This is a genomic window from Noviherbaspirillum sp. (assembly GCF_035627455.1).
GTDB lineage: Bacteria > Pseudomonadota > Gammaproteobacteria > Burkholderiales > Burkholderiaceae_D > Noviherbaspirillum.
Window position 1 is genome coordinate 1 of sequence record NZ_DASPLS010000080.1, and the last position, 56,425, is coordinate 56,425.

Here is a 56,425-nt window from a genome sequence, read left to right on the forward strand (position 1 = left end):
GGAACTGAAGCGGCTGGAATGCGCGTAAGCCGGGTCGCGGCCGCGTGCGGCAAAACCGCGCGCGCCGGATGCGGCTACAATCGTATTCCCTTCCCGGCAAATACTACGAGGGCCAATTGACCTATCCGCCATCCCTGCAGGTGCCCGCCGACGACGAACGCTTCTGGGCCGCGGTCCGGGCGGAATTCGACGCCAGCGAAGACTTCATCAATCTCGAGAACGGCTTCTTCGGCATGCCGAGCCGGCCTGTGCAGGAAGCTTTCGAAGCATACAGCCGCATGGTCAACCGTGAAGCCGCCTGCTTCATGCGCAACCGCTTTCCGCAGCGGCTGGCGCAGGTGGTGGAGACGCTTGCCGGATTTTCCGGCGTGGCGCCGGAAGAACTCGTCATCGTGCGCAACCCGACCGAGGGGATGAACATCCTGATCCAGGGCTATCCGTTCCGCGCCGGCGATGAAGTGGTGATCGGCAACCAGGACTACGACAGCGTCGACGAAGCGCTGGCGATGATGCAGCAGCGCGGCCGCTTCAGCATCGTGCGGGTCGCCCTGCCGTTCCACCCGCGCGATGACGACGAGATTGTAGACGCCTACGAATGCGCGATCACGCCGAAGACCCGCGTGATGGTGCTGACGCACATGCTGCACCGGACCGGTCAGATCCTGCCGGTGGCGAAGATCGCGCGCATGGCGCGCTCGCGCGGCATCGATGTCTTCGTCGACGCCGCGCACTCCTTTGCACACCTGGACTACCGGCTGCCCGAGCTGGAAAGCGATTTCGTCGTCGCCCATCTGCACAAGTGGCTGGGCGCGCCGCTCGGCGTCGGCCTGCTGCACGTGCGCAAGGAGAGGATTGCGGAAATCGCGCCGCTGTTCGGCGATACCCGATATCCCGCCGGCGACATCCGCAAGCTGGCGCATTTCGGCACGCGGCCGCCGGCGGCGATCCTCGCGATCGAGGATGCGATCGCCTTTCACAACCGGATCGGCGGCAGGAGCAAGGAAGCGCGCCTGCGCTATCTGAAGGATTACTGGGTCAGTCGCGTGAAGGATTTCGAGCGCATCGTGATGATGACGCCGCAAGCGCCGGAACGCGCCTGCGCGATTGCCGCTTTCAAGGTGCAAGGCATGGAGCCGGCCAGGGTTGCCGATTACCTCTTCGAGGAGCACCGCATCTTCACGGTCGCCACCGGGGCCGCCGGTGAGAGCTTCGTGCGCGTCACCCCCCACCTGTACAACACAACCGGGCAGCTCGACCGCCTGGCAAAGGCGATCGGCAGCCTGCTCCAAGGGGTTGGCGGCGCTAAGAGGTGAACAATTGCGCGAAGCTGCGCGCGGCTTGTTCCGGTTGCTCCACCATATAGACGCTGCTGATCACCGCCACCATGTCGGCGCCCTGCCGCACCAGGGGCGGGGAATTTTCCTGCGTCATGCCGCCGATCACGACATTCGGCAACGGGATTTCCCGCTTCGCCTGCGCGACGATTTCCGGCGGCGTCGTCACTTCGTATTTCTTGACCCGGGACGGATAGAAACCGCCGAACGCGACATAGCTGGCACCGGCCGCATGCGCATCCCGCGCCAGTTGCAGGCTGCCGTAGCAGGAAGAACCGACAATCTTCGACGGCCCGACTGCAGCGCGTACCTGCGCCACTGCGGCATCGGTGCCGCCGACATGGATGCCGTCGGCATCGAGCTCCAGGCACAGGTCGACGAAGTCGTTGATGATGAATGGACGGCCGTAGCGGCGGCACAGCGCCTGCAGCTGCGCCGCCTGCTCGCGGCGCAGCGCCGGGGATGCGGTCTTGTGCCGGTACTGCACCAGCGCCGCGCCGCCGCGCAGCCCGGCCTCGGTGATTTCCAGCAGTTTTTTCGTATCGTCCCAGTCGGGAGTGACGAGATACAGGCCTTTCATGGATTTTCCTCCGGGAAGGCGCAACGGTTCGGGATGCGCTGGCCATCGGTGATGGCATACGCGGACTGCAGCGCCTGATGACAATAGGCTTGCGCCTCTTCGACCGCGTCGACCATCGCCTTGCCGTGCGCCAGCAGGGCGGCGGTCGCGGACGCCAGCGTGCAGCCGGTGCCGTGAAAGCTGCCGGCCAGGCGCGGCCAGGTCCAGGTGCATTTGTTGTCGCGGGTATAAAGCCGGTTGACCACATCCGGGCCGGCGCCGTGGCCGCCCTTGATCAGCACGTTCGGGCAATACTGCAGCAGGTTCTCGACCTGCGCGTCGACGTCCTGGTTGCCGCCGCACAGCGCCGCCGCTTCCGGCAGGTTGGGCGTAACGAGCGTCGCGAACGGCAGCAGTGTCATCACCGCGAAGGCCGGGTTGTCTTCCGACAGCCGGTCGCCGTGACCACTCGCCAGCACCGTGTCCAGCACTACGTGCAGGTCCGGGCGGCGCTGCTTCATCGCGCGCAGGGTGTCGGCGATCGCTTCCGCGTTCGCGCGGTTGCCGACGATGCCGATCTTCACCGCGGCGATGTCGATCTTGTCGATCAGCGCCTGTGCCTGCTGCTGCACCAGCAGCGCCGGCACCGGATGCACGTTGAATACGCGGTCATTGTCCTGAACCGTCAGCGCGGTGACCGATGTCAGCGGGTGGGCGCCGAGCGCGGCAATGGCCGTGATGTCGGCCTGCAGCCCGGCCCCGCCGCTCGGGTCGGAGCCGGCGAAGACCAGAACGGCCGGGCGCATCATGTTGCGCGCCCCTCCATCGGTGAGGACGGCGAGGCGGCGAACTTCTTCGGGATGCGGCCCGCCAGGTACGCCTCGCGCCCCGCTTCCACCGCGAGCTTCATCGCGCGCGCCATGCGGATCGGATCCTTTGCGCCGGCGATCGCGGTATTCATCAGCACGCCGTCGCAGCCCAGTTCCATCGCGATCGCCGCGTCGGATGCGGTGCCGACGCCGGCATCGACCAGCACCGGCACCTTGGCCTGCTGGATGATCAACGACAGGTTCCAGGGATTGAGGATGCCCATGCCGGAACCGATCAGCGACGCCAGCGGCATCACCGCGACGCAGCCGATCTCTTCCAGCATCTTCGCCTGGATCGGATCGTCGCTGCAGTAGACCATCACGTCGAAGCCGTCCTTGACCAGCGTTTCGGCGGCCTTCAGCGTTTCCGGCATATTGGGGAACAGCGTCTTCTCGTCGCCCAGCACTTCCAGCTTGACCAGCTTGTGGCCGCCCAGCAGTTCGCGCGCGAGCTGCAGCGTGTAAACCGCATCCTTGGCGTTGTAACAGCCGGCGGTATTGGGCAGGATGGTGTATCTGGTCGGCGGCACCGCGTCGAGCAGGCTCGGCGCGTTCGGGTCCTGGCCGATGTTCACGCGGCGGATCGCCACCGTGATGATGTCGGCGCCGCTTGCTTCCGTCGCCAGGCGGGTCTGCTCGAGGTCCTTGTACTTGCCGCTGCCCACCAGCAGGCGGGAGCGGTAGGTCTTGCCGGCGATGGTGAGGCCGGCGTCCGGGTTGATTTGTTCACTCATGCGATTCCCTCAGTTGGGCTTTGTTGCGTAGTGTCGAATAAGTCACAGGGTTTGCGTCTGCCACGTCGCGGCTTGCAAGCCGCTCCGGTTGCGCTTGACACAGGTAGCCGATGTGCGGCCTCCACGTCGCGGCTTGCAAGCCGCTCCGATTCGCGCGGCGCGAAGCAGTGCTTCGCGAAACCCCGCGCTCATCCACCGCCGATCGCCTTGACGATGTCCACGCGATCACTCGGCTGCAGCACACGCTCGGCCCATTTGCTTCGCGGCACCACTTCGCGGTTGATCGCGACCGCCAGCGACTTGTTCGCCAAATCCAGCGAGGCGATCAAGTCCTGTACGTTCAGGTTTTCGGCAACCGGGTGCGGCGCACCGTTCAGTTCGATTTCCATGGCGCTTCCCGTTACGCTCACTGCTTGCGATACAGTTCCGCGCCGGACTTCACGAACTCGACCGCCTTCACTTCCATGCCCTTCTTCAGCGCCTCGTCATCCGAGAGGCCTTGCGCGGCCGCGAAGTCGCGTACATCCTGCGTGATCTTCATCGAGCAGAAGTGCGGGCCGCACATCGAGCAGAAGTGCGCCACCTTGGCCGAATCCTTGGGCAGCGTCTCGTCATGGAATTCGCGTGCCTTGTCCGGATCGAGACCGAGGTTGAACTGGTCTTCCCAGCGGAACTCGAAGCGCGCCTTCGACAGCGCGTTGTCGCGGATCTGCGCGCCGGGGTGCCCCTTGGCGAGGTCGGCGGCGTGCGCGGCCAGCTTGTAGGTGATGATGCCTTCCTTGACGTCGTCCTTGTTCGGCAGGCCGAGGTGTTCCTTCGGCGTCACGTAGCACAGCATCGCAGTGCCGTACCAGCCGATCATCGCCGCGCCGATACCCGAGGTGATGTGATCGTAACCCGGCGCGATGTCGGTGGTCAGCGGCCCGAGCGTATAGAACGGCGCTTCCGCGCAATCCCGCAACTGCAGGTCCATGTTTTCCTTGATCAGGTGCATCGGCACATGGCCGGGACCTTCGATCATCACCTGCACATCATGCTTCCAGGCGATCTGCGTCAGTTCGCCCAGCGTCTTCAGTTCGCCCAGCTGCGCTTCGTCGTTGGCGTCGTAGATGGAGCCGGGACGCAGGCCGTCGCCGAGCGAGAACGCAACGTCGTAGGCCTTCATGATTTCGCAGATCTCTTCGAAATGCTCGTACAGGAAGGATTCCTTGTGATGCGCGAGGCACCACTTGGCCATGATCGAGCCACCGCGCGACACGATGCCGGTCATGCGCTTGGCCGTCAGCGGCACATACTGCAAACGAACACCCGCATGGATGGTGAAGTAGTCGACGCCCTGTTCCGCCTGCTCGATCAGCGTGTCGCGGAAGATTTCCCAGGTCAGCTCCTCGGCCTTGCCGTTGACCTTTTCCAGCGCCTGGTAGATCGGCACCGTGCCGATCGGCACCGGCGAATTGCGGATGATCCATTCGCGCGTTTCATGAATGTGCTTGCCGGTGGACAGGTCCATCACGGTGTCGCCGCCCCAGCGGATCGCCCAGGTCATCTTCTCGACTTCCTCGCCGATCGAAGAAGTCACCGCAGAGTTGCCGATGTTGGCATTGATCTTCACCAGGAAGTTGCGGCCGATGATCATCGGCTCGGATTCCGGATGGTTGATGTTGGCGGGAATGATCGCACGGCCGCAGGCGACTTCGGAGCGCACGAATTCCGGCGTGATCTCGGCCGGAATCGCGGCGCCGAAGGACTGGCCGGGATGCTGGCGGCCCATCAGGTCGGCCAGCTTCTGGCCCATCGGGCCGGATGCCTTCAGGCTTTCCAGGTATTCCTTGCGGCGCAGGTTTTCGCGGATCGCGATGTATTCCATTTCCGGCGTGATGATGCCGGCGCGCGCATAATGCATCTGGGTGACGTTCTTGCCCGCCAGCGCGCGGCGCGGCTTGCGGTGCAGGTTGAAGCGCAGCTCGGCCAGCTTCGGGTCGTTCAGGCGCTCGACGCCGTACTGCGACGACGGTCCGGGCAGCTCCTCGGTATCGCCGCGCTCGGCGATCCAGCCGGCGCGCAGCGCCGCCAGGCCGGAACGGATGTCGATCTTCACGTCCGGGTCGGTGTACGGGCCGGAGGTATCGTAGACATAGATCGGCGGATTCTTTTCGGCGCCGAAGGAAGCCGGCGTGTCGGCCTGCGAGATTTCGCGCATCGGAACGCGGATATCGGGACGCGAGCCTTCGACGTAAATCTTGCGGGAATTCGGCAGCGGCTGGATCGCGGCGTCGTCCACCTTGGCGGTGGCGGCGAGGAATTGCGGATTGGCGTTCATGGTGCTCCTTTGCTAAGACGGGTAAGCGAAGGAGCGGCGGGAAAAGGTGGGACTGGTTTTCCGGATGCTTCCCTTCGCTGGCATTACCCAGATCAGGTTCGAGGGTGTTTCTCACCCGGCCGGACAGCAGCCAGGACCCCTAGCGTCGTGCCGCGCGCAGTCCCAAACAGAGGACGGCCACTAAAGCGGCGATCCGCGAATTATACGCTCCTGACCGCCAAAGTCAGCATCCTCCTCCCTTATAATGCATGGTTTCGCAAAAACACCTTTAAATCATGGAATTAGCCAAGTCTTTCGAGCCCGCCGAGATTGAGAAACACTGGCGCACCGAATGGGAACAGCGCGGTTACTACACCGCCAGCACCGATCCGGCCAAGCCCTCCTTCTGCATCCAGTTGCCGCCGCCCAACGTGACCGGCACGCTGCATATGGGTCATGCGTTCAACCAGACAGTGATGGATGGCCTTACGCGCTACTATCGCATGCGCGGCCACAACACCGCCTGGATACCCGGCACCGACCATGCCGGCATCGCCACCCAGATCGTGGTCGAACGCCAGCTCGACGCGCAAAAGGTTTCCCGTCACGACCTCGGCCGCGAGAAATTCCTGGAAAAGGTCTGGGAATGGAAGGAGCATTCCGGCTCCACCATCACCGGCCAGATGCGCCGCCTCGCTGCCTCTACCGACTGGAAGCGCGAATACTTCACGATGGACGAGAAAATGTCCAAGGCCGTGACCGAAGTGTTCGTGCGCCTGTATGAGCAGGGCCTGATCTACCGCGGCAAGCGGCTGGTGAACTGGGACCCGAAGCTGCACACCGCGGTGTCCGACCTGGAAGTGGTGTCCGAGGAAGAAGACGGTCACATGTGGCACATCCGCTATCCGCTGGCGGATGGCTCCGGTCACATTACGGTTGCGACTACGCGTCCGGAAACGATGCTGGGCGACGTCGCCGTTGCAGTCGACCCGACGGACGAGCGCTACATGCATTTGCACGGCAAGCTGCTTAAGTTGCCGCTGACCGACCGCGAAATCCCGATCATCGCCGACGACTACGTGGACAAGGAATTCGGCACCGGCTGCGTGAAGATCACGCCGGCTCACGACTTCAACGACTACGCCGTGGGCCAGCGCCACAACCTGCCGCAGATCAGCATCATGACGCTGGATGCAAAGATCAACGAGAACGCGCCGACGCAGTACCAGGGCATGGACCGTTACGATGCGCGCAAGCAGATCGTCGCCGACCTCGAGGCGCTGGGCCTGCTCGAATCCGTCAAGCCGCACAAGCTGATGGTGCCGCGCGGCGACCGTACCGGCGTGGTGATCGAACCGATGCTGACCGACCAGTGGTTCGTGGCGATGAGCAAGCCGGCGCCGGAAGGCACGCATTTCCCCGGCAAGTCGATCGCTGAAGTCGCGCTGGAAAAAGTCGCCGACGGCTCGATCAAGTTCATCCCCGAGAACTGGACCACCACCTACAACCAGTGGCTCAACAACATCCAGGACTGGTGCATTTCACGCCAGCTGTGGTGGGGCCATCAGATCCCGGCCTGGTACGACGACGAAGGCAACATCTACGTCGCGCGCAATGCGGAAGAAGCCGCGGCAAAGGCCGGCGGCAAGGCGCTGCACCGCGACGAGGACGTGCTCGACACCTGGTTCTCGTCGGCGCTGGTGCCCTTCTCCTCGCTCGGCTGGCCGGAAGAAACGCCGGACTACAAGCTGTTCCTGCCGTCGTCGGTGCTGGTCACCGGCTTCGACATCATCTTCTTCTGGGTGGCGCGTATGGTGATGATGACCACGCACTTCACCGGCAAGGTGCCGTTCGAGACGGTGTACGTGCACGGCCTGGTGCGCGACGCATCCGGCCAGAAGATGTCCAAGTCCAAGGGCAACACGCTTGACCCGATCGACCTGATCGATGGCATCGACGTCGAATCGCTGGTCACCAAGCGCACCACCGGGCTGATGAACCCGAAGCAGGCGGAAAGCATCGCGAAGGCGACGCGCAAGGAATTTCCGAACGGCATTCCGGCCTTTGGCACCGACGCGCTGCGCTTCACGATGGCCAGCTATGCCTCGCTCGGCCGCAACATCAACTTCGACCTGAACCGCTGCGAAGGCTACCGCAACTTCTGCAATAAGCTGTGGAATGCGACCCGCTTTGTGCTGATGAACACCGAAGGCAAGGACTGCGGCTTCGACCCGGCCACCTGCGGACCGGAAATGCGCGACTTCTCGCCGGCCGACCGCTGGATCGTGTCGCTGCTGCAGCGGACCGAGGCGGAAGTGGAGAAAGGTTTTGCCGACTACCGCTTCGACAACATCGCCTCCGCGATCTACAAGTTCGTCTGGGACGAGTACTGCGACTGGTACCTCGAAGTGGCGAAGGTGCAGATCCAGAACGGCAGCGAGGCGCAACAGCGCGCCACCCGCCGCACCCTGTTGCGCGTGCTGGAGACGGTGCTGCGCCTGGCGCACCCGGTAATCCCGTTCATCACCGAACAGCTGTGGCAAAAGATCGCGCCGATGACCGGCCGCGAGCTGAACCCGGCCGGCGATTCGATCATGCTGCAGGCCTACCCGAAGCCCGACCTCGGGAAGATCGACGAGCACGCCGAGGGCTGGATGACCCAGCTGAAGGCGATGACCGACGCCTGCCGCAATCTGCGCGGCGAGATGCAGTTGTCGCCGGCGCAGCGCGTGCCGCTGTTCATCGAGGCAAGCGCGGCGGACCGCGCGCAGGTCGAGTCCTTCGTGCGCTACCTGCAGGCGCTGGCCAAGCTGTCCGATGTGCAGATCGTCGACGCCCTGCCGGCTTCGCCGGCGCCGGTATCGATCGTCGGCACGGTCAAGCTGATGCTGAAGGTGGAAATCGACGTCGCCGCCGAACGCGAGCGCCTGTCCAAGGAAATCGCGCGCCTGGAGGGAGAAATTGCCAAGGCGAATGCCAAGCTCGGCAATGAAAGCTTCGTTGCCCGTGCCCCGGCGCAAGTTGTCGCCCAGGAGAAAGAGCGTCTGTTGACCTTTGGAGCCACCCTGGAAAAACTGCGCGAGCAGTTTGAGAAATTGCAAAAATTATAACTCCTTCAAGATTGAAGATTCTGGTCTGGCTGCGCGTAGCGCAGCCGGACCACCCAATCCAGGAGACGACAAAATGATCAGACGATTGACCACTCTCACTCTGGCGGCGAGTGCATTTGCCGCCACCGCCGCATGGGCGCAGGACGCGTCGCCTGTCGGCGTCTGGCGCACCATCGATGAATCCGGCAAGGCGAAGTCGCTGGTACGCATCAGCGAAAGCAACGGCGAACTGCGCGGCAAGATCGAAAAGCTGTTCCGCGAACCCGGCGAAGATCCGAATCCGAAGTGCGAAAAGTGCGAAGGCTCGCTGAAGGACCAGCCGGTGATCGGCATGACCATCATCACCGGCATGAAGAAGGACGGCAGCGAATACAACGGCGGCCAGATCCTCGACCCGAACAACGGCAAGATCTACAAGAGCAAGATGTCGGTGACCGAAGGCGGCAAGAAGCTCGACGTGCGCGGCTACATCGGCGTGCCGATGCTGGGTCGTACCCAGACCTGGGTGCGCGAGGATTAAGCGCTTCGACGTCGAAAAAAAAAGGCGCCGCCGGCGCCTTTTTGTCTTTCAGACGAAGGAAATGGTCAGTCCCGGCAGGCTGATGCCGGAAAAAGCCGATGTCCAGGTCTCGCCCGGCTTGATCGGGCACACGTCGGTCCAGGTGCCGGTCGTGATGATCTCGCCCGCAGTCAGCGGCGTGAACTGCGCCTGCATCTTCAGCAGCTGATGCAAGTGCCACAATGCATGCAGCGGGCTGCCCAGCACATCGCTGCCGAAACCGGCGGAACGCAGCTCGTCGCCGCAGGACAGCGACAGCGTCGCATAGGGCAGCACTTCCCCGAGATTGCGCCGGCTTGCCGCCGACAGCATTTTCGGCTCGCCCACGATCAGCGAACCGTGCAGCCCGAATGCGGCGATCGAGTCCGCCATCTCGAACTTCCAGTCGGGAAAGGGGCAGACCACGATTTCGAACGCATGCGCCATCCACTCGATGCATTCGGCCAGGTCTTCGATCGTGGCATCCGGCGCCGGGGTGTGACCAAGCTTGAACACGAGTTCCGGACCGATGCGCGGCTGCAGCGCGCCATCCAGGCTCTGGATACCGCGATTGTCTTCGGTAAAGCGAACGGTTTCATCGAAGATCGGCGTCCAGATCGGCGTGCTGATCGGCTCGGCGACGCCATATTTCGACCAGATCTTGCGGTTCGTAAAGCCGATCTTGCGCCCGACCACCGTTTCACCTTGCGCAATCCGGACGTCCAGGATGCTCTTGACGATGTCATAGCTGTCTGCAACTGACAGCGGTGCAGTCGAGGACAGGGGCGGGATCATCTGGGCCTGCGCACGCGCATCGAGCAGCTGGTGCGCATAGCGGTTGGCTTGCGTGGACATGAGCATGGCGGGAAACTCGAAGTGGTATGGGTGGCGCCGCAGTGCCGGGCCAGCCCTGTACTTTACGCAGGTGCGGAACGGCAGGATTGCGGCCGGTCAAACAAAAAAAGTGCGACCGTGCTTAAAAAAGCATTATAGAGGCATCTTTGCCGAATTTTTAACGGGAAAGCAAAAATACCGTATTTCTACGGAGGGCAAGCGCGCAGCTTTCCTTCCTGGGATTCCAAAGAGGAAGAACGCGGCGCGACAAGGGTGCAACGCCCCTTGCTGCGCCATGGCTTTATCCTGCCGGCTGGTCCCACAGGTCGCCGACGGCGCCGGTGCGCGGGGCGGTGATGCCGAAATGCGCGTAGGCAGTCGGCGTGGCAATGCGCCCGCGCGGGGTGCGCTGCAGGAAGCCTTGCTGGATCAGGTAAGGTTCGAGCACATCCTCGATGGTGTCGCGCTCCTCGCCGATCGCCGCCGCCAGGTTGTCGAGGCCGACCGGGCCGCCGTTGAACTTGAACAGCACCGCTTCCAGCAGCTTGCGGTCCATCACATCGAAACCGACGGGATCGACATCCAGCATCTTCAGCGCGGCATCGGCCATCGCCTTGGTGATCTCGCCGGTGCCCTTTACCTCCGCATAGTCGCGCACGCGGCGCAGCAGCCGGTTGGCGATGCGCGGCGTGCCGCGGCTGCGCTTGGCGATTTCCAGCGCGCCTTCGTCGACGATCTTCGCGTTCAGCAGCGACGCGCTGCGGGTGACGATCTTCGCCAGTTCCGCCGGCGTATAGAATTCGAGCCGGGCGACGATGCCGAAGCGGTCGCGCAGCGGATTGGTCAGCATGCCGGCACGGGTGGTCGCGCCGACCAGCGTAAACGGCTGCAGGTCCAGCCGCACCGAGCGCGCCGCCGGGCCTTCGCCGATCATGATGTCGATCTGGTAGTCCTCGAGCGCCGGGTACAGGATTTCCTCGACCACCGGCGACAGGCGATGGATCTCGTCGATGAACAGCACATCGTTCGGTTCCAGGTTCGTCAGCAGCGCCGCGAGGTCGCCGGCGCGCTCCAGCACCGGGCCGGACGTCTGGCGCAGGTTCACCCCCATCTCGCGCGCGATGATATGCGCCAGCGTCGTCTTGCCCAGCCCGGGCGGACCGAACAGCAGCGTATGATCGAGCGCCTCGCGCCGCTGGCGCGCCGCGGTAATGAAGATTTCCAGCTGGCTGTGGATTTTCTCCTGCCCGACGTATTCGTCGAGCTGCTTGGGGCGCAACGCCCGCTCGATCGCTTCCTCGTTCGGCGACGCCGGGGTGGCGGCAATAATCCGCTGTTCGGTGAAATTGTCGGTCTGAATACTCATCACTTATCCCTTCGACAACGCCTTCAGCGCCAGCTTGATGCCATCGGACACGCTGCTGCCGGCCGGCACCTGCTTCAGCGCCAGCGCGGCCTCCTTGTCGGAGTAACCCAGTGCGAGCAAGGCATTGAGGATGTCGGAGGTCGCGTCATTATGCGCCGCCCCGGGAACGCTGCCCAGATCCGCGCCCAGCTTGCCCTTCAGCTCCAGCAACAGGCGTTCCGCGGTTTTCTTGCCGATGCCCGGGATCTTCGTCAGCCGCCCCGCCTCCTGCAGCGTGACCGCCTGCGACAGGTCTGCCACCGACATGCCCGACAGGACGGAGAGCGCGGTTCGCGCGCCGATGCCGGAAATCTTGATCAGTTGCTTGAAGACATTACGCTCTTCAGAGCTGCCGAAGCCGTACAGCAGGTGGGCGTCTTCGCGCACGGCAAGATGGGTCAGAAGCACTACTTTTTCACCGGTTCCCGGCAGGTTATAGAAGGTACTCATCGGCACATCGACTTCATAGGCGACGCCATTGCAGTCGACCAGCAGCTGGGGCGGGTTTTTTTCGATCAGTATTCCGGAAAGACGGCCTATCATGGGGTGGAATCGGAGGTAAAAGTTAGGTGCATGATACAGGACATTGCCTGCAAGCCGCGCGAGGATTTGGGCAAGGATTTTTCCCTGCAACAGACGTTCTAACTGGCTGTTTCAGCTTCTCCACATCATCCGGCGTGCGCCGACGCGCCGGGCAAGAAAAATGATTCGCCGCCTTCTATTGCTCCTGCGCCAGCCGCGCGTCGCGCGCGCAATGTTCTGGCCGCGCACCCTTCTCGGCGTGGTGTGGGCTGCGCCGGTAACTGCATTCGGTCTGCTGCTCGCATTACCTGTCGTGCTGTTCCGCGGCAATGTCCAGATGGTGCGCGGCTCCGCCTTCGCCCTCCTGGCGCGCGGCCCGGTTGCCGATGCCATGCTGTCCCACCATCCATTCGGCGCGATGAATGCGATGGCGATCGGCCATGTGGTGATCGCGATGCACGGCGGGCTGTCGGCACGCGTGCTGGTGCATGAGCTGGCGCATGTGCGCCAGGCCGAGCGCTGGGGCATCCTGTTCCCGTTCGCCTATCTCGCCTCCAGCGCGTGGGCCGCGTTGCGCGGCAAGGATGCCTACTGGCACAACCGCTTCGAAATTGCCGCGCGCAAGGCGGAAAAGCGTTCCTAACCGACCAGCCGGCCGCGGCGCACCCGCACGCCCTTCTTGGTCAGCGCCGGCGCGAGATCGCCCAGCACCGACAGCGCCTCGCCGCTGTGCGCATGGCAGATCGCCACGCCCAACGCATCCGCAGCGTCGGTCCCGGGCATCCCGGACAGCAGCAGCAGGCGTTGCACCATGTCCTGCATCTGCTGCTTCTGTGCGCGGCCGTGTCCCACCACTGCCTGCTTGATCTGCAGCGCGGTGTATTCGGCGACCGCGAGATCGGCGCCGACCAGCGCGCAGATCGCCGCGCCGCGCGCCTGCCCCAGCAGCAGCGTCGATTGCGGATTGACGTTGACGAACACCTTTTCGATTGCCGCGCAATCGGGCGCATAGGTGCGGATGATTTCTGAGACGCCGCACAGGATGACTTTCAGGCGCTGCGGCAGGTCCGCATCCGGCGTCTTGATGGTGCCGGATGCGATATAGGCAAGCTTGTTTCCCTGCTTGCTGATGACCCCGAAGCCGGTGGTGCGCAGGCCGGGGTCGATACCGAGGATTTTCATGGCTCTACGATACGGCATTCGCGCTGCTGCGGAAATGCCGTTTCCACATCAATGCCGGAAATGACGCGTGCCGGTAAACAGCATCACGACGCCGCGCTCGTCCGCCGCATCGATCACCTCCTGGTCGCGCATCGATCCGCCCGGATGGATCACGCAAGTCGCGCCCGCATCGACGACGACATCCAGGCCATCGCGGAACGGGAAGAACGCATCGGACGCCACGGCGGAGCCGGCCAGCGACAGGCCGGCGTTCTGCGCCTTGATCGATGCAATGCGCGCCGAATCCACGCGGCTCATCTGCCCGGCGCCGACGCCGAGCGTCATGCCGCTGCCGCAAAAGACGATCGCATTCGACTTCACGAACTTCGCCACGCGCCACGCAAACATCATGTCCTGCATCTGTTGCGGCGTCGGCTGCTGCTTGGTCACGACCTTCAGTTCGGCCAGCGCGACGTTCTTCGCATCCGGCGACTGCACCAGCAAGCCGCCGCCCACGCGCTTGAAATCATGGGCATTGATCGCATCGCCCAGCGGGATTTCCAGCAGCCGGACATTCTGCTTGGCGGCGAACACCTGCTTCGCTTCGGCGGTGAACGACGGCGCGATCAGCACTTCCACGAACTGCTTCGCCACCGCTTCCGCCGCCTTGCCATCCAGCTCGCGATTGAAAGCGATGATGCCGCCGAAGGCGGAAGTCGGGTCGGTCTGGAATGCCTTGCCGTACGCTTCCAACGGATCCTTGCCGACCGCAACGCCGCAGGGATTCGCATGCTTGATGATCACGCAGGCGACGCTGTTGCCAGATGCGTCGAAGCTCTTCACGCATTCCCACGCGGCGTCGGCGTCGGCGATATTGTTGTACGACAGTTCCTTGCCCTGCAGCTGACGGTAGTTCGCCAGCGCGCCGGCGAACGGCGCGAGGTCGCGGTAGAACGCGGCCGACTGGTGCGGGTTTTCGCCGTAGCGCATTTCCTGCACCTTTTCGAAATGCAGGTTCAGCGTCTGCGGATAGGCGCTGCGCGTCGCATGCTGCTTGTCGTCGCCGAGCGCGGTGAGGTAGTTGGTGATGGCGCCGTCATACTGCGCGGTATGCGCGAACACCTTCTTGGCCAGCGCGAACTTGGTGTCGTAGCCGACCTCGCCGCTGTTCGCCTTCATCTCGTCCAGCACACGGCTGTAGTCGGCCGGATCACAGATCACCACCACATCCTTGTGGTTCTTCGCGGACGAACGCAGCATGGTCGGGCCGCCGATATCGATGTTCTCGATCGCGTCTTCCAGCGAGCACTGCTCCTTGGCCACCGTCTGCTGGAACGGGTACAGGTTCACCACCACCATGTCGATGGTCGGGATGCCGTGCTGCTGCAGCGCTGCCACATGCTCGGGCAGGTCGCGGCGCGCGAGAATGCCGCCATGCACCTTCGGATGCAAGGTCTTCACGCGGCCATCCAGCATTTCCGGAAAGCCGGTGTAGTCCGCAACCTCGGTCACCTTCACGCCATTGTCGGCAAGCAGCTTGGCCGTACCGCCGGTGGAAAGGATGTTGACGCCCATCGCCGCAAGGGCTTTGGCGAAGTCGAGTACGCCCGTCTTGTCCGAGACGGAAATCAGCGCTTGTTTGATCATGATGGTGGATTTGCAGAAAGTGATGGATAACGAAAAAACAGTGCGGACCTGCCGGTGCGCACTGTTCTTTGGTTATGCATCATGCCGGGTAAACGCTCAGAGCAGCCCGTGCTGCTGCAGCTTCTTGCGCAAGGTGTTGCGGTTAATACCGAGCATCTCGGCGGCCAGCGACTGGTTGCCGTCGGCGCGCGCCATCACGGCTTCGAGTATCGGCTTTTCAACGGTAAAGACCACCATTTCATAGACGTTCGAAGGCTGCTGCTCGCCGAGATCCCTGAAGTACTTCTCAAGGCTCTTCTTGACGACGTCCTGGATATTGTCTTTGCTCATTGCGGTAAATTTTCTTGTAGGTGTTTCAGGCGGCCAGCTTTTGCGCGGCAAGGCCGTATTGTAACCGTTCGCCGAGCGCAATTTGCGATTCGAAGAACGCGTCCACCGCAGCCAACTGCTCTTCGCAGCTTTCCAGGCGGTTCATGCGCTGGCGGAATTCCTCCCCGCCGGGCAGTTCACGCACATACCAGCCGATATGCTTGCGCGCGGTACGCAGTCCCATGTACTCGCCATAGAACGCATAGTGGGCTTGTAAGTGCTCGCTCATCAGGGCGCGCACCTCTTCCACCAGCGGCGCCGGCAGCAGTTCGCCGGTACGCAGGTAATGGTCGATCTCGCGGAAGATCCACGGCCGTCCCTGCGCCGCGCGGCCGATCATCACCGCGTCGGCAGCGGTCGCCTGCAGTACGAACTTCGCTTTTTCGGGAGAGGTGATGTCGCCGTTGGCGACCACCGGAAGGGAGACCGCGGCCTTCACCGCCGCAATCGTTTCATATTCGGCCTCGCCGCTGTAGCCATCGGCCCGGGTGCGTCCATGCAGCGTCAGCATCGCGATGCCGGCCTGCTCGGCCATGCGCGCGATCGTCAATGCATTCTTGTTCTGCCGGTTCCATCCGGTACGGAACTTCAGCGTGACGGGCACATCGACGGCGGCGACCACCGCGTCGAGGATCTCGCCGACCAGTTTCTCGTTCTGCAACAGTGCGGAGCCACACCAGCTGTTGCAGACTTTCTTCACCGGGCATCCCATGTTGATGTCGATGATCTGCGCGCCCCGGTCGACATTGAACTTGGCGCAGGCCGCGAGGATGGCGGGGTCGGCGCCGGCGATCTGCACCGCCTTCGGCTCCATTTCGCCGTCGTGGTTGGTGCGCCGCGCGGTTTTCTCGGTCGCCCATAACCGCGGGTCGGAAGCTGCCATTTCCGATACTGCATAGCCGGCGCCGAGCTGCTTGCACAACTGCCGGAAAGGACGATCGGTCACCCCGGCCATCGGCGCGACGAAGACGTTGTTGCGTAGGAGATGCGGGCCGATTTTCACGGGAACGGGCTGGCTGCGGACAAACCGCTATTTTATCCCGTCCGGGCCCGGCGATGAACTTCCGGGATGGCCGGCGACAAGTTTCTATTGCCGATCGATCTCGTCGAGCGCGGCGGCTTCCAGGTCTTCAAGATGGGCGACATCGCCCCAGCGCAGCAACTGCAGCCCGTTTCCATCCCAGGCAAAGCGATTGACGCTGGCATTGAAGATGTCGAAATCCCGCGCATGCGCGAATCCGAGTCCCTGCGCCGCGCGGTACGCGCATTCCAGCACGCCGCCGTGCGATACCAAAGCGATCCGGCGATATCTGCGTTCGGACACGATGCGGGTGATCGTCGCGACGACGCGCCCGGAAAATTCGCGCAGCGTCTCCGCCTCGTGCACGCCTGCCGGAAACCGCGCATCGATCTCGCGCGCCTGCCACGCGGCGTAGGCTTGCGGGTAGCGAGCGCCGATCTCCGCATACAACATGCCCTCGAACGCGCCATAGCAGCGTTCGCGCAAGCCGCGGTCGATCTGCACCGTCATGCCGCGCGGCGCGGCGATCGCCTGTGCCGTCTGGCGGGCGCGCTGCAGGTCGCTGGAAAAGATCGCATCCAGCGATTCATCCTGCAGCGCACGGCCAAGCGCTGCCGCCTGGCGCTGCCCCTCCTCGCTCAGCGGGATATCAAGATGGCCCTGCAGCCGCTTGATCGCGTTCCACGCGGTTACCCCGTGGCGTATCAACAGAATTTCCGTCACAAATACTCCGGTGCTGCTTACCCGGCCAGAGCGGGGTTGAGCGTATAGGTTCCGACGATTTTCGCCTCGCCGAGAATATGGCCGCGCATCGCCTCGCGCACCTGCTGCCCGGTGAATTTGCCTTCGACCGGCAAGCCCGCGACATCCAGCGCATACAGCGTGAACACATAGTGGTGCACGATGGAATCGTTCCACGGCGGGCACGGGCCGTCGTAGCCGAAATAAGCGCCGGCCATGTCCTGGTCGCCCGCGAACCATCCGGTGTAATCATTGATGCCGTGACGCCCGGGCAGGCCGCCGCTGATCGCAGGGCCCGGCTTGCCGCGCGCCGTCACTTCCTTGCTGTACTGGCCGGCCGCGATCTCCGTCAGGTTCGGCGGCAGGTCGACCATCACCCAGTGGAAGAAATCCACGCGCGGCAGGTCGGACGGCACCGTCTTGCCTTCCTGGTTGACGTCGTCGCCGCGTGAGGGAACATCATAGTCGTGGCAGATCAGCGCGAAGGACCTGGTACCGGTCGGCGCCTCGCTCCACGCGAGATGCGGATTGCGGTTGGAAGACAAGGCGACGTGCGAGTTCGGATCAATGACACCAAATGCAAATTCGCCGGGAATGGCGCTGCCATCCTTGAAGGAATCGCTCCAGAGTTTCATCGTGACCTCCTTGTGGGTTGGGTGGTGATGCGAGACGTATTGTGATTCATGCCGGGTTCTGCGGCTTGATCTGCAACCAGAAGGTGACCGGACCATCGTTCGTCAACGAGACCTGCATGTGCGCGCCGAACTCGCCGGTTTCGACCACGGCATGCTTCGCGCGCGCCTGGCCGACGAAGTAATCGAACAGCCTTTTCCCTTCCGCCGGCACCGCGGCCGGCGTAAACGAGGGGCGCGTGCCGGACTGCGTATCCGCGGCGAGCGTGAACTGCGGCACCAGCAGCAGTCCGCCTTGCGTATCTGCGATGCTGCGGTTCATCTTGCCCGCGACGTCGGCGAACACGCGATAGGACAGCAGCTTGGCCAGCAGCGCATCGGCTTCCTTCTCCGAATCGTAGCGCTCGGCGCACAGAAGCACCATCAGGCCGGCCCCGATTGCACCGACGGTAGCGCCATCAACCACGACCTTCGCCTCCGAAACGCGCTGCAGCAATCCGATCATGCGAGCGTCACGCGCGCGAACTTGCGCTTGCCGACCTGCAGCACGAAAGTGCCGGCTTCCACCTTCAGCGCCTTGTCGCTGATCGTGGCGCCGTCGATCCGCACGCCGCCCTGGTCGACCATGCGCAGCGCTTCCGAGGTGGACGCGCACAGGTTCGCCTGCTTCAGCAGCTGCCCGATACCCAGCGGCGCCCCCGTCAGGCTCACCGCCGGAATGTCGTCCGGAATGCCGCCCTTGGCACGGTTGTTGAAGTCCGCGAGCGCCTCTTCCGCAGCCTGCTGCGAATGGAAGCGCGTCACGATTTCCTGCGCGAACAATACCTTGATGTCGCGCGGATTGCGGCCGCCCTCGACCTCCTTCTTGAACTGCTCGATCTCGGCGGTCGAGCGGAAGGACAGCAGGTCGTAGTAGCGCCACATCATCGTATCGGAAATGCTCATCAGCTTGGCGAACATCGTGTTCGGCGGCTCGGTGATGCCGACATAGTTGCCCTTGGACTTGGACATCTTCTCCACGCCATCCAGGCCTTCGAGCAACGGCATGGTCAGGATGCACTGCGGCTCCTGCCCGTAGTCCTTCTGCAGTTCGCGACCGACCAGCAGGTTGAATTTCTGGTCGGTTCCACCGAGCTCGAGGTCGGATTGCAATGCGACCGAATCGTATCCCTGCATCAACGGATACAGCAGTTCATGCACGGAAATAGGCGTGCCAGCTTTGAAACGTTTTGTAAAATCCTCACGCTCCAATATGCGCGCGACGGTATATTTTGCTGCAAGCTGGATCATGCCGCGCGCGCCGAGCGGGTCGGACCATTCGGAGTTGTAGCGGATCTCGGTGCGATTCGGGTCGAGCACCAGGCTTGCCTGTGCGAAGTAGGTCTTGGCGTTTTCCTCGATCTGCTCGCGGGTCAGCGGCGGCCGTGTGACATTCCGCCCGGACGGATCGCCGATCATCGACGTGAAGTCACCGATCAGGAAGATCACCGTGTGGCCCAGATTTTGCAGTTGCCTCATCTTGTTCAATACGACCGTATGTCCAAGGTGCAAGTCGGGCGCGGTCGGGTCGAGCCCGAGCTTGATACGCAGCGGCTTGCCGGTCTTCTCGGACCGTGCGAGCTTTTGCGCGAATTCGGATTCGATCAGCAGTTCATCGACGCCGCGCTTGGCGATTGCCATGGCTTCCTGTACGGAATCCGTCAAAGGCAGCGGCTCGAGTGGTGCGTTATTCGTTTGCAATTTCTGGGAGTCGTTCATGGGCTGACGAAAATTAAGGTATGGCGGCGAATTTTGAATACGATGTGTTTGGTATAATTGCTGCTTATTTTCAATCTTGCAGCAGTGCAACAGCAGCAAGTCGAAAAAGCGGAGTTTGCAACGCGGAACACCAACCCGTCACGGGAAACAGCGCAGCCAACCGATTCCACGGCCGCGCCCCGGACCGGCTAGTCCGCAATGACTACTTGCAGGCTCACGGGCGTCATCAAAACCTGTTTTTCGCTCATCGCGGCCACATAGGTCCCGCGCCAACGCGTTTTGAGAGCGTCACCGGTCAAAAATAGCAGATTTTATCTTATTGCATGCTCACTACAGTCAAAAACCTGAACCTGGGATCGAGCATCAAGCAACTTTTCGGATCCTCGCGCAAGACGCGCATCATTTACGGGTCCGCGATCTTTCTCGCCGTCTGCGCGTTTGGCGCGGCGGGCGTCGCGCCGATGGCGCCTGACGCTGCCGACCTGCCTGTCAAGTCGATCACCGAAGAGCTTTCCGTCCCCACCCTGTCCGACCAGATCGCGCGGCTGCAATCCGAGGAGCAGCTCTACCTGCGCGAGGAAAAGGTCCGCCCCGGCGACACACTGGCCACCTTGCTGTCGCGGCTCGGCGTCAGTGACGAGGCGGCGGCAAGCTTCATCAAGTCGGACCGCGTAGCGTATAACATCCTCAAGCTGAAGGCCGGGCGCCGGGTGCAGGCGCAGACGGACAAGGATGGCCAGCTGCAGCGCCTGACCACGACACTCACGGACGGCAATAACCAGCCGGCGCGCAATATCGTGATCGCGCGCGAGGGCAACGGCTTTACCGCGACCGAAACCTCGGCCAGAGTCGAACGCCGGATCGAGATGCGCACCGCCGAGATCCGCTCGTCGCTGTTCGCCGCAACGGACGCCTCTCAGATCCCGGACAGCATCGCATCCCAGATCGTCGACATGTTCGCCACCAACATCGACTTCGCCTCCGACCTGCGCCGCGGCGACCGCTTCAATGTGGTGTATGAAACCTTCTGGCAGAACGGCGAGATGATCCGGTCCGGTCGCGTGCTTGCCGGCGAGTTCTACAACAACGGCAACAAGTACCAGTCGGTGTGGTTCGACGAACCGGGCAGCAAGCAGGGCGGCGGCTACTACACCTTCGACGGCAAGTCGCTGAAAAAGGCATTCCTGAAGTCGCCAATCGAGTTTACCCGCGTGTCGTCCGGCTTCTCGATGCGCGTGCACCCGATTTCAGGCAAGTGGAAGCAGCACCAGGGCGTCGATTTCGCCGCACCCACCGGCACCCCGATCCGCGCGTCGGGCGACGGCGTCATCGATTTCGTCGGCACCCAGGGCGGCTATGGCAACGTAATCGTCATCAAGCACTGGAACAACTACTCGACCGCCTATGCGCACATGAGCCGCTTTGCCGCCGGGATGCGCAAGGGCGCCAAGGTCAACCAGGGCGAGGTGATCGGCTATGTCGGCAGCACCGGCTGGTCCACCGGGCCGCACCTGCACTATGAGTTCCGCGTCAACAACCAGCCGCGCGACCCGATGACGATCCAGATCCCAAGCGCCCAGCCGCTCGCCGGCGCCGATCTGCAGCGCTTCCGCGTCGTCGCCAATGAAATGAAGCACCGCTTCGCATTGCTGAGTCCGCAGGACAACGGCTTCAAGCTGGCATCGAAGTAATTCGGCTGCACGGCCGCAAAACCGTTCAAGGCTCGGTACAATCCGATGAATCCTTGAACGGTTTTTTTATGTCCGTCACTCACTCCCCGCTTTATATCGGCCTGATGTCCGGCACCAGCCTGGACGGCGTCGACGGCGTGCTTGCCGAACTGCCCGCCCGCAGCGCGATGAAAACCGTCGCCACCGCCTACCTGCCCTTTCCTGCGCCGCTGCGCGACGCACTGTTCGGGCTGCAGGCGCCGGGCGACAATGAAATCCACCGCGAGGCGCTCGCGGCAAACGCCCTGTCAGAACTGTATGCGGAATGCGTGCGAAAGCTGCTCGTTGACGCCGGCACTGCCGCGATCAGCGTGCGCGCGATCGGCGCCCACGGGCAAACGGTACGCCACCGGCCCGAACTCGGCTATACGCGCCAGACCGGCAACCCCGCGTTGCTGGCCGAACTGACCGGCATCGACGTCGTCGCTGACTTTCGCAGCCGTGACATCGCGGCGGGCGGTCAGGGCGCGCCGCTGGTGCCGGCCTTCCACCGCGCGGTGTTCGGTGACGGCCGGGAAGTGCGCGTCGTCGCCAACATCGGCGGCATCGGCAATATCAGCGTGCTCGCCCCCGGGGAAGGCACGATCGGGTTCGATACCGGTCCGGGCAATGTGCTGATGGACGGCTGGATCGCGCGCCATCTTGGCAAACAATACGATCACAATGGAGACTGGGCGGCGACCGGCCGGGAGATTCCTGCGCTGCTGGCCGAGTTGCTGGCCGAGCCTTACCTGTCCCTGCCGCCACCCAAGAGCACCGGGCGCGACCTGTTCCATCTTGACTGGCTGGACGCCAAGCTGCATGCATACGCGGGCGCCAGGACTGCCGACGTGCAGGCCACCCTCGCCGCGCTGACCGCGGAGTCGGTCGCCGATGCGATCGCAAGCCACGCGTCGCGCGCAAGCGCGGTTTATGTGTGCGGCGGCGGCGCTTTCAACGACCATCTCATGCATCGCCTGCAGTCCGCCTTGCGCGACCGGCAGCTTGGGGCGCAGGTTGTTACAACCGACGCACTCGGGGTCTCTCCAAATCATGTGGAAGCACTGGCGTTCGCGTGGCTGGCGCAGCGCCATGTGGAACGCGACGGCGGCAACCTGCCGGCTGTCACCGGAGCCAAAGGCTTGAGGATATTGGGCGCGCTGTATCCAGCGTGACGCCACCGGAGCGGAAAGAGGAAGGCCGCCCTATTGCGCCTTGCTGAAGCCGTTGCGCGCAACCACCTCGATCGTGATTTCCTTGCTGGAGATGTAATACGGCTTGTGGTCGGCATCTGCAAAAAGCAGGCGCAAGGTGTGCTTGCCCGGCGGGAGATCCAATGTCGCTTCCGTTTCGCCATGCGCGTAATGCCGGTATTTTTCGGTAAACGGCAGCGGCTTGATCAGCATTTCATTGGTCAGCTTCTGGTTGATCAGAAGGTGATGGTGGCCGGTGTTTTCCATGCGCACCCCGGCCGGCGCGATGCCCATGCCGACCAGGCCGAAGGCGATCCGGAATGGCGACGTAACCTTGTCACCATCGCGAACGTTCACGAAATACACCGCCTTCGCCTCGCTCACATACGGGCGCGTTCTCTCGGCAGCGGAATTCGACGAGCAGATCTCCATTTCCGCCAGCGCCTTGCTGTCGTCCCTGCCGGCAGCAGTAGCGGGAAGGTGAAGGACCATGGCAATGAGCGCCAGAAATGGAAAACCGCGAAGGACCTGCATGATCAGGGGAGATAAAAGGAAGACGCCCGATTATATTCCCACACAGACAGAAGGGGAATTTGAAAACAAAAAAAGCGCAGGACTTGCCTGCGCTTTCTTGGTGATGCTTGCTTCAGATCAGGCGCCGAACGACGAGCCGCAACCGCAAGTGGTGGTGGCATTCGGATTTTTGATCACGAACTGCGCACCTTCGAGGTCGTCCTTGTAATCAATTTCGGCACCGACCAGATACTGGTAGCTCATGGAATCGATCAGCAGCTGCACACCGTTCTTGGTCATCGTCGTATCGTCTTCATTGACGATTTCGTCGAACGTGAAGCCATATTGGAAACCCGAACAGCCGCCCCCCTGCACAAAGACGCGGAGTTTCAGGTCGGGATTGCCTTCCTCCTCGATCAATTGCGCGACCTTGGCTGCAGCACTGTCGGTGAAAACGATCGGATCGGGCATTTCGGTTACTGCGTTCATTTCAGGCTCCTGCGAGATTCAATGGCTCAATTATAGACGCTAGCCGATTTTCACGTATTCGACAGCGCGAGCTTCAGCACCGGTTCTCCCACCTGGTCGTGCGTGAGCTTGCCTGCAACCAATGCCCCGCCGTGCATTTCCAGCGCCTTGTAGTAGACATCTCCAGTTATGCGGGCGCGCGGCTGTAATTCAAGGAGTTCCGAGGAATAAACCGGGCCGATGATTTCGCCGTTTACCACGACGTGCGCGGCGCGCACTTCGCCTTCCACCTTCGCATGTTCGGAAATGACCAGCATGCAGGGATCATCGCCTTCCGCGATCACATTACCCTTGACCTGACCGTCGATACGCAAACCGCCCTGGAATCGCACATTGCCCTCGATCCTGGTCGAGATACCAATCAAGCTGTCGATCGTGCTCTTGTTTTTGCGGCCTAACATGCTGGCTCTCCTTTACAAATTCGCGGATAGTTGCGTCCGGACCTGTCCGTTCTCGAGTACGCGTGCCTGGACCAGTTTGATCGCTGCGCCTTCAGGCAGGGTGAGCACCCCTTCCACACGCTGGTAATGCATGAAGCTGAGTTTGAATTTTTCCTGTTCGGCGGGAACCGCTGCCGGGAAGGTCATCATAGCACTTTTGCCGTCCTGCAGAGTTGTCACAAGCAGTTGCAGGTTTCCTGTGAAGCGCCGGTCTCCCTTTCCACCTTGCATAATTAGCAAGCGGTACCTTAGTTGCCCAGGTACAACTGTCTCCACCTTCAGGCGGCGGATGGAAACCCCCGCCGCTCCTGTCGCGTTCGGCAACAGGCTTTCAAAGAAAGCAAGATCTTCCTTCAGCCGCGTATTGTCGGCCTCCAGCGCCTTGACCTGGGCCGCAAGCTGCTTTTGCGCGGACCGCTCGATGTTGAGCTGGCTCTCCGCCGCATTTGCCGTTGCAGACACCTGGTCAAGCTCGGCGCTGAGCTTTTCAGCCTGCTCCTTGTAATGCGCGAGCTGGCTGCGGACATCATCCGGTTCGGCGCGGGAAAAATGTCCCGAGACATAAGCCCACATCCCGCCGGCGCTGATGACGCCAATCAGAGCCGCAACCAGAATGCGCATCGGCCAGGAGGACTGCGACCGGATCGTCAGCCTTGGCGACGACACCGACAGGCGCCGCCGCCAGAGGCGAAACTTCATCGAATTGAAGCCAGAACTGGAATTTGCCATCGGCGCCGGAAATACTGCTTACGGTAATACTGGAATGTGCATCAATCCTGCCGTTTCATCAATGCCGAACATGATGTTCATGCACTGCACGCCCTGCCCTGCCGCTCCCTTCACCAGATTGTCCTCGACCACCAGGATGACCAGCAAATCCCCGCCTTCCGGGCGGTGCACCGCAATGCGCAATTTGTTCGATGCCCGTACCGAACGCGTTTCGGGGTGGCTGCCTGCCGGCATCACGTCGACGAATTTCTCGCCCTTGAAGTGGTTTTCGTACAACGCCTGAAAATCGGTATCGCGCGCTTCAGGCAGGATGGTCGCGTAAAGCGTGGAATGAATGCCGCGGATCATCGGCACCAGGTGCGGCACGAAGGTCAGTTCAACCTTGCGGCCGGCAATTGCTTGCAGCCCCTGCGTGGTTTCAGGAAGATGGCGATGCCCCTTCACGCCATATGCCTTGAAGTTGTCTGCCGCTTCCGCCAACAGGGTGTGTACTTCCGCCTTGCGCCCCGCGCCCGAAACGCCTGACTTGCAGTCAGCAATCAAGCCCGTTTCATTGACGAGCGGCCTGCCTTGCGCGAGCAAGGGCGCAAAACCGAGCTGCATCGAGGTTGGATAGCAGCCTGGCAAGCCGATCACACGCGCCTTCTTGATCGCCTCCCGGTTGACTTCGGGCAGACCGTACACTGCCTCTTCAAGGACATCCGTGCAGGAGTGCGGCATGCCGTACCACTTTTCGAATTCTGCCGGATCCTTCAGACGGAAGTCGGCAGCGAGGTCGATGACCTTCACACCGGCAGCGAGCAACTCGCGCGCCTGCGCCATCGCGACCCCGTGCGGCGTCGCAAAGAACACCACGTCGCACTCTGTCAGCTTCGCCTTTTCAGGCGTGCTGAAGGCCAGTGATACGTGGCCGCGCAAGGACGGGAACATGTCGGCGACCGGCATCCCGTCTTCCTTGCGCGACGTGATGGCGGTAAGTTGAACCTGGGGATGCGCGGCCAGCAGGCGCAGCAACTCCACGCCTGTGTAACCGGTGCCGCCGACGATGCCGACCTTGATCATGTCTTTGTCCTTGATGAGAAGATGTATGCAGAATTCAAAATTTTAACAGCAGCTTTTGCCGAATGCCGCCAGAAAGCAAAAAGCCGCCAGGCGCAAACCTGGCGGCTTTTCGATGTTCTGAAAACGCAGATTAGCGCTTGGAGAACTGCTTTGCGCGGCGTGCTTTGCGCAGGCCGACTTTCTTACGTTCGACTTCGCGTGCGTCACGGGTGACAAAGCCTGCCTTGGACAGTTCTGCCTTCAGGCCCGCATCGTAGTCGATCAGCGCACGGGTGATGCCGTGGCGAACCGCACCTGCCTGGCCGGACTCGCCGCCGCCATGCACGTTGACCAGGATGTCGAAACGCTCGGTGTTTCCGGTCAGTTCCAGCGGTTGACGGATCACCATCAAACCGGTTTCACGCGAAAAGTACTCAGCGGCCGGCTTGCCGTTGACGACGATGTTGCCGCTGCCGGCCTTGATGAAAACACGAGCCACTGCACTCTTGCGACGGCCGGTTCCGTAGTTGTAGTTACCGATCATGTCCGTTCCTTAGATTTCGAGTGGCTTGGGTTGCTGGGCAGCGTGCGGATGGGTTCCATCTGCATACACCTTCAGCTTCTTGATCATCGCGTAGCCGAGCGGCCCCTTGGGCAGCATGCCCTTGACGGCCTTCTCGAGCGCACGGCCCGGAAAACGCTGTTGCATCTTCAGGAAATTCGTTTCATAGATACCGCCCGGATAGGTCGAGTGGCGGTAGTAGGTCTTGTCCAGAGCCTTGTTGCCGGTCACGCGCAGTTTGCCTGCATTAATGACGACGATGAAGTCGCCCGTGTCGACGTGCGGAGTGAACTCGGGTTTGTGCTTGCCGCGCAGCCGGCGTGCCACTTCGCTGGCGACACGTCCGAGGACCTTGTCCGTTGCGTCAATCACGAACCACTCGCGCTGCACCTCTTGGGGTTTGGCGGAAAAGGTTTTCATGATGATGTCCTAAATTAAAAAATACTCGCTCAAATTAACGGCGGTTCCGCAAGCAAACCAGCGGACTCTTCCTTGTTATCTTTTCCTGAGCGAACGGAAAGCCTGAAAGTATAGCCTTTTCAAAGACTTGGCGTCAAACCGAATTCGCCAGGAAGATGCGCTGGAGGCGAAAAAAAACCCGAAGCGTTTAGGCTTCGGGTTTAAATCCACACCAAAGGAGGAGGGTGGAGGAGACAATCTTTTGACCATTTCGGCGACGCGGCATTAACGGTCAGCAACAAAATTCTACTGACTTTCATTGTGCAATGCAAGAAAACGAACTCGTGCGTGCGGCCGGAAACAGAAAAGCCGAGAGATTTTCCTTTTCCTGTCAATTAGTTACAGTAATTTCGCATTGTGGTTTTTTCGCTCGGATGGCGAATTTACAAAACCAATAACACGCCGAAAGCGTATAGGAACGTTGCCGAAGCAGCCATTTCAAACCAGTTACAATGGGCGCCTTTGGAACCAAGCGAGAACATCATGGAATGCACAGTGCGCTGGACCGGTTCGTCCGGGATGACCTTTCTAGCCGAAACCGGCTCAGGCCATGTGGTGGCGATGGATGGCGCGCCCGAAGGCGGCGGCCGCAATCTTGCGCCACGCCCGATGGAAGTTGTGCTGGCTGGTACTGGCGGCTGTACCGCTTATGACGTGGTGCTGATACTCCGCAAGAGCCAGCAGGACGTGCGCGGTTGCGACGTAACACTCAAGTCAGAGCGCTCTGAAAAGGATCCCAAGGTATTCACCAAGGTGCATTTTCATTTCACCGTGCGTGGAAGGAATCTGAAACCGGGCATGGTGGAACGCGCGATCAAGCTTTCGCACGAAAAGTACTGCTCTGCATCCATCATGCTCGAGAAAACGGCGGAGCTCACTCACTCCTTCGAGATTATTGACGATCTCGCCGAGACCGCTGCGTAACCCTCCCCGCGGCCACCGCAAGCGCAACAGTTATATATAGTATGCGGTTGCCGTCATGACCTTCGCCATGGCCCGCATTGCAGCGCGCACCGGCGCTGGCGTATCTGCGGCGCCGAGCAGCTTCGCCGCGGCGCCGTGCTCGATTTCATCAAGGCGCATCTGCTCGACGATGGCACGCGACTTCTCGTCGCGCACCGGGAGACTGGTCAAGTGCCCCTCCAGATGCGTCTCCACCTGGCGCTCGGTTTCCACGACAAAGCCCAGACTCTGGGCGTCGCCGATGCGTGCTGCGACCGAACCGATCGTGAAGGCGCCGGCATACCAGAGCGGATTAAGCAAACTGGTATGCGACCCTAGTTCCTGCAGCCGCTGTGCCGTCCACGCCAGGTGATCCTGCTCTTCACGCGCAGCCTGCCTGAACTGGCTCCGCAATGTTTCGCTTGCGGCGAACTGCGCCTGCGCGTCGTACAAGGCCTGCGCGCATACCTCGCCCACGTGGTTTACGCGCATCAGGCCGGCGCTGTGGCGGCGCTCGGCGTCGTCCATCGCTGCTTCGGCAATTCGCGCAGCCGGGTTCGGGCGCGCGGCAGCGGTAACACCGGACAGGATGCGGACCACCTTGTCCACGCCTTCGATAAGACCATCAATACGCGACATACTGCGCAACCCCTCACCTTTCAGCATCGGTGAAACGTATTCTGCGGCGAATAAATCATCCGCCAACAGCCAGTTATAAAAACATTATTCAAAGAAGAAAGCAAAACGGCATTGAAAATTTCCCGGCTGCCGCACCTGCTACGAAAATCGTTGCATGAAGTTGTTTTTCTTTTTCCTCGCGGAATGATTTATTGCCCATTCTGCATCAATCCCCGATGCTTTGTTGTTACTAAGCCACATGATCCCCGGTGCCAGAAGCAAAATGCCAAATTCTCTTTGCCCAAAACGGACACATTTGATGAAATCGCTCTTAGCTTCTTGACCAGAATGGTCTGAGGCGTCGGCAGGGACGTTACCACTAGTGGCCTTGCTGAGGGCATTAAATGGCAATTCAAAAAAATTTTAGCACGCCAACCCTTGGAGATTAATTAATGAAAAAATCGCTTCTCGCACTGGCAGTTCTGGGTGCATTTGCAGGTGCAGCGCATGCACAAACCAGCCTCACCGTCTACGGCGTGTTTGGCGCCGGCGTTCGCTACGTTGACAATGTGAATGGCGCAGGCGACAGCAATCTGACCATGTCCAGCACCGGCCTTTACTCCTCCAACCGTTTGGGCTTCCGGGGCGTTGAAGATCTCGGCGGCGGCATGAATGCTCGTTTCACGCTGGAAAGCGGCTTCAATAGCGGCACTGGCGCATTGGACAACACCACCGGTGTGCTGTTCAACCGTACTGCATCCGTCGGTGTGGGCGGCGCATGGGGCGGCGTCGATTTCGGCCGCCAATACACCAACGCATTCCAGACCGCAGTCGGCTATGAGCCGCTCAGCTTCCGTTACCCCGGCCTGACCGATGTCGTGGTATTCGGCGTTGCCGGTCTGCGCTACAACAATGACATCAAGTACACCGGCACCTTCGGTCCGGTGACTGTCCGCGCTGAATACGCGCTCGGCGAAACGCCTGGCAGCACCAGCACCAACGCTGCCAGCTCCATCAGCGCCGCCTACGCGAGCGGCCCGCTGTATGTCGGCGGCACCTACACCAAGCGCGACATTGCCGGCTTCGACAACGACAGCATCAACGTCGGCGCGGCGTACAAGTTCGGCCCGGCCCGCCTGACGGTTGGCTATGCCAACGAAGAGCAGGACGTGGCAGCCGGCGCAGCCGACACGAAGACCCGCATGGCATGGGCAGGCGTGAACTACAACATCACCCCGGCTCTGGAACTGACCGGCGCTTACTACCAGACCAAGCGTACCGGCGTTGGCGCAGCCAACAACCACAAGCGTGATTACATCATCATCAATGCCGCATACTCGCTGTCCAAGCGCACCAGCCTGTACGCAGCAATTGATACTGCCAAGCTGGAAGGCGCACGCGTCCTCGGCTTCGGCACCCCGACGACCGAAGACCGCGCTACCGGCCTTTCCGTTGGCGTGAATCACCAGTTCTAATCCCCACGGCAGCCTTCGGCTGCCTTCCGGAGTTAGATATCAAACGGGCTCGCTTCGGCGAGCCCGTTTTTTTGCCGTCATCGTTGCAAAAGTAGAAATACTGCGGCATCTGCACAGGTACGGCGGCATTCCCACAATAAAACCTCTACCCCGCACGCCACAAAGTGTTGCCAATTTACCACTATCAACTAACTGCTCCGTTGCAGAGACACCACAGAACGCGCAGGAACCACCGGTAAACCCGAAATTCTCTTTGTGGTCGGTCCCGATATTTGATGAAATATCCACCAGCTTCTTGATTAAATGATTAGGGAGCTTCCTTTTGGCAGGACGCTCTCACTTGTGGCCTTGCCAAACGCACTACAAAAATCTTAGCTCGATAAACCTTTGGGGATTATTCAATGAAAAAATCGCTTCTCGCACTTGCCGTTTTCGGTGCATTCGCAGGCGCAGCCTCCGCACAATCCAACGTTACGATCTACGGTATTGCTGACGTCGCGATCGAACGCTTCGACACGAACGCCACCAGCGCTCAGTGGAGCCTGACCGACGGCAACACCAGCTTCAATCGTAACGGCAGCCGTATCGGCTTCAAGGGTACCGAAGACCTCGGCGGTGGCCTGTCCGCGATCTTCACCATCGAAAACGGCTTCAACATCGACAACGGCCAACTGGGCCAGGGCGGCCGCATCTTCGGTCGTCAGGCGTTCGTTGGTCTGCAAGGTGGTTTCGGTGCTGTGAAGTTCGGCCGTCAGTACACCCCGATGTTCCTGGCCCTCGACTCCGTCGACCCGTTCGGCACGGGCCTGGCTGGTTCGATCACCAACGTGTTCAACCCGAACGGCGTTCGTACCGACAACACCATCAACTTCTCCATGTCTGCAATGGGCGTGAACGGCCAACTGGCTTACACCCTGGGCGAGCAGGCTGGCAGCAACTCGCTGGGCCGTCAAATCGGCCTGGGCCTGGGCTACGGCAACGGCCCGGTTAGCGTTCAGTTCGCTTACCACGACGCAAATGCAGCAACCGTTGCTGGTGCAGATACCACGACCGCACTGCTCGGCGGCGCCTTCGATCTGGGCGTAGCAAAGCTGCACGCTGCAATCCAGACCAACAAGGCTGAGACTCCGGCTGCAACGACCGGCAAGAACCGCAACTGGATGCTGGGTGCATCCGCTCCGGTTGGTGCTGGCTCCGTCGTGGCATCGTTCCTGCGCGGCGACGACCGTCTGGCAACGAATGCAGACGTCGACCAGTACGCTCTGGGCTACATCCACAACCTGTCCAAGCGTACCAACGTCTACACCTCCTACGCTCGCCTGAACGCGAAGCCGGCTGGCGCAGTTGACACCAGCATCTTCAACGTTGGCGTGCAACACCGCTTCTAATCTCTTGCAGGCGTAAGCCTGCATGGATAGATGCATAAGCAAAAGGCACCTTCGGGTGCCTTTTGTTCGTTTGGCAGTTTCCCTGTATTGCGTTATCGGGGCGCGCGCAACTCGATATGCGGCTCGACCGACAAGTCCTTACCGCGCGCGCTTGGGGCGGAATACCGCACGATCGCCATAGAATGCCGCATCCTGGCCTTCCCACCATCCGGGCACACCAAGTATCGGCATGGGTGTAAAGTCGCGCGGCGCAAGACTATCGGAGAGTCGGGCCGCCACCTCGAGATCTATCCATTCGGCTTGAGCGGTTGGCGTCCATGTGAAAAAGTCCCGTGCCGCTGCCACCGTCCAGGTGTGTGCAGTAATTGCGTTGTACGGATGCACCAGCTTCTCCATCAGCGCATGCCCAAATAATTGAACAGCACAGTCGCGCGAAAAATCGCTACGCCTCTCCAGAAAAACCTCTTCCCATCGATGTTCGCGCAGTGCGTCCAACAGTGTCGGATCACGAACCACCAGCAAAGCAGCATTCTCATCAAAGAGAGTCGCAGCGTCTCTGACCAGACCGCGCCCCGCGGCCATCGCATCACCGGAAGCAGTTGGCGCTTGTGCTCGCTCGATCTCGGCCGCCTGCAGCGCATTAAGCCGAACTTTAATGTTGGGAAAGGTCAGCCAGATCAGGGCGTTGAAAAAGTCGTGCAGATTTTCCCGCGTGGGTACGCAGCCGGTCGCACTGATGAATGCTTCATAGCCGATACCTGACGGCAGGCGGGATTGCGGTACAAACCGGATGGGCCGGCCGCGGTGGTTCAGGATGCCAAGACGTTCCGCTCTAGCATTGAGCGCTTCCATCCAGTCATGCTCGGCGAGTATAGGCTCCGCCAGGGAGCGAATACCCGCAAGCCACGGCCTCTTCCAGTCTATTTCAGCAAGGAAGGCCGCGTCCATGCAACGGTTCAAGGACGTGGCTCAGACCAGCTTCCAGCCGATCTTTTCGCCGCCGTTCAGAGGTACGACAGTTGCGTCCCCAAGCGGCAATTCAGCTGGCAACGTCCAGGTTTCGCGTTGAAGGGTAACGGTGCCCGAATTACGGGGCAAGCCATAGAAAGCCGGTCCGTTGAAGCTGGCGAATGCTTCCAACTTGTCGAGTGCCTGGGCGTGGTCGAACGCCTGTGCATACAGTTCCAACGCATGCAACGCCGTATAGCAGCCAGCACATCCGCAAGCATGTTCCTTCAGCCCTTTCGGATGCGGCGCCGAGTCGGTACCCAGGAAAAACCGCACGCTGCCGGACGTCGCCACCCGAATCAGCGCCTGGCGATGTTCCTCGCGCTTGAGCACCGGCAAACAATAATAGTGGGGACGAATGCCGCCCTTGAAGATCTCATTCCGGTTGTACAGCAAGTGATGCGCGGTAATGGTCGCAGCAATCGGCCCTTCCGCTTCGGTCACGTAATCGGCCGCATCCCGCGTAGTGATATGTTCGAACACAACCTTGAGTTCAGGCATGTCATGCCGCAGTGGTCGCATGACAGTGTCGATAAAGACGGCTTCGCGGTCAAAGATATCGACTGCCGGGTCGGTCACTTCCCCATGCACAAGGAATGGCATGCCCACTTCCTGCATCACCTCGAGCGTCTTGTAGCATTTCGATAACGCAGTAACCCCTGCGTCCGAATTCGTGGTAGCTCCCGCCGGATACAGCTTTACCGCCTGCACGATACCGCTGTCGCGTGCCCGCCGGATTTCGTCCGGAGGCGTATTGTCGGTCAGGTAGAGCGTCATCAAGGGCTGAAAATCCAAGCCTTGCGGGAGCGCCGCCAGGATACGGTCACGATAAGCCTGCGCCTGGGCCGTAGTCGTTACCGGCGGCTTCAGGTTTGGCATCACAATGGCGCGCCCGAACTGGCGGGCACTATGTGGCAGCACACTCGCCAGTGTCGCCCCATCGCGCAGGTGAAGATGCCAGTCATCGGGACGGGTAATGGTGAGACTGGTAATGGCAGTGGTCGCGGTTTCGCTGGACATGGCGGCTCTTTCTACAATCTGCCGCTATTTTACCCGCGGCAGCCTTGAATCCACTGAATCTTTGCACGCAAAAAAAGCCGCTTCCGCAGGCGCGGAAACGGCTTCGCACACCGAAAGGCAGTGCTCAGTGGGTGATGATCTTAGCCAGGAAGTCGCGCGCCCTGTCGGAGCGCGGCGACCCGAAAAATTCATCCTTGGTGCAATCCTCGACGATATACCCCTTGTCCATGAAAACGACGCGGTTTGCGACTTTCCTGGCAAACCCCATCTCATGGGTCACGACCATCATCGTCATGCCATCCTGGGCCAGGCCGACCATCACATCCAGCACTTCATTGATCATTTCCGGATCAAGCGCCGAGGTCGGTTCGTCGAACAGCATCGCGAACGGATCCATCGACAATGCACGTGCAATTGCCACCCGCTGCTGTTGACCGCCGGAGAGCTGTCCGGGGAACTTTTCCTTCTGTGCAAGCAGACCGACGCGATCCAGGTATTTCAGGCCTTTCTCAGCGGCTTCCTCCTCGCTGCGGCCGAGGACCTTGACCTGCGCCAGCGTGAGATTCTGGCGAATGTTGAGGTGCGGGAACAGCTCGAAGTTTTGAAACACCATGCCGATATGGGAGCGCAATTTCGGCAAGTCGGTTTTCGGGTCACCAACGGACACGTTATTGACGAGGATTTCTCCCTTCTGGAAGGGCTCCAGACCATTAACTGTTTTGATCAGCGTCGATTTGCCGGAGCCGGACGGGCCGCACACCACCATCACATCGCCTTTTGCGACGTGGGTGGTGCAGTCGGTCAGTACCTGGAAGCTTCCGTACCATTTGCTGACGTTCTTCATTTCAATCATGACGTAATCCTTAGCGAATGATGGCAATGCGTTTCTGCAGGTGCTTGACGAGAGTCGACAGCGTGAAGCAGAGCGCAAAATAGATGATGGCCACGAACAGGTACATTTCGACCACTCGGCTGTCGCGCTGTGCAATCTTCACAGAGGCGCCGACGAAGTCGGTGACGTTCAGCAGCGATACCAGCGAGACGTCCTGGAACAGAACGATGGTCTGCGTCAGCAGGATCGGCAACATGTTGCGGAATGCCTGCGGCAGGATCACCAGTTGCATCGATTGCCGATACGTCAAGCCCAGTGCATAAGCGGCATTGACCTGCCCTTTCGAGATGCTCTGGATACCCGCCCGCATGATCTCGCAGAAATAGGCTGCTTCGAACATGATGAAGGTAATGTACGCAGAGCGGTCAGCGCCGAGCTGGATCGGTCGTTCCGAGCCGGTAATCGCCTGCAGCACGACCGGCACCAGAAAATAGAACCAGAAGATCACCAGCAGCAGCGGTATGGATCGCATCAGGTTGACATAACCGGATGCAAACATCGCCAGCGGCTTGAAATGCGACAGGCGCGCCATCGCGAGCAGGGTCCCGAAGATGGTTCCGCCGATTGCTGCAACCACTGTCAGCTGCAACGTGTACTGCAGGCCGCCAAGCAGGTAGGGCCAGGTACGGGCGATGACGTCAAAATCAAGTTCACCCATCATTTACCTCCCGCGATGTAGCCGGGCACCGCAACCCTGCGTTCGATGAAGGCCATCACCCGGTTGGCGGTCATCGCGATCACAACATAGATCAGCGTGGCGGCGGCAAACGCCTCGAAATAGCGGAACGTCATTTCACCCATTTCGCGCGTGCGGAAGAAAAGCTCGACCAAGCCGATCGAATACGCCACGGCGGTATTCTTGATCAGGTTCATCACCTCCGAGGTAAGCGGCGGGATAATGATGCGATACGCCATGGGCAGCAGCACATAGCGATAGGTCTGCAGCTGCGTCAAACCGAGCGCGTATCCGGCATTACGCTGTCCGCGCGACAGCGACTGGATCCCCGAGCGCACCTGCTCGGCGATACGCGAAGAGGTGAAAAACCCGAGGCATACGACCGCGGTGACGAACTGGTGCTGCGTCGGATCCAGCGTCGTTACCCAGACCTTGACCGCCGGGATCAGCCCGGGTATGACAAAGTACCAGACGAAAAACTGGACGATCAGCGGAATATTGCGAAACAGCTCGACGTAGGCATTCCCGATCCGCACCATCCATGTTTTGTCCGTTGTACGGGCGACACCGACAATGGAGCCCAGCACGAACGCCAGTATCCATGCCAGCGCCGCGGTCGACAGCGTCCATCCCAATCCGGAGAGGAGCAAGTCGATCCATGTACCGTCGCCGTCCGGCACCTCTTCGAAAAAAATCCCCAAATTCATTTTCTATTTCTCCCAGCTGCACCGTCCGAGCGCCGGTCGGTGCAAAATCGGGCCGGGCGCCGAACGGCTCCCGGCCCGATAGCAAGCCGGAGTGGCGTACCGCCCTCCGGCCCTTCCACTCATGCAAACTGATTACGAAACGCCCTTGTCGTTCGGGTTCTTGAACGCATCACGGATCGCCGGCGTCATCGGGAAGTTGATATTGATGCCCTTCGGCGGGATCGGACTCTGGAACCACTTGAAGTAGATCCGTTCGATTTCGCCGGACTTCATCACACCGCCGATAGTCTTGTCGACCAGCGCCTTGAATTGCGGGTCATCCTTGCGCAGCATCATGCTGTACGGTTCCTGGCGCAGCGATTCCTGGATAATCTTGAAGTCGTTCGGCGTGCGCGAGTTGGCGATCTGGCCTGCCAGCAGGATGTCGTCCATCACGAAGGCCTGGGAGCGGTCGTCCGCCATCAGCAGGAAGGATTCGGCGTGGTCTTTGCCGTAGATCTCCTTCACTTCCGCGTTTTTGGTCTTCTCGTAGTTCTTCAGCAACGGCACGGAGGTAGTGCCGGACGTGGTCGACACCGTCTTGCCGGCAAGATCGGCCAGCGTGTTGATGTTCGACGCCTTCTTGACCGCAGCGGTCACGTTGATCACGAAATAGGTCGGACCGAATGCCACCTGCTGCTGGCGGGCGACCGAGTTGGTAGTCGAACCGCATTCCAGATCGATGGTGCCGTTCTGGAGCAGCGGAATACGGTTGCTGGATGTGACCGCCTGCAGGTTGACCTTGAGATTCGGCAGCTTCAGTTCGCTCTTTACCGCATCGACGATCTTCATGCACAGGTCCATTGCATAACCGACCGGCTGCTGCTTATCGTCGAGGTACGAGAACGGCACGGACGATTCGCGGTGGCCGATGGTAATGGCGCCGGTGTCCTTGATCTTCTTCAGGGTACCGGTGAGGTCCTGCGCTTGTGCCGTGGCGTTGAGTGCACCAGCAGCGAAAAGAACGGCGATGAGCTTCGATAGTTTCATAATGTCTCCTGGAAAAGTTACGTGTTCTAGTGTACCAAAGGGCTGACGCGAAAGCTGACTTTATTGCATGTTCCGAGACGACTTTCACCTCGCCTGCCTACCCAAAACGCGCCGCATCCCGGCCCGTTGACCTTGCCTTGCTAGCGGTTTCTACGTATCAGTCCCCCACCTTATCGGTTGGAAAGCGAAAGGTATCCCGCAGCAGGTGCCCCATCGGCATGTTCATGTTCGCGCGTTTTGGCGGAATGGGGCTTTTGAACCATTTATCGTACAACTTGTAGATTTCGCCGTCATGAATGATGCGCCCCATCTCGCGGTCTACGAAGGCTTTGAAGGCCGGATCGTCCTTCCGCAGCATGATTGCATAGGGTTCGGCGGAAAGCGGATCGCCAACAATGGCGAATGCCCCGGGTTTCTGCGCGTTCGCACGAAGCCCGAACAGCAGGACGTCATCCATTGGAAAGGCGTCCGCCTCCCCCTTTTCCACCATGTGGAAGGAATCGGCGTGATCGCGCCCCTCAGTCAGCTTGAGGGACAATGCACGCACCTTGTCCCGGTCTTCAAGCAGCTTCACCGTCGTCGTGCCTTTCGTTGTTACGACGCGTCGTCCGCGCAGGTCGGACCAGTTCGAGATACCCGAGTCGGCACGCACCAGCATCCTTGCGGCGGCAACAAAATGGGGGATGGTGAAGGCAACCTGCTTGCGACGCTCGGCGTTGTTCGTGGTGGACCCGCACTCGAGGTCCGCCTTACCCTCGGCGATTGCAGCAATCCTCGTGCTCGGCGTGACCGCCAGATACTGGATGTTCAGGTGCGGCAGTTTGAGCTCGCGTCGAACCGCTTCGGCCAGCTTCAAGCAAAGATCAACCGCGTAACCGACCGGTTTCTTATTGTCATCCAGATATGAAAAGGGGAGCGACGCCTCGCGGTGCGCGATCGTAATCGTCTGCGTCTCCCGGATTTTCGCCAAGGTGTCGGCAGCGTGCACCGGAATGGCCGACGCAGCGCACAGGCATAGCGCAACGCATGCCCGCCTCAGTGAGGAAGTGTTCGATTTTCGCATAAGGTCTCCGGCTCATGCCGTGTTCGAGTCAATCAGCGCGCCCGTTTTTATTATTGGAATGCGCTCGCCCTTTTCGCTACCGGTACATTGCCGGCCGCTGAGTATTCGTGTTGCCGGACGCGCTCCATGGGCGCGTCCGTTGGTGTTTTGGATCAGGGATAGAGGCCGCGCATCTCACGCGCCTGCAGTACCCGCGTACATGCGACGATGAATGCTGCGGTGCGCAAGGACACGCTCTTCTCTTCCGCGAGCTGCCAGACTGCAGCAAACGCTTCGCGCATGATGCGCGTGAGTCGCTGGTTGATTTCGTCCTCGGTCCAGAAGAAGCTGGAAAAATCCTGCACCCATTCGAAATAGCTGACCGTGACGCCGCCCGCATTGGCGATCACATCGGGGACGACCAGCACCCCCTTGTCGTGCAGGATGTCGTCCGCCTCCGGCGTCGTCGGCCCGTTCGCGCCTTCGAGAATGATCTTTGCCCGGATCTTGTCCGCATTCGCCTCGGTGATCTGCTGCTCCAGAGCGGCCGGCACCAGGATATCGCAGTCCACCTCCCAGAAGCGGCTGCGATCCTGAATGATATCGCCGCCGGCGAAGCCGGCAACGCTGCCGTGCTGCGCAACATGGGCCTGCAACGCGGCGACGTCGATGCCGCTCTCCCGTACCACGGTGGCGACATGGTCCTGGACCGCGACCACCTTGGCACCCGCTTCCGCAAACAGGCGCGCGGCGATGCCACCCACATTACCGAAACCTTGAACCGCGACGCGTGCGCCATGGATGTCCATCCCGCGCTTGGCGGCCGCTTCGCAACCGACGACAAACACGCCGCGGCCAGTCGCCTCGTGGCGTCCGAGGCTGCCGCCAAGGGAAATCGGCTTGCCGGTCACAACGCCTGTCGCGGTACTGCCCTGGTTCATGGAATAGGTATCCATCATCCAAGCCATGATCTTGTCATTGGTATTGACATCTGGGGCGGGGATATCCTTGTTCGGGCCAATGATGATGTTGATCTCGCTGGTGTAGCGGCGCGTCATGCGCTGCAACTCGCCCATGGACAGGGTTTTGGGGTCAACGCGAATGCCGCCCTTGGCACCGCCATAGGGAACATTGACCGCAGCATTCTTGATCGTCATCCAGGCCGAAAGCGCCATTACTTCCGACAGCGTAACGTCCTGGTGAAAGCGTACACCGCCCTTGCCCGGGCCGCGCGAGGTATTGTGCTGCACGCGGTAGCCCTCGAAATGAGCGATCGTGCCGTCGTCGCGCTCGATCGGCACGTCGACCACCAGAATGCGCTTCGGGCGCTTGAGCGTCTCCACCCAGCGCGCCAGCGAGCCGAGGTGCGGCGTGACGCGGTCGATCTGTTGCAGGTAAACACCCCATGGCCCGATGCCGTGCGGGGAAAGGTAGGACGGTACTTCGTGCTTGCTGGACATGCTGCCACTGCTCCTTCTAAGTTACGGCGCCGCTCCTGTTGGAATGCGCGATACGGGTGGCATCGTATTGCATCGCGTTGCACTGAATCCAATGCTTTATAGGCATGTAATTATGCAAGAAAAACATAGATTTGCAGCCAATCAAATAGTCAGGAGGAAGAGTCCTCGGCTTTCCGTCTTCGCGTGCGCGCCTTCGCCTGCGCTTCGCTGCGCTGCAGCAAATAGCTCCAAAGGCGGGACACCAATGGCTTGCCGGGTCGCTGGGACGACGGGCGCTCCCGGTACAGGCGAATCTCCATGTTCACTTCCCAGTCCGCCTGCCCGCCATCGGCGCGCGCAAGCTGCCGCTGCTTGAGCTCGCGCGTAACTGCGGATTCAGGCAGGAACACCACACCGTGTCCTTCGAGGGCCATCATCTTCAGGCCTTCCGCCATATCCGTTTCGTAGCGCTTTTCGAGATGCAGAGGTCGCTTGGCATCGGCGAGGATCAATTCGACCATGCGGCCGAGGTAGGCATTGCTGGTATAAGACAGGAAGGGCAAGGGCGCCTTCGGACTCCCCGGCAGGAGCAGTTCCGGCACGCCGGATTTGTCGCAACGCGCATAGGCGCGCAGCGCCTCGCTGCCAAGCGTCAGCATCTCGTAGCGGCTTGCATCGAGCTGGACTGGTTGGCGTGGGTGGTGGTAGCACAGCAGCAGGTCGCAGCCACCCTCGACCATGGTCATTACCGCGTCATGCACGTTTAGCGCGATCAGGCGCGTATGCAGCGTGCCGAAGCTGTTCTGCAGCTCGGTCATCCACTTGGGCATGAAGGTCAGCGACAGTGTATGCGGCACTGCAAAATCGACCGTTGTCTGGGCAGTCGGTCGCTTGCCGCGCAACAGCGCACGCGCATTGTTGATCTGGCCGAGCATTTCCAGCGCCTGCTCGTAAAAGACCTCGCCTGCGGGCGTCAGACGCGTGGGATACGAAGTCCGGTCGATCAGGTCGGCGCCGAGCCAGGCCTCGAGCGACTGGATACGACGCGAAAACGCCGGCTGCGTGACATGGCGCAGTTCTGCGGAGCGGCTGAAACTGCGGGTTTCAGCCAGGGAGATGAAGTCTTCCAGCCACTTGGTTTCCATGACGCTATGTTAGTCCCTTCGGGGACCGAAGCAAAGCGCATGGTTCTGGCGGAGACTAAGCGATGGCCGACTCTTCTCCAAGCTCGCCGTGGGGCGGCGAGGACAAGGCCGCCTCCTTGCGCGCCTGCTGACGGTCCCACATCTGCGCATAGGCGCCGCCTGCTGCGACAAGCTGTGCGTGCGTGCCGCGCTCGATGATGCGACCATGGTCCAGCACCAGGATCTGCGCGGCGTCGGCGATCGTCGAAAGGCGATGCGCGATGACCAGCGTGGTCTTGTTTCTCGCGATTTCCTTCAGCTGCGCCTGGATCGCCTGCTCCGACTTCGAATCGAGCGCGGAGGTAGCCTCGTCGAAGATCAGGATGGCGGGATCCTTGAGCAGGGTGCGAGCGATGGCGACACGCTGCTTCTCGCCGCCGGACAGCTTCAGCCCGCGTTCGCCGACCATCGTTGCATAGCCATCCGGCAGGCTTTCGATGAAATCATGGATGTAGGCAGCCTTGGCGGCGGCGACGATTTCCTCCCGGCCCGCGTCCGGCTTGCCATAGGCGATGTTGTATTCAATCGTGTCGTTGAACAGCACCGTATCCTGCGGCACGATGCCAATCGCCTTGCGCAGGGAGGTCTGCGTCACTTCGCGCAGGTCCTGGCCGTCGATCGTGATGCCGCCGTTGCCGACATCATAGAAGCGGAACAGCAGGCGCGACAGCGTGGACTTGCCTGATCCGCTATGGCCGACCACCGCGGTCGTCGTGCCTGCCGGAATCGTGAAGTCGACGTCGAACAGGATCTGTCGCTTCGACTCGTAGCTGAAGTCGACATGCGAAAACCGTACTTCCGCACCACTCATCGCCAGCGGCTTTGCGCCCGGACTGTCCGCCACCTCGCGGTGTTGGTCGAGCAGCGTGAACAGCCGCTCCATGTCGGCCAGGCTCTGCTTGATCTCGCGGTAGATCACGCCGAGGAAATTGAGCGGAATGTAGAGCTGGATCATGAAGGCGTTGACCAGCACCAGGTCGCCAAGCGTCATCTTGCCATCAATGACTCCCTGAGTGGCACGCCACAGGATCAAGGTAACCGCGACGGCGATGATCAGGGATTGCCCGGTGTTCAGGATGGACAGCGAGGTCTGCGACTTGACGGCCGCCGTTTCCCAGCTCTGCAGACTCTTGTCGTAGCGGCGCGCCTCGTAATCCTCATTGCCAAAGTACTTCACCGTCTCGTAATTGATCAGGGAGTCGATCGCGCGCGTGTTCGCCTTCGAATCGAGGTCGTTCATCGTGCGCCGAAACCCGGTGCGCCACTCGGTGACTGCGACGGTAAAGGCGATATAGACAATCAGCGCGACCAGGGTGATACCGGCGAACCACACGTCATAGTTCAGCACCAGATAACCGATCACCAGCGTGATTTCCACCAGCGTTGGGAGGATGCTGTAAAGCGTGTACGACACGAGAGAGGAAATGCCGCGAGTACCGCGTTCGATGTCCCGCGTCATCCCGCCCGTCTGTCGGTTCAGATGGAAGCGCAGGGACAATGCGTGCAAGTGGCGAAAGACCTTCAGCGCAATCGTGCGCACCGCGCTTTGCGTCACCTTTGCGAAAACGAATTCCCGCAACTCGGTGAACAAGGTGGTGCACAGACGCAGTACGCCGTACGCCACAAGAATGCCAACCGGCAAAACCAGCAATGCATGCGGACTGCCTGGACTGACGGTCATGCGGTCAATGAGCTCCTTGAGCACAAGCGGCACACCGACGTTCGCGACCTTCGCTCCGACCAGGAAAGTAAGTGCCAGCAGTACACGCCACTTGTACGCCCAGAGGTAGGGGAGCAGCGTCTTGAGCGTGACCCAGTCGTTGCGCGTGCCCTGATTGGCGGGAGGTTCCGGAGAGGAGACAGGATGACGTCGCATGAAAAATATTTTTCGAGAATGGTTTATGCTGTTGCTTGTCGATTGTAGCCCAGGCTGATACGTGCTTCTGCGAGAGGAAAAAAACAATGACCATGCTGCCTGAAGGGAAAGTTCCGCAACTGCGGGTGATGCCGATGCCGGCCGATGCCAACGTGCACGGCGACGTGTTCGGAGGATGGATCATGGCGCAGGTCGACATCGCCGGCGCACTGCCTGCAGTCCGGCGATCCAACGGGCGCGTGGCAACGATTGCGGTCAACTCCTTCGTGTTCAAGCAACCTGTATTCGTCGGCGATTTGTTGTCCTTCTATGCGGAGATCGTCAGGGTCGGCAATACCTCGATCACCGTCAATGTGGAAGTGTACGCGGAACGCAACCGTCTGCAGGTCGAAACCGTGAAGGTGACGGAAGCCACGTTGACCTATGTCGCAACCGATGAGAATCGCAAGCCGAGGCAGATTCCGCCGCTGCAGGAATAGCCGTCTGGATGGGTGACTCGCGAGAAATACTTGCTTCCCGTCTTTGACCCAGTGTCTCTGGAACGGTTCATGCATGGCATGATTGCATCCCTCCTTCGCGATGCCGATGCTGCCTGACCGTAGAGTTTTTCTTGGCCATTCCATGCGCTTGCTTGCGCTTGCCGCGCTGTCGTCCGCTTTTCCCGGACGCACCGCCAGCCGCACGTCCGGATATCCGTTCCGCCTCGGGGTAGCCTCCGGCTCGCCGCGCTCCACAAGCGTCGTACTGTGGACACGCATCCTTCCCGACCCCCTCGACGCGCAATCCGCAGGCCCGCAAGCATTGGCCGTTCAATGGGAGCTCGCGGAGGATGAGACATTTTCCCGGGTTGTCTCCAAAGGTAAAGTCGCCGCCCTGCCCGAACTGGCGCACAGCGTGCACGTCGACGCCGCAGGACTGCGGCCCGGCCGCTGGTACTGGTACCGGTTCATCCTCGGCGATGCAGTCAGTCCTGTCGGCCGAACCCGTACCGCGCCTGCTTTGGACGCAATGCCTGCCTCGCTGCGATTTGCCTTCGCCTCATGCCAGCATTGGGAATTCGGTGAATACGCTGCACACCTGCACATCGCGCGCCAGGCACCGGATCTGGTCGCCTTTCTCGGAGACTATATTTACGAGTGGGGACCGTACGACCTGGCCCATCCCGTCACGCCACGCCGGCGCGTCGATGAATGCTTTAGCCTCGAGGACTACCGCGCGCGCCACGCACAATACAAGTCCGATCCGCACCTGCAGGCCTCGCATCAGGCTGCACCGTGGATCGTTACCTGGGACGACCATGAGGTGGCCAATGATTACGGCCGTGACCGTGACGAGCGTCGCGACCCTGGTTTTCCTGCTCGGCGCGCGGCTGCTTATCAGGCCTTCTACGAGCACATGCCGGTCCGTCTACCTGCGCTGTCGGACGCCCCATTGCGCTTTGCCAGCATGCGCATCTATGACCGCTACGACTGGGGCAGAATCGCGCAGTTTCATGTGCTGGACAACCGCCAGTACCGTTCCCACCAGGCGTGTCAGCCCGCTGCACGTGGCGGCTCGGGCTCGGTGACGACCGACTGCCGGGAACTGGCCGATCCTGCACGAACCCTGCTTGGGCCGGAGCAGGAGGCGTGGCTGATGGAAGGTTTCGCGTCGACACAAGCGAAGTGGAATTTCATCGCGCAGCAAACCCTGATGGCGCAACACTCGCAGGTGGCGCTATCCAGCGAGGATGGCGGCCGATTCTGGACAGACGGATGGGACGGCTACCCGGCGGCACGGAAGCGCCTGCTCGATGGCCTGGCAAAGTACCGCGTCAGCAATCCGGTCGTGATTTCCGGCGACGTACATACCTTTTATGCAGCCGACCTGAAGCCGGACTTTTTCCGCGACACATCTGCTGCCAATCCGGTGATCGCAACTGAATTCTGCGGCACGTCAGTGACCTCGAATTCAAGACCACAAGCGCGCACCGACCAGTATGTCGCACAGAACCCCCACATCCGGTTTGGCCGCAGCGACCGCCGCGGATATGTGATGATGGAAGTCACTCCCTCGCGAACGACGGCGCATTTCCGGGCGCTGGACAATGTCTGGCGCAGCGACTCCGGTGCGTCGACAATCGCCACCTTCCTCGTCGAGGACGGCCACCCGGGCGTCGCGAAGGTGGGCTGAGGGACGACCGAAAAAAAACCGCCTGCAGGCAGGCGGTTTTCGATGTACCGGGAAAGCGAGGCTCAGGCTGCCTTCTTTTCGTCGCGCAGCTCGCGCCGCAGGATCTTGCCGACATTGGTCTTCGGCAGCTCGTCGCGGAACTCGATGTACTTCGGCTTCTTGTAGCCGGTGAACTGCTCCTTGCAGTAGTTCATCAGCTGCTCCACGGTCAGCGACGGATCCTTGCGCACCACGAACAATTTGACCGCCTCGCCCGAGTTAGCATCCGGCACGCCGATGCAGGCACACTCCAGCACCCCCGGATGGGCCGCGACCACGCCCTCGATCTCGTTCGGATAGACGTTGAAGCCGGACACCAGGATCATGTCCTTCTTGCGGTCGACGATACGCACGAAGCCGCGCTCGTCCATGATGCCGACGTCGCCGGACTTGAAGAAACCGTCCGGCGTCATGACCTTGGCGGTCTCGTCCGGGCGATTCCAGTAACCGACCATCACCTGCGGGCCGCGGATGGCAATTTCGCCCGGCTGGCCAAGCGGCACCGGCTTGCCCTCATCGTCGAGAATTGCGATCTCGGTCGAGGGGATAGGCAGGCCGATGGCGCCGGAGAACTCGGTGGCATCCGCCGGGTTGATCGTGGCCGACGGCGAGGTTTCGGACAGGCCGTAACCTTCGACGATCGGGCAACCAGTCACCTTCAGCCACTTGTCGGCAACCGCCTTCTGCACCGCCATGCCGCCGCCGTTGCACACCCTGAGGCCGGAGAAATCCAGCTTGGCGAAATCCGGGTTGTTGAGCAGGCCGTTGTAAAGCGTATTCACCGCGGGCAGCAGGTTGAACTTGTACTTGCCCAGTTCCTTTACGAAGCCGGGGATGTCACGGGGGTTCGGGATCAGGATGTTCATCGCGCCCCAGCGGGTACCCATCAGGCAGCAGGCGGTCAGCGCAAAGATGTGATACAGCGGCAGCGCGCAGACGATCGTCAGCGGGTCGATCTTCGGCTCCCGATCCAGCACGGGTCTCGCCCATGCGTCGTTCTGCAGTACGTTGGCGATGATGTTGCGGTGGGTAAGGGTTGCGCCCTTGGACACGCCGGTGGTGCCGCCCGTGTACTGCAGGAAGGCGACGTCTTCATGCTTGAGGTCGACCGGCTTGAGCGACATGCGGGCGCCCTCGGCCAGGGCCTGCTTGAAGCGGGTCGCATTTGGCAGGGAAAACGCCGGCACCATCTTCTTCACGTTACGCACGACGAAGTTGACCAGCATGCCCTTCACACCGCCGAGCATCTCGCCCATGCTTGCCACTACCACGTGCTTGACCTTGGTCTTGTCCAGCACCTGCTCCAGCGTGGTCGCGAAGTTTTCGAGGATGATGATGGCTTCGGCGCCGGAATCATTGAGCTGGTGCTCGAGTTCTCGCGGCGTATAGAGGGGGTTGACGTTGACTACGGTATAACCGGCGCGCAGCACACCTGCGATCGCAACCGGATACTGAAGCACGTTCGGCATCATGATTGCCACGCGCGCGCCCTTCTTCAGGCCGCGCCCTTGCAGCCATGCGCCGAGACGCTTGGAGTACTCGTCGACCTCGCCGTAGGTCAGGAACTTGTCCATGCAGACATAGGCGTTGCGGGACGCGTACTTGCGGAAGGACTCTTCGAGCAAGTGCACCAGCGAGCGGTACTGCGTGTAATCGATTTCCGACGGCACGCCCTTCGGATAGGACTTCAGCCACATTTTTTCCATTGTCTGCCTCTTGTCTTTTTGATGTGATGGTTACGACCGCCCGAAAATAATCGAACGACGGTTCTTTTTTGTCAGCATAAATGCTATCGGGCGTCGCGCTCACTTGCAAGCCCTTTAAGCGGAATAAGAAGAATTCTTCTAGGCGGCCTTTATTGCACCGCATCAATCGCTCCCCCGCTGGCGCCATAAACGACAACGCGACCTCTTGGGTCGCGTTGTCATATTCAGGAATCGGATTGGATGAATCAGCGCGGAGTCGCACCGTGCAAATTTTCCGCTGTCATCGAGGGGGAGTGTCCAAGCTCCGCCAGCTGCCTGTGCCGCATTTCCTTGTCGAGCGAGGCAAGCTGACGCACGGCCTCGTAGAACTTGCCCATGCTTTTCTCCTGCGCCAGCATTGCGCGGAAACCGGGAACGAAATCATGGTAGGTAGCAACCGCAGACAGGTGGGCATTGGACAGAGGCTCTGCGAACCAGCGGTCATAGCCGCTGTAGCCGCCCCACGAATCCTTCAGCACCAGGTACTCGTCCTTCAGCGACTTGAAGATCACGGCTTTTTCCCTGCGCTTCTCATCATCGCTGACATCACGCCGGAAATTTTCTTCCAGCTGCTTGCGGTGCTTCATCAGCAGGGCGAGGAAATCGCGCTTGCGGCTTTCATATGCCGCATATGCCTTACGCATCTTTTCATCTCCGTACACTGCCATCCAGCGCTCGACGCCTGCCTCTTCGACCGCGACGGCAAAAGATTCATTGAAACGCGAATCGCCCGGAACGTACACCACCTGATGCGCCAGTTCATGAAAAACCAGGCGTGCAAGTTCCCCGTCCGGATACTGGATGAATGTCGAGAGTACCGGGTCCTTGAACCAGCCCAGGGTGGAATAGGCCGGCACGCCCGACACTTCGACATCGTAGCGTTCGGCGCGCAGTTGCGCTGCGTATGCCTGCGCATCGTCCTTGCTGTAGTAGCCGCGGTAGTTCACGCATCCGGCGACGGGAAAGCACCATTGCAGTGGCTTCAACGACAGCTCCGGTGTGGCAACGATGTTCCACATTACGAAGGGCCGCTTGACGTCGGCATAGGTGGTAAAAGTATCGTTGTCGGGAAGGTCGAGTTCGCGCGCGGCGAACGCACGTATCTGCTTGACCCGCGACAATTTGCCACGCAGCTTGTCCTCGGTATCGGGGCTGGCGATCCAGTCGTCGATCGGCCGAGCCTCCGACAGCAAGGAGAGCTGGCCGTGCGCCGCCTGCACAAAATACCCCAGCTGTGCACAACCGGCCGTCAGTGCAGCAGCACCGCAAAAGATTAAAGCCCGCCACTTCATTTTCATGCTTCCTACGCCTTCTCCACCTGCACCAGCACGTCGTAAAACGTTGGCGCCTTGCCCATGTCGGTCAGCTGCTGGCTGGTGACTTCGTTGGCGTTCTTGCCATCGGCAGAAAACTTCTTCCACCAGATTGACAATCCCACCACCAGCCCCCGCCGCGCCTTGTCGGTAACGCGCGCCTTGGCGACGAATGACCCGCGGTCATTGAAGATGCGTACCTGGTTGCCGTCCTCAATACCGCGCGCTGCCGCATCCTCGGGATGCATGTCGAGATGCGGTTCGCCTTCCGTGTCGCGCAGACTCTGCACATTGACGAAGGTGCTGTTGAGAAAGTTCCTTGCCGGTGGAGAAATCATTGCGAGGGGATATTTTTTACCCAATGCCGGGCTGCTTGCAACGGACTCGTGCGGAGGAATATACGTAGGCAAAGGGTCAAGGCCGGCATCCCGCATGCGCTGCGAGTAGAACTCGCATTTGCCGGACGGGGTAGGAAAACCGCCCTCGGCAAACGGGGCTTCCGGCAATACCAGCTTTTGCCAGCCCTTTTGCCGTAGCGCGTCCCAGTCGAAATGAATTGCGCGCGCATCGCTTCGATTGAATGCCTGCGCCGCGATTTCCTCATCGCTCTCCCGGAAGCACGGATCATCGAAGCCCAGGCGCGCGGCGAGCAGGCGGAAGATTTCAGTATTCGGCTTTGCCTCGCCTAGCGGCGCAACCGCCGCGTTGTTGGCCATCATGTAAGTATGGCCGTAGGTCGAATGGATATCGACATGTTCCAGTTGGGTGGTCGCGGGCAGGAGTATGTCCGCATGATCGGCGGTGTCCGTCTGGAAGTGCTCGAGCACTACGGTAAACAGGTCTTCCCGTGCGAATCCCCGGGCGACCTTCTGTGACTCGGGGGCGACCGCTACCGGGTTCGAGTTGTAGACGATAAGCGCTTCGATCTTCGGCCCGAACTCCGCCGACGTTTCGCGTAGCAGGTCGTTGCCGATGGTGCTCATGTTGATGCTGCGCACCTGCCGGGAAAGGAGGTCCGGCCGTTGCAGTGCGGTCGGGTTTTTCGGAAAGGCGTCGGAGGTGGAAAGCTGAATGCCTCCGGCCGCATGCCGCCACGCGCCGACCAGGGCAGGCAGGCAGGCGATATTGCGTACCGCCATGCCGCCACCGTGCACGCGCTGCACGCCATAGTTCAGCCGGATCGCCACCGGTTCGCCGCGTTTCGCCGTGCCGCCGTACTCGCGCGCGAGCTGCACGACGTCTTCGGCAGGAATGCCGCAAGTCCGCGCAGTCCGCTCCGGCGTCCACTCCGCCACACGCGCCTTGAGCTGCTCAAAACCCAGAGTGTGCCGCGTGACGTAATCCTCGTCGACAAGATTCTCGGCGATCAGCACGTGCATCATGCCCAGCGCGAGCGCAGCATCGGTGCCCGGCATCGGGGCGATATGCTGATGGCATTTTTCGGCGGTAAGGGATCGGTACGGATCGATGGCGATCAATTTTGCACCGCGCCGCTTCGCTTCCTGCGCGCGCATCCAGAAATGCAGGTTCGACGCGATCGGATTGCCGCCCCAGATCAGGATCAGCCTCGCATTGTCGAACTGCTCCAGATCGGTGCCGATACGGGCGCCGATCGTGTATTTGTATCCTTCGCCGCCGGCAGATGCGCAAATCGTGCGATCGAGGAGCGAGGCGCCAAGCTTGTGGAAGAATCGCGCCGCCATCGACTCCCCCTGCACCAGCCCCATTGTGCCGGCGTAGCTGTAGGGAACGATCGCTTGCGGATCGCGTGCGGCGATTTCCTTCAAGCGTCCCGCGATCGTATCCAGCGCCTCATCCCAGCCGATCCGCTCGAAGCGCCCTTCGCCCTTCCGGCCGGTACGCTTCATCGGGTAAAGCAGGCGATCCTTGTGGTAGGTGCGCTCGACGTAGCGCGACACCTTCGTGCATAACACGCCGGCCGTGGTCGGGTGTTCAGGGTCACCACGCACGGCGGTGGCGACACCGTCTTGCACCGTGACCAATAACGCGCAGGTATCGGGACAATCATGGGGACAGGTGGCACGGACAATAGTGGCAGTCATAACGGATTCCACGACCCGCCAAGCGTGCCTCTACGGCATTGCAAGGCGGGCGGCAATTTAATCATGGGAAGGAAGAACGCGCAGGCGCGTTTGCTATAGTTAAAATATACCCTCCCGACCTAAGCGTAATATACCTATATCGCAGGCGGCATGCATGCAGGCGGGCAATTGCCATACCGTGCATGCATTTGGAGACCTATATGAAGTTGATTGACCCGATTCTCGAATTTCAGGCCGAACTGCGGCAGATCCGGCGGGATATCCATGCATTCCCTGAACTCTGCTTCGAAGAGCATCGTACCGCCGACGTCATTGCCAGAAAATTGACCGAATGGGGCATTCCGATGCTTCGCGGCATGGGAGGCACGGGTGTGGTTGGCATTATCCGCAACGGCACGAGCAAGCGTGCGATCGGCCTGCGCGCCGACATGGACGCCCTTCCCGTGCAGGAAATCAATACTTTCCCGCACGCGTCGCGCAACCCCGGAAAAATGCACGCCTGCGGACACGACGGCCACGTTGCCATGCTGCTCGGCGCGGCGCGCCATCTTTCTCAGCACCGCAATTTCGACGGTACCGTCTACCTGATCTTCCAGCCGGCCGAAGAAGGCGGCGGTGGCGCACGCCGCATGATGGAAGACGGCTTGTTCGTAGAGTGTCCGATGGATGCAGTCTTCGGCATGCACAACTGGCCCGGCGTCGCGGTTGGCACTTTCGGCGTCACGGCAGGCCCGATGATGGCTTCTTCCAACGAATTCGAGGTCGTTATCCGGGGCAAGGGCGCGCATGCCGCGCAGCCGCACAAGGGTATTGATCCGATCATGGTCGCGATCCAGATTGCGCAAAGCTGGCAAACCATCATCAGCCGCAACAAGAACCCGCTCGACGCCGGCGTCCTGTCGATTACCCAAATCCATGCTGGCAGCGCAACCAACATCATCCCGGATGAAGCAACCCTGGTCGGCACCGTTCGGACCTTCACCAATGGCGTGCTCGACCTGATCGAACAACGTATGCGAACAATCGCCGAGCATACGGCGAGCGCATTCGACGCGCAGCTGGACTTCCGCTTCAAGCGCAACTACCCGCCCCTGATCAACCATGCAAGGGAAACCGCCTTCGCGGTGGAGGTGATGAAATCCATCGTTGGCGATAACTGCGTCGACGCACAGGTGGAACCGACGATGGGGGCAGAGGACTTCGCCTTCATGCTGCAGGAAAAACCCGGCTGTTATGTCTTCATCGGCAACGGTGAAGGCGCGCATCGTGACCACGGACATGGCCTCGGCCCCTGCAACCTGCACAATCCCAGCTACGACTTCAATGACGACCTGCTGCCTATCGGCGCGACCTTCTGGGTGCGGTTGGCGGAGTCCTGGCTGCGCAAGGAGTGAGGGCGCCGTGAGCGACTCCGCCGGCCCCAGGTTGCCGGAGGATCTGGCGCACCGGTTGGCGAGGGTAGCGCTGCGCAATGTCCGGCAGGAGTATCCAAACAAACCGGAACATGTCCTCAACGATCCGAAGGACCTGCGCAGCCCGCGCGCGCTGCATCCCATCTTCTACGGCAGCTACGACTGGCATTCGAGTGTCCACATGCACTGGTCGCTTGCGCGGCTACTGCGTTGCAACGGCAGGATGTCCGAGAGCGGACAGATCGTCGCATTGTTCGATTCCGCGTTCACGCCGGACAACGTCGCACTTGAAATCGCCTATCTGCAGCATCCATCGCGCAGGTCGTTCGAACGCACCTACGGCTGGTCGTGGCTGCTGAAGCTGCAGGCAGAACTGATCGCCCTCGCGAAATCCGATCCCGAAGCTTCCTCCTGGCGGGATGCATTGCAGCCGTTCGCGGAGCTGATTGTGCGTTATTACCAGGACTACCTTCCGATCGCACAATATCCCGTGCGCTCCGGTACGCACGCCAACAGCGCATTCGGCTTGATGCTTGCCTTGGATTATGCCGAACGTATCCAGCATCTCGCGCTGCGCAAACTGATCGCGACCAAGGCCAATACCTGGTTCGGGCACGACCGGCGCTATCCGGCCTCCTATGAGCCCGGCGGCGATGACTTTCTTTCTGCAGGATTGATCGAAGCCGCGCTGATGCTACGCCTTGTCGATGCCTGTAGTTATGCGGATTGGTGGGAGCTGTTCTGTCCGTCACCACAGGATTTGCAGACCTGGCTGTCGCCGCTGAAGGTGACGGATCGCAGTGATCCGAAGCTGGCGCACCTGGATGGCGTTAACCTGGCCCGCGCCTGGTGCTGGAAGAAGCTGTTGCCGCAGCTGTCCGAGCCGCTTCGTACCCGCGTCAAGGTAGCAGTCGAGTCGCACCTCGACGCCTCGCTAGTCCATGCCGTGCGAGGCCATTATGCGGGCACGCATTGGTTGGCAAGTTTTGCGCTACTTGCCCTGACTGAGTGATAAAGGCTGTGCTGCATCACCCTCATGCGCAAAGCGCTCTTGCAGCAACTGGATGTCGCCGTACCATGCTTCGGCAGTCTCTCCAGTATTATCCGTATCCGTAAGGACGCCGATGCCGATCAGCCGCCCCGGCTTCTCGCCGAACGCCTTTTCATAATCCTCTGCGATATTCCGCGTGAAATCGCGCCAGTCGCCAAGCGCCTCGGAGCCGCTTTCGGCGACCATCATCTTGATGCGACTGGTATAGGTGCTGGGAATCACGGTCCCCACCGGCGCGTTATTTTCCCAAATGTACATTAGTGTCGCATAGGGGAAGTCGTAACCGGTCATCACCCTGGCGGTTTCGAACAGGATCTGGTCTGCGAAAGGCATCGTGTCCTTGTCGCCGTCAAAGCCGAGGATGATGCGTACCGGAGAGTCCTCGGTGGCTCGCTTGGTGTTGTCTGCAGACTTGACTAGGCTGTTGATCTTCCAGCTCCAGCGTAGCCAAGGCTGTTGCTGCGGCTGCACGTCGACCTTGAGCATCAGGCCGGAAGATGCGCTCTCTGCGCGTGCGTGCAGCACGGTAGTGTCCGCGTCTCTCACCAACTGGTACTCTGTACGCTGCTTGTTTCGAAGCAGTATCATCGGCTCCCAGCCGTCCGGCAAACCACCGGCTGGATACCTGGAAAAAACGGAAAGCCGCGTATTCAAGGACGAAGCCGAGGCGCTCGGCTTCTGTGGCTGCGGATCTTGTTGTGTGGCGCATCCCGCCAGGGTGAGCAGCAAAGCAAACGAAACGGCGAAGCGGATCATGTATGTCGTCACGGTCAATGGAGGCGTACGTGATGCAGGTCGTGCACGCCGCGCGGCGCTCCTGCCTGCCGGCACAGCTGCTCAGGATCAAGAAATCAGTGATGGGCGAATTGTATAGCGCGGCTGCTCCGTAGCGCGCACTAACCCGTCCTGCTCTTGATATCCGTGAACAAATTGCCAACGAATCTGATGATATTTCGCGACACCCTCCCGGTGCGCGATGCTGATCAACGACGCCGCGGGCAACTCCCGCAGCAGGAGTTCATACAGCGCCGCTTCCGCAGCGGGGTCCAGCGCGCTGGTTGCCTCGTCCAGGAACAATACCTGGGGCCGGGCCAGCAATGCACGGACGAATGCAAGCCGCTGCTGCTCTCCGGGGGACAAACGCTGGTTCCAGTTATCCGACTCATCGAGTTTGTCGACCAGATGCGGCAGCATGCACCCTTCCAGGTAATGACAGATCGCGCGATCCTTGTAGGCCTTTTCGGCAAAGGGATACGCGATCGCGGCCCGCAGCGTACCGATCGGGAGATAGCTCCTTTGAGGCAGGAACAGCAGTGTTGCCTGATTCGGCAGTTCGACCGTGCCTTCGCCATAGGGCCAGATGCCCGCCAATGCGCGAAACAGCGTCGACTTCCCGCAACCTGACGGCCCCGTCACAAGGATGCGCTGGCCGGGATGAATCTCGGACGAGATTGCCTGCGTCAGCCTGGTTCCGGAAGGGAGCGCAAGGCTGACATCATCCAGCAGGATCGCCCCGACGTTGTTACGTGAAACTGTGATACCCGAGACCTGGGTACGCGCGGCCGTTACCGCTTCATGAAAACCGGCCAGGCGATTGACGCTGGCTTTCCAGCTTGCAAGTGAGGTAAAAGCATTGATGAACCAGGACAAGGCGTCCTGCACGTGCCCGAACGCAGAACTGATCTGCATGAGTTCCCCGAGCTTGATCGCACCTGCGAAATAGCGCGGTGCGCCGACCAGGAATGGGAAAATGACTGCGAACTGCGCATAGAAATTCGAAGCGAGGTTCAAACGCTTCGTCGTTCGCATGATCGCCCACCAGTTTCGCCATATCCATTCGAAGCGACCGGCAAGCTGTGCCTGCTCCTGTGACTCCCCGCGGTACAGCGCAATCGCTTCCGCATATTCGCGAATGCGCACCAGGCCGAAGCGGAAATCGGCTTCATAGCGTTGTTGATAGAAGTTTTGCGTCACCAATGGCCGGCCGATTATCCATACCACGGACGAGCCGATGACCGCATAGGCAATTGCGAACCAGACCATGTAGCCCGGAATCGTCAGCTCCCGGCCGCCGAGCATAAGCGCCATGGGGCCGCTCACCGACCACAGAATGCCGACAAAAGACACCAGCGTAACGACTGCCGACAGCAGTCCCAGAGACAGCGTGAGCGTGCCGCTGGTGAGATAGTTCAGGTCCTCTGCGATGCGCTGGTCCGGATTGTCTGCGGAACGCGTCTGCTCGATGCGGTAATACGCCTGGTTGGTCAGCCATTCACCGAGGTATTGCCGGGTCATCCAGGCACGCCAGCGCATCTCGAGCGCCTGCGTGAGGTAGACGCGATAGATCGCAACCGCGATGTATATGAAAGCCAGATAGGAAAAACGCCACAGTTGCGCGCGGAAGGCAGGATAATCCTTGTTGTCGAGCGCGTTGTAGAAATCCCTGTTCCATTCGTTAAAGAGCACGTCGAGATACACCATTCCCAGCGCAAGCGCGACGACGGCGGCGAGCAAACCTCTCGCCCGCCATTTCTCCTCGGAACTCCAATATGGCTTGATCAGCCGCCAGACAGCGCGCCAGTCAGTGCGCTCCTGAAGCTTGATGGTCATAGTTTATAGAAAGCGAATCGTGGAAGAATGTCCTGACGCATCCTTGCGTGTTGATGCTGCCCCAAGCCGTGGTCATGCAGAGGGGGCGCACGCGTTGGTCGGGTGCGTTACCCTAAAACCTATCCGTTCACACTAGGGAAGTTTGTCCGGGGCTGCGCCGACCCGCTTGCCGGGATTCAGGCGCTCAAGCGCCAACAGCGCGGCCGATTGATCCGCGAGCGGGAATGTATCGAGGATGCTGCGATAGTTTTGCGCCACCAGTTCGGTAACCGGGAGAGTAATGCCGGCTGCGGTCGCGGCGGCGAGGACGTTTTCCAGGTCCTTTGCCTGGCTCTTCACCTGGCCACCGGGCATGAAGTTGCGTTCCAGCATGCGTTGCCCATGTACATCAAGAATCCGGCTCTCGGCGAAGCCCCCGCGGATTGCCGCTCTGACAGCGGCCGGATCGGCTCCGCCGGCTTCGGCAAGAAGTAGCGCTTCTGCAACGATGGACAAGGTGGCCCCAACTATCAACTGGTTGCATAACTTGGCCAACTGGCCGCAGCCAGCAGGACCAACGAGGGTAGGACGCCCCATTTTGGTCAGCACAGGTTCCGCATATGCAAAATCTGTTGCGGCGCCTCCGGCCATGATTGCCAGAGTCCCGGCTTCAGCGCCAAGCACGCCGCCGGAAACTGGCGCGTCTATAAAAGCGATGCCCTGCGCGGCAAGCAGGGCACGAAACCCCTCTGCTTCAGACTGCTTTGTTGAACTCATGTCAATTACCAATGTCCCCGCTTTAATGCCGTCTCGGGCAGCTTCGAGCACTTCCGCAACTGCTGGCCCCGCTTCAAGCATCGTAATTACGATGGAAGCGCCGCTGACGGCATCGGACGGATGGTTTGCGACGCGGGCGCCGAGCGAGGAGAGTGCCGCTGCTTTTGAGCGGGTTCTGTTCCATGCGATAAGTGGATAGCCAGCAAGCAACAGCCGCGTTGCCATTGGTTTCCCCATCAAGCCGATGCCGAGAAACGCGATTGTCGGAAGGGGGGCGGAAGCATTCAAGACCTTATCCTCCAGAAATAGGGATCCATTGCATAATGACGCATCATCTCAAAAAAACAACGTCCATGCCGGACCGCGATATTCGAGTGCTATTCGATCAAGCGATGCTTCTGGGCGAAACACCGCTTTGGCATCCGGAAGAGGAAGCACTGTACTGGATCGACATTGCCGGGCAGGCAGTGCTCCGTTACCGGCCAGAGAACGAAAAACGGACTGTCTGGCCCATGCCCGCCGAGCCTGGCTGCATTGCCTGGTGCGCCGGCGGTAAACTGCTCGTCGCCCTACGTACCGGACTGGTACTGCTGGATACGAGGAGCGGCATGCTGGAACCGGTGGCGCCGCCCCCTTATCCTCCGGAGCACACACGGTTCAATGATGGTCGCTGCGATGCTCTCGGGCGGCTATGGGTCGGCACTTTATACGATCCGCGTGACCAGCCTCTGGGTTCGCTTTATTGCGTTGAACGGGGACTGGTTCGCCCCGCGGGCAAGCCAGTAACCGTGTCAAACGGTCTGGCCTTCAGCATGAACTATCGCACCATGTATCACGCTGACACAACGGCTCACCGGATCCGCGCGTACGACTTCGATCTTCGAGCAGGCACATTATCCGGTACGCGCGACTTCATGCAGTTTTCAGCGGACAGGAATGACAGCTACGGCGGCCGGCCGGATGGAGCCGCGGTTGATAGCGAAAACGCGTACTGGTGTGCCATGTATGAAGGCGGGCGAATCCTTAGAATTTCACCGGAAGGCGAGATTCTCCGGGAGATCCAGTTGCCGGCGCGTTGCCCGACCATGGTTGCCTTTGGCGGCCCCGATTTCCGCACATTGTTCATTACAACCGTAAGTAACAAGCGATCAGTTGCGGAGTTACAGGAATACCCCCTTTCCGGATGCGTGCTATGCATGCGCGTCGATGTGCCGGGCCGCCCAGAACCGCCATACATTCCCTAATGGAAAAACGAGGAGGT

General features: G+C 60.7%; 54 protein-coding genes and 1 riboswitch. Of the genes, 14 read left to right on the forward strand and 40 right to left on the reverse strand.

The window, feature by feature from the left end; all coding sequences use genetic code 11:
* Positions 1–116 precede the first annotated feature (116 nt).
* Complete coding sequence (locus VEC01_RS15250) at positions 117–1,313, forward strand: aminotransferase class V-fold PLP-dependent enzyme (RefSeq protein ID WP_324901758.1); 1,197 nt, start codon at positions 117–119, stop codon at positions 1,311–1,313.
* On the opposite strand, the gene thiE is transcribed toward VEC01_RS15250, so the two are convergent.
* From thiE to thiC, 5 genes are all read right to left on the reverse strand, one after another.
* A complete protein-coding gene (gene thiE / locus VEC01_RS15255) occupies positions 1,303–1,914 on the reverse strand; it encodes a thiamine phosphate synthase (protein WP_324901759.1) in 612 nt (203 codons plus the stop codon). The two genes, VEC01_RS15250 and thiE, sit on opposite strands and share 11 nt — an antisense overlap.
* Positions 1,911–2,702, reverse strand: coding sequence for a hydroxymethylpyrimidine/phosphomethylpyrimidine kinase (locus VEC01_RS15260; protein WP_324901760.1), 792 nt, complete (start codon positions 2,700–2,702; stop codon positions 1,911–1,913). The genes thiE and VEC01_RS15260 overlap by 4 nt, the downstream gene beginning before the upstream one ends.
* Positions 2,699–3,496, reverse strand: a complete 798-nt coding sequence (locus VEC01_RS15265; protein ID WP_324901761.1) for a thiazole synthase — start codon at positions 3,494–3,496, stop codon at positions 2,699–2,701. The genes VEC01_RS15260 and VEC01_RS15265 overlap by 4 nt, the downstream gene beginning before the upstream one ends.
* Positions 3,497–3,684: 188 nt before the next feature.
* Positions 3,685–3,885 (reverse strand): sulfur carrier protein ThiS, encoded by a 201-nt coding sequence (gene thiS / locus VEC01_RS15270; protein WP_324901762.1) that lies wholly within the window; start codon positions 3,883–3,885, stop codon positions 3,685–3,687.
* A gap of 17 nt (positions 3,886–3,902) precedes the next feature.
* Positions 3,903–5,816 carry a phosphomethylpyrimidine synthase ThiC gene (thiC, locus tag VEC01_RS15275; protein WP_324901763.1) on the reverse strand — a complete coding sequence of 638 codons (1,914 nt, stop codon included), beginning with the start codon at positions 5,814–5,816 and terminating at the stop codon, positions 3,903–3,905.
* Between the two features lie 52 nt (positions 5,817–5,868).
* A riboswitch (TPP riboswitch) is annotated at positions 5,869–5,967 on the reverse strand.
* 124 nt (positions 5,968–6,091) lie between these two features.
* Here thiC and VEC01_RS15280 point away from each other — a divergent pair.
* Positions 6,092–8,905: a valine--tRNA ligase gene (locus VEC01_RS15280; RefSeq protein ID WP_324901764.1), complete on the forward strand. Its 2,814-nt coding sequence runs from the start codon at positions 6,092–6,094 to the stop codon at positions 8,903–8,905.
* 73 nt (positions 8,906–8,978) lie between these two features.
* Positions 8,979–9,425 (forward strand): DUF2147 domain-containing protein, encoded by a 447-nt coding sequence (locus VEC01_RS15285; RefSeq protein WP_324901765.1) that lies wholly within the window; start codon positions 8,979–8,981, stop codon positions 9,423–9,425.
* Between the two features lie 48 nt (positions 9,426–9,473).
* Here the strand turns inward: VEC01_RS15285 and VEC01_RS15290 are convergent, their stop codons facing one another.
* From VEC01_RS15290 to ruvA, 3 genes are all read right to left on the reverse strand, one after another.
* Positions 9,474–10,304 carry a 2-keto-4-pentenoate hydratase gene (locus VEC01_RS15290; RefSeq protein ID WP_324901766.1) on the reverse strand — a complete coding sequence of 277 codons (831 nt, stop codon included), beginning with the start codon at positions 10,302–10,304 and terminating at the stop codon, positions 9,474–9,476.
* A 274-nt stretch (positions 10,305–10,578) separates the two neighbouring features.
* The gene (gene ruvB / locus VEC01_RS15295; RefSeq protein ID WP_324901767.1) at positions 10,579–11,643 is read right to left on the reverse strand and encodes a Holliday junction branch migration DNA helicase RuvB; all 1,065 of its coding nucleotides are present in this window, start codon (positions 11,641–11,643) and stop codon (positions 10,579–10,581) included.
* Positions 11,644–11,646: 3 nt separating this feature from the next.
* Complete coding sequence (gene ruvA, locus VEC01_RS15300; RefSeq protein ID WP_324901768.1) at positions 11,647–12,225, reverse strand: Holliday junction branch migration protein RuvA; 579 nt, start codon at positions 12,223–12,225, stop codon at positions 11,647–11,649.
* A 160-nt stretch (positions 12,226–12,385) separates the two neighbouring features.
* Here ruvA and VEC01_RS15305 point away from each other — a divergent pair, with 160 nt between their 5' ends.
* Positions 12,386–12,847, forward strand: coding sequence for a hypothetical protein (locus tag VEC01_RS15305; protein WP_324901769.1), 462 nt, complete (start codon positions 12,386–12,388; stop codon positions 12,845–12,847).
* Here VEC01_RS15305 and ruvC read toward each other — a convergent pair.
* The 8 genes from ruvC to tyrS form a co-directional block, all read right to left on the reverse strand.
* On the reverse strand, positions 12,844–13,386 hold the full coding sequence (gene ruvC / locus VEC01_RS15310) for a crossover junction endodeoxyribonuclease RuvC (RefSeq protein ID WP_324901806.1): 543 nt from the start codon (positions 13,384–13,386) through the stop codon (positions 12,844–12,846). The two genes, VEC01_RS15305 and ruvC, sit on opposite strands and share 4 nt — an antisense overlap.
* A 48-nt stretch (positions 13,387–13,434) precedes the next feature.
* Entirely contained in the window at positions 13,435–15,012 is a 1,578-nt protein-coding gene (gene purH / locus VEC01_RS15315) for a bifunctional phosphoribosylaminoimidazolecarboxamide formyltransferase/IMP cyclohydrolase (RefSeq protein ID WP_324901770.1), read from the reverse strand.
* 96 nt (positions 15,013–15,108) lie between these two features.
* Complete coding sequence (locus VEC01_RS15320; RefSeq protein ID WP_324901771.1) at positions 15,109–15,342, reverse strand: Fis family transcriptional regulator; 234 nt, start codon at positions 15,340–15,342, stop codon at positions 15,109–15,111.
* A 25-nt stretch (positions 15,343–15,367) separates the two neighbouring features.
* Positions 15,368–16,384: a tRNA dihydrouridine synthase DusB gene (gene dusB / locus VEC01_RS15325; protein ID WP_324901772.1), complete on the reverse strand. Its 1,017-nt coding sequence runs from the start codon at positions 16,382–16,384 to the stop codon at positions 15,368–15,370.
* A gap of 84 nt (positions 16,385–16,468) precedes the next feature.
* On the reverse strand, positions 16,469–17,125 hold the full coding sequence (locus VEC01_RS15330) for a histidine phosphatase family protein (RefSeq protein WP_324901773.1): 657 nt from the start codon (positions 17,123–17,125) through the stop codon (positions 16,469–16,471).
* Between the two features lie 17 nt (positions 17,126–17,142).
* On the reverse strand, positions 17,143–17,778 hold the full coding sequence (locus tag VEC01_RS15335; protein ID WP_324901774.1) for a YbhB/YbcL family Raf kinase inhibitor-like protein: 636 nt from the start codon (positions 17,776–17,778) through the stop codon (positions 17,143–17,145).
* 46 nt (positions 17,779–17,824) lie between these two features.
* Complete coding sequence (gene dtd / locus VEC01_RS15340) at positions 17,825–18,280, reverse strand: D-aminoacyl-tRNA deacylase (RefSeq protein ID WP_349256521.1); 456 nt, start codon at positions 18,278–18,280, stop codon at positions 17,825–17,827.
* Positions 18,277–19,455 carry a tyrosine--tRNA ligase gene (tyrS, locus tag VEC01_RS15345; protein ID WP_324901775.1) on the reverse strand — a complete coding sequence of 393 codons (1,179 nt, stop codon included), beginning with the start codon at positions 19,453–19,455 and terminating at the stop codon, positions 18,277–18,279. The genes dtd and tyrS overlap by 4 nt, the downstream gene beginning before the upstream one ends.
* Before the next feature lie 401 nt (positions 19,456–19,856).
* Between tyrS and VEC01_RS15350 the strand changes: the two genes are divergently transcribed.
* Both VEC01_RS15350 and VEC01_RS15355 read left to right on the forward strand, forming a co-directional pair.
* Entirely contained in the window at positions 19,857–21,224 is a 1,368-nt protein-coding gene (locus VEC01_RS15350) for a M23 family metallopeptidase (protein WP_324901776.1), read from the forward strand.
* Positions 21,225–21,292: 68 nt separating this feature from the next.
* Positions 21,293–22,417 carry an anhydro-N-acetylmuramic acid kinase gene (locus VEC01_RS15355; protein WP_324901777.1) on the forward strand — a complete coding sequence of 375 codons (1,125 nt, stop codon included), beginning with the start codon at positions 21,293–21,295 and terminating at the stop codon, positions 22,415–22,417.
* Positions 22,418–22,447: 30 nt separating this feature from the next.
* Here VEC01_RS15355 and VEC01_RS15360 read toward each other — a convergent pair whose 3' ends face one another.
* The 7 genes from VEC01_RS15360 to rplM form a co-directional block, all read right to left on the reverse strand.
* Positions 22,448–22,927 (reverse strand): DUF4399 domain-containing protein, encoded by a 480-nt coding sequence (locus VEC01_RS15360; RefSeq protein WP_324901778.1) that lies wholly within the window; start codon positions 22,925–22,927, stop codon positions 22,448–22,450.
* A gap of 159 nt (positions 22,928–23,086) precedes the next feature.
* Positions 23,087–23,437 carry an iron-sulfur cluster insertion protein ErpA gene (gene erpA, locus VEC01_RS15365; protein ID WP_324901779.1) on the reverse strand — a complete coding sequence of 117 codons (351 nt, stop codon included), beginning with the start codon at positions 23,435–23,437 and terminating at the stop codon, positions 23,087–23,089.
* A 50-nt stretch (positions 23,438–23,487) separates the two neighbouring features.
* On the reverse strand, positions 23,488–23,877 hold the full coding sequence (locus VEC01_RS15370) for a polymer-forming cytoskeletal protein (protein ID WP_324901780.1): 390 nt from the start codon (positions 23,875–23,877) through the stop codon (positions 23,488–23,490).
* 12 nt (positions 23,878–23,889) lie between these two features.
* Entirely contained in the window at positions 23,890–24,645 is a 756-nt protein-coding gene (locus VEC01_RS15375; RefSeq protein ID WP_324901781.1) for a DUF6776 family protein, read from the reverse strand.
* Between the two features lie 18 nt (positions 24,646–24,663).
* Positions 24,664–25,707: an N-acetyl-gamma-glutamyl-phosphate reductase gene (argC, locus tag VEC01_RS15380; protein ID WP_324901782.1), complete on the reverse strand. Its 1,044-nt coding sequence runs from the start codon at positions 25,705–25,707 to the stop codon at positions 24,664–24,666.
* A gap of 130 nt (positions 25,708–25,837) precedes the next feature.
* Entirely contained in the window at positions 25,838–26,230 is a 393-nt protein-coding gene (rpsI, locus tag VEC01_RS15385; RefSeq protein WP_324901783.1) for a 30S ribosomal protein S9, read from the reverse strand.
* Between the two features lie 9 nt (positions 26,231–26,239).
* Entirely contained in the window at positions 26,240–26,668 is a 429-nt protein-coding gene (gene rplM, locus VEC01_RS15390; RefSeq protein WP_324901784.1) for a 50S ribosomal protein L13, read from the reverse strand.
* A 522-nt stretch (positions 26,669–27,190) separates the two neighbouring features.
* On the opposite strand from rplM, the gene VEC01_RS15395 reads away from it, so the two are divergent.
* Positions 27,191–27,631 (forward strand): OsmC family protein, encoded by a 441-nt coding sequence (locus VEC01_RS15395; protein WP_324901785.1) that lies wholly within the window; start codon positions 27,191–27,193, stop codon positions 27,629–27,631.
* A 30-nt stretch (positions 27,632–27,661) separates the two neighbouring features.
* On the opposite strand, the gene coq7 is transcribed toward VEC01_RS15395, so the two are convergent.
* Positions 27,662–28,288: a 2-polyprenyl-3-methyl-6-methoxy-1,4-benzoquinone monooxygenase gene (gene coq7, locus VEC01_RS15400; RefSeq protein ID WP_324901807.1), complete on the reverse strand. Its 627-nt coding sequence runs from the start codon at positions 28,286–28,288 to the stop codon at positions 27,662–27,664.
* A 431-nt stretch (positions 28,289–28,719) separates the two neighbouring features.
* Between coq7 and VEC01_RS15405 the strand changes: the two genes are divergently transcribed.
* Positions 28,720–29,742, forward strand: coding sequence for a porin (locus VEC01_RS15405; RefSeq protein WP_324901786.1), 1,023 nt, complete (start codon positions 28,720–28,722; stop codon positions 29,740–29,742).
* 401 nt (positions 29,743–30,143) lie between these two features.
* Complete coding sequence (locus VEC01_RS15410; protein ID WP_324901787.1) at positions 30,144–31,130, forward strand: porin; 987 nt, start codon at positions 30,144–30,146, stop codon at positions 31,128–31,130.
* 138 nt (positions 31,131–31,268) lie between these two features.
* Here the strand turns inward: VEC01_RS15410 and VEC01_RS15415 are convergent, their stop codons facing one another.
* The 10 genes from VEC01_RS15415 to VEC01_RS15460 all read right to left on the reverse strand — a co-directional run bounded on the left by VEC01_RS15415 (position 31,269) and on the right by VEC01_RS15460 (position 42,003).
* Positions 31,269–32,078: a DUF3025 domain-containing protein gene (locus VEC01_RS15415; RefSeq protein ID WP_324901788.1), complete on the reverse strand. Its 810-nt coding sequence runs from the start codon at positions 32,076–32,078 to the stop codon at positions 31,269–31,271.
* 21 nt (positions 32,079–32,099) lie between these two features.
* Complete coding sequence (gene pyrC / locus VEC01_RS15420; RefSeq protein ID WP_324901789.1) at positions 32,100–33,158, reverse strand: dihydroorotase; 1,059 nt, start codon at positions 33,156–33,158, stop codon at positions 32,100–32,102.
* 124 nt (positions 33,159–33,282) lie between these two features.
* Positions 33,283–34,011, reverse strand: a complete 729-nt coding sequence (locus tag VEC01_RS15425; RefSeq protein ID WP_324901790.1) for an amino acid ABC transporter ATP-binding protein — start codon at positions 34,009–34,011, stop codon at positions 33,283–33,285.
* A 10-nt stretch (positions 34,012–34,021) separates the two neighbouring features.
* On the reverse strand, positions 34,022–34,708 hold the full coding sequence (locus VEC01_RS15430; RefSeq protein WP_324901808.1) for an ABC transporter permease subunit: 687 nt from the start codon (positions 34,706–34,708) through the stop codon (positions 34,022–34,024).
* Positions 34,708–35,433 (reverse strand): amino acid ABC transporter permease, encoded by a 726-nt coding sequence (locus VEC01_RS15435; RefSeq protein ID WP_324901791.1) that lies wholly within the window; start codon positions 35,431–35,433, stop codon positions 34,708–34,710. The genes VEC01_RS15430 and VEC01_RS15435 overlap by 1 nt, the downstream gene beginning before the upstream one ends.
* Positions 35,434–35,565: 132 nt before the next feature.
* On the reverse strand, positions 35,566–36,462 hold the full coding sequence (locus VEC01_RS15440; RefSeq protein ID WP_324901792.1) for a transporter substrate-binding domain-containing protein: 897 nt from the start codon (positions 36,460–36,462) through the stop codon (positions 35,566–35,568).
* Between the two features lie 157 nt (positions 36,463–36,619).
* Positions 36,620–37,525 (reverse strand): amino acid ABC transporter substrate-binding protein, encoded by a 906-nt coding sequence (locus VEC01_RS15445; RefSeq protein WP_324901793.1) that lies wholly within the window; start codon positions 37,523–37,525, stop codon positions 36,620–36,622.
* Between the two features lie 152 nt (positions 37,526–37,677).
* Positions 37,678–38,964 (reverse strand): Glu/Leu/Phe/Val dehydrogenase, encoded by a 1,287-nt coding sequence (locus VEC01_RS15450; RefSeq protein ID WP_324901794.1) that lies wholly within the window; start codon positions 38,962–38,964, stop codon positions 37,678–37,680.
* A gap of 149 nt (positions 38,965–39,113) precedes the next feature.
* Entirely contained in the window at positions 39,114–40,088 is a 975-nt protein-coding gene (locus tag VEC01_RS15455; RefSeq protein WP_324901795.1) for a LysR family transcriptional regulator, read from the reverse strand.
* Between the two features lie 55 nt (positions 40,089–40,143).
* Complete coding sequence (locus VEC01_RS15460) at positions 40,144–42,003, reverse strand: ABC transporter ATP-binding protein/permease (protein ID WP_324901796.1); 1,860 nt, start codon at positions 42,001–42,003, stop codon at positions 40,144–40,146.
* 86 nt (positions 42,004–42,089) lie between these two features.
* Here VEC01_RS15460 and VEC01_RS15465 point away from each other — a divergent pair, with 86 nt between their 5' ends.
* Together VEC01_RS15465 and VEC01_RS15470 are read left to right on the forward strand one after the other, a co-directional pair.
* A complete protein-coding gene (locus VEC01_RS15465; RefSeq protein WP_324901797.1) occupies positions 42,090–42,482 on the forward strand; it encodes an acyl-CoA thioesterase in 393 nt (130 codons plus the stop codon).
* Between the two features lie 106 nt (positions 42,483–42,588).
* Positions 42,589–44,175 (forward strand): alkaline phosphatase D family protein, encoded by a 1,587-nt coding sequence (locus tag VEC01_RS15470; RefSeq protein ID WP_414691456.1) that lies wholly within the window; start codon positions 42,589–42,591, stop codon positions 44,173–44,175.
* A 62-nt stretch (positions 44,176–44,237) separates the two neighbouring features.
* Here VEC01_RS15470 and VEC01_RS15475 read toward each other — a convergent pair whose 3' ends face one another.
* From VEC01_RS15475 to VEC01_RS15485, 3 genes are all read right to left on the reverse strand, one after another.
* The gene (locus VEC01_RS15475; protein ID WP_324901799.1) at positions 44,238–45,920 is read right to left on the reverse strand and encodes a long-chain fatty acid--CoA ligase; all 1,683 of its coding nucleotides are present in this window, start codon (positions 45,918–45,920) and stop codon (positions 44,238–44,240) included.
* 245 nt (positions 45,921–46,165) lie between these two features.
* A complete protein-coding gene (locus VEC01_RS15480) occupies positions 46,166–47,251 on the reverse strand; it encodes an aminopeptidase (protein WP_414691457.1) in 1,086 nt (361 codons plus the stop codon).
* A gap of 11 nt (positions 47,252–47,262) precedes the next feature.
* A complete protein-coding gene (locus tag VEC01_RS15485) occupies positions 47,263–49,335 on the reverse strand; it encodes a molybdopterin oxidoreductase family protein (protein WP_324901800.1) in 2,073 nt (690 codons plus the stop codon).
* 200 nt (positions 49,336–49,535) lie between these two features.
* On the opposite strand from VEC01_RS15485, the gene VEC01_RS15490 reads away from it, so the two are divergent.
* Both VEC01_RS15490 and VEC01_RS15495 read left to right on the forward strand, forming a co-directional pair.
* Positions 49,536–50,729 carry a M20 aminoacylase family protein gene (locus VEC01_RS15490; protein ID WP_324901810.1) on the forward strand — a complete coding sequence of 398 codons (1,194 nt, stop codon included), beginning with the start codon at positions 49,536–49,538 and terminating at the stop codon, positions 50,727–50,729.
* A gap of 7 nt (positions 50,730–50,736) precedes the next feature.
* Complete coding sequence (locus VEC01_RS15495) at positions 50,737–51,759, forward strand: DUF2891 domain-containing protein (RefSeq protein ID WP_324901801.1); 1,023 nt, start codon at positions 50,737–50,739, stop codon at positions 51,757–51,759.
* On the opposite strand, the gene VEC01_RS15500 is transcribed toward VEC01_RS15495, so the two are convergent.
* The 3 genes from VEC01_RS15500 to VEC01_RS15510 form a co-directional block, all read right to left on the reverse strand.
* Positions 51,739–52,554 (reverse strand): DUF3047 domain-containing protein, encoded by an 816-nt coding sequence (locus tag VEC01_RS15500; protein ID WP_324901802.1) that lies wholly within the window; start codon positions 52,552–52,554, stop codon positions 51,739–51,741. The two genes, VEC01_RS15495 and VEC01_RS15500, sit on opposite strands and share 21 nt — an antisense overlap.
* An 87-nt stretch (positions 52,555–52,641) precedes the next feature.
* Positions 52,642–54,408, reverse strand: a complete 1,767-nt coding sequence (locus VEC01_RS15505; RefSeq protein ID WP_324901803.1) for an ABC transporter ATP-binding protein/permease — start codon at positions 54,406–54,408, stop codon at positions 52,642–52,644.
* A 132-nt stretch (positions 54,409–54,540) separates the two neighbouring features.
* Positions 54,541–55,452: an NAD(P)-dependent oxidoreductase gene (locus VEC01_RS15510; protein WP_324901804.1), complete on the reverse strand. Its 912-nt coding sequence runs from the start codon at positions 55,450–55,452 to the stop codon at positions 54,541–54,543.
* A 35-nt stretch (positions 55,453–55,487) separates the two neighbouring features.
* Here VEC01_RS15510 and VEC01_RS15515 point away from each other — a divergent pair, with 35 nt between their 5' ends.
* Positions 55,488–56,408, forward strand: coding sequence for an SMP-30/gluconolactonase/LRE family protein (locus VEC01_RS15515; RefSeq protein ID WP_324901805.1), 921 nt, complete (start codon positions 55,488–55,490; stop codon positions 56,406–56,408).
* Positions 56,409–56,425 lie beyond the last annotated feature (17 nt).

Bases quoted from the DNA above. Each gene is read 5' to 3' on its own strand.
- VEC01_RS15260 (WP_324901760.1), bottom strand. From the start codon at position 2,702: ATGATGCGCCCGGCCGTTCTGGTCTTCGCCGGCTCCGACCCGAGCGGC.
- VEC01_RS15410 (WP_324901787.1), top strand. From the start codon at position 30,144: ATGAAAAAATCGCTTCTCGCACTTGCCGTTTTCGGTGCATTCGCAGGC.
- coq7 (WP_324901807.1), bottom strand. From the start codon at position 28,288: ATGTCGCGTATTGATGGTCTTATCGAAGGCGTGGACAAGGTGGTCCGC.
- VEC01_RS15440 (WP_324901792.1), bottom strand. From the start codon at position 36,462: ATGAAACTATCGAAGCTCATCGCCGTTCTTTTCGCTGCTGGTGCACTC.
- VEC01_RS15480 (WP_414691457.1), bottom strand. From the start codon at position 47,251: ATGAAGTGGCGGGCTTTAATCTTTTGCGGTGCTGCTGCACTGACGGCC.
- ruvA (WP_324901768.1), bottom strand. From the start codon at position 12,225: ATGATAGGCCGTCTTTCCGGAATACTGATCGAAAAAAACCCGCCCCAG.
- VEC01_RS15505 (WP_324901803.1), bottom strand. From the start codon at position 54,408: ATGACCATCAAGCTTCAGGAGCGCACTGACTGGCGCGCTGTCTGGCGG.
- thiC (WP_324901763.1), bottom strand. From the start codon at position 5,816: ATGAACGCCAATCCGCAATTCCTCGCCGCCACCGCCAAGGTGGACGAC.
- VEC01_RS15415 (WP_324901788.1), bottom strand. From the start codon at position 32,078: ATGGACGCGGCCTTCCTTGCTGAAATAGACTGGAAGAGGCCGTGGCTT.
- VEC01_RS15355 (WP_324901777.1), top strand. From the start codon at position 21,293: ATGTCCGTCACTCACTCCCCGCTTTATATCGGCCTGATGTCCGGCACC.
- VEC01_RS15360 (WP_324901778.1), bottom strand. From the start codon at position 22,927: ATGGTCCTTCACCTTCCCGCTACTGCTGCCGGCAGGGACGACAGCAAG.
- VEC01_RS15460 (WP_324901796.1), bottom strand. From the start codon at position 42,003: ATGCGACGTCATCCTGTCTCCTCTCCGGAACCTCCCGCCAATCAGGGC.
- VEC01_RS15395 (WP_324901785.1), top strand. From the start codon at position 27,191: ATGGAATGCACAGTGCGCTGGACCGGTTCGTCCGGGATGACCTTTCTA.
- thiE (WP_324901759.1), bottom strand. From the start codon at position 1,914: ATGAAAGGCCTGTATCTCGTCACTCCCGACTGGGACGATACGAAAAAA.
- VEC01_RS15350 (WP_324901776.1), top strand. From the start codon at position 19,857: ATGCTCACTACAGTCAAAAACCTGAACCTGGGATCGAGCATCAAGCAA.
- VEC01_RS15280 (WP_324901764.1), top strand. From the start codon at position 6,092: ATGGAATTAGCCAAGTCTTTCGAGCCCGCCGAGATTGAGAAACACTGG.
- VEC01_RS15430 (WP_324901808.1), bottom strand. From the start codon at position 34,708: ATGGGTGAACTTGATTTTGACGTCATCGCCCGTACCTGGCCCTACCTG.
- VEC01_RS15320 (WP_324901771.1), bottom strand. From the start codon at position 15,342: ATGAGCAAAGACAATATCCAGGACGTCGTCAAGAAGAGCCTTGAGAAG.
- VEC01_RS15500 (WP_324901802.1), bottom strand. From the start codon at position 52,554: ATGATCCGCTTCGCCGTTTCGTTTGCTTTGCTGCTCACCCTGGCGGGA.
- VEC01_RS15370 (WP_324901780.1), bottom strand. From the start codon at position 23,877: ATGTTAGGCCGCAAAAACAAGAGCACGATCGACAGCTTGATTGGTATC.
- VEC01_RS15265 (WP_324901761.1), bottom strand. From the start codon at position 3,496: ATGAGTGAACAAATCAACCCGGACGCCGGCCTCACCATCGCCGGCAAG.
- VEC01_RS15450 (WP_324901794.1), bottom strand. From the start codon at position 38,964: ATGTCCAGCAAGCACGAAGTACCGTCCTACCTTTCCCCGCACGGCATC.
- VEC01_RS15375 (WP_324901781.1), bottom strand. From the start codon at position 24,645: ATGGCAAATTCCAGTTCTGGCTTCAATTCGATGAAGTTTCGCCTCTGG.
- argC (WP_324901782.1), bottom strand. From the start codon at position 25,707: ATGATCAAGGTCGGCATCGTCGGCGGCACCGGTTACACAGGCGTGGAG.
- rpsI (WP_324901783.1), bottom strand. From the start codon at position 26,230: ATGATCGGTAACTACAACTACGGAACCGGCCGTCGCAAGAGTGCAGTG.
- VEC01_RS15485 (WP_324901800.1), bottom strand. From the start codon at position 49,335: ATGACTGCCACTATTGTCCGTGCCACCTGTCCCCATGATTGTCCCGAT.
- VEC01_RS15470 (WP_414691456.1), top strand. From the start codon at position 42,589: ATGCTGCCTGACCGTAGAGTTTTTCTTGGCCATTCCATGCGCTTGCTT.
- rplM (WP_324901784.1), bottom strand. From the start codon at position 26,668: ATGAAAACCTTTTCCGCCAAACCCCAAGAGGTGCAGCGCGAGTGGTTC.
- VEC01_RS15425 (WP_324901790.1), bottom strand. From the start codon at position 34,011: ATGATTGAAATGAAGAACGTCAGCAAATGGTACGGAAGCTTCCAGGTA.
- VEC01_RS15285 (WP_324901765.1), top strand. From the start codon at position 8,979: ATGATCAGACGATTGACCACTCTCACTCTGGCGGCGAGTGCATTTGCC.
- VEC01_RS15455 (WP_324901795.1), bottom strand. From the start codon at position 40,088: ATGGAAACCAAGTGGCTGGAAGACTTCATCTCCCTGGCTGAAACCCGC.
- VEC01_RS15290 (WP_324901766.1), bottom strand. From the start codon at position 10,304: ATGCTCATGTCCACGCAAGCCAACCGCTATGCGCACCAGCTGCTCGAT.
- VEC01_RS15305 (WP_324901769.1), top strand. From the start codon at position 12,386: ATGATTCGCCGCCTTCTATTGCTCCTGCGCCAGCCGCGCGTCGCGCGC.
- VEC01_RS15405 (WP_324901786.1), top strand. From the start codon at position 28,720: ATGAAAAAATCGCTTCTCGCACTGGCAGTTCTGGGTGCATTTGCAGGT.
- VEC01_RS15435 (WP_324901791.1), bottom strand. From the start codon at position 35,433: ATGAATTTGGGGATTTTTTTCGAAGAGGTGCCGGACGGCGACGGTACA.
- dtd (WP_349256521.1), bottom strand. From the start codon at position 18,280: ATGATCGGATTGCTGCAGCGCGTTTCGGAGGCGAAGGTCGTGGTTGAT.
- VEC01_RS15335 (WP_324901774.1), bottom strand. From the start codon at position 17,778: ATGAAACTCTGGAGCGATTCCTTCAAGGATGGCAGCGCCATTCCCGGC.
- purH (WP_324901770.1), bottom strand. From the start codon at position 15,012: ATGATCAAACAAGCGCTGATTTCCGTCTCGGACAAGACGGGCGTACTC.
- pyrC (WP_324901789.1), bottom strand. From the start codon at position 33,158: ATGTCCAGCGAAACCGCGACCACTGCCATTACCAGTCTCACCATTACC.
- thiS (WP_324901762.1), bottom strand. From the start codon at position 3,885: ATGGAAATCGAACTGAACGGTGCGCCGCACCCGGTTGCCGAAAACCTG.
- ruvB (WP_324901767.1), bottom strand. From the start codon at position 11,643: ATGAGTATTCAGACCGACAATTTCACCGAACAGCGGATTATTGCCGCC.
- tyrS (WP_324901775.1), bottom strand. From the start codon at position 19,455: ATGGCAATCGCCAAGCGCGGCGTCGATGAACTGCTGATCGAATCCGAA.
- VEC01_RS15465 (WP_324901797.1), top strand. From the start codon at position 42,090: ATGACCATGCTGCCTGAAGGGAAAGTTCCGCAACTGCGGGTGATGCCG.
- VEC01_RS15475 (WP_324901799.1), bottom strand. From the start codon at position 45,920: ATGGAAAAAATGTGGCTGAAGTCCTATCCGAAGGGCGTGCCGTCGGAA.
- VEC01_RS15515 (WP_324901805.1), top strand. From the start codon at position 55,488: ATGACGCATCATCTCAAAAAAACAACGTCCATGCCGGACCGCGATATT.
- erpA (WP_324901779.1), bottom strand. From the start codon at position 23,437: ATGAACGCAGTAACCGAAATGCCCGATCCGATCGTTTTCACCGACAGT.
- ruvC (WP_324901806.1), bottom strand. From the start codon at position 13,386: ATGAAAATCCTCGGTATCGACCCCGGCCTGCGCACCACCGGCTTCGGG.
- VEC01_RS15490 (WP_324901810.1), top strand. From the start codon at position 49,536: ATGAAGTTGATTGACCCGATTCTCGAATTTCAGGCCGAACTGCGGCAG.
- VEC01_RS15445 (WP_324901793.1), bottom strand. From the start codon at position 37,525: ATGCGAAAATCGAACACTTCCTCACTGAGGCGGGCATGCGTTGCGCTA.